Source organism: Photobacterium marinum, assembly GCF_000331515.1.
Taxonomy (GTDB): domain Bacteria; phylum Pseudomonadota; class Gammaproteobacteria; order Enterobacterales; family Vibrionaceae; genus Photobacterium; species Photobacterium marinum.
In genome coordinates, this window is the sequence record NZ_AMZO01000004.1 from 57,672 (window position 1) to 115,342 (window position 57,671).

The following is a 57,671-nucleotide window of genomic DNA, read 5'->3' on the forward strand; positions in this document are numbered from 1 at the left end:
GTGATATTTTTCAGGAGCTGAATGCTCGTTTATCCTCGGCCGTCGAGCAGGTTCCTGACGTGCCGGTTGCCCGCACCTATGGCCGATTGACCCGCATGGCCGGGTTGACCCTGGAAGCTGTAGGTTGCCGGCTGAGTACCGGCCAGCGCTGTATGATTGAAACGGACCTCGGAACTTTGGTGGAAGCTGAAGTTGTGGGGTTCGATCGTAATGCATCGGTTCTGATGCCAATTCGCCACACCACCGGTCTGCGTCCCGGCAGCCGGGTTCTTCCGCTTCACGGCGACAGCAAAATTAATGTCGGCTTTAACATGCTCGGCAGGGTGCTTAATGGTCTCGGTGAGCCACTGGACGGCAAAGGCCAACTGGCAGCCGAACACCGTATCAACCTTCATGGTGAAACGATCAACCCGCTGCAACGTCTACCGATTTCGACTCAGCTTGATGTCGGGGTCAGGGCGATCAACGGTATGCTCAGTGTGGGTAAAGGCCAGCGAATGGGTTTGTTTGCCGGTAGTGGTGTCGGTAAAAGTGTACTGCTGGGTATGATGACCCGTAATACTACCGCAGAAATTACCGTGGTGGGGCTTATCGGTGAACGAGGTCGTGAGGTGCGTGAATTCATCGAGCACTCACTGGGTCCGGAAGGTATGAAGAATGCGGTCGTAATTGCCTCGCCGGCGGATGATCCGCCGCTGATGCGACTGCGTGCATCGGTATTGTGCCACCGGATAGCTGAGTTTTTCCGTGACCAGGGCCATGACGTTCTGTTGCTGATGGATTCACTGACCCGCTATGCACAGGCCCAGCGGGAAATTGCCTTGGCTGTAGGTGAGCCGCCGGCAACCAAAGGTTATCCGCCTTCGGTATTCAGCCTCTTACCTCAGCTGGTTGAGCGTGCCGGTAACGGTGCGACAGAGCGGGGATCAATTACCGCCTTTTATACCGTTTTGTCCGAAGGTGATGATCAGCAGGATCCGATTGCCGATGCGGCCCGTGCGATTCTGGATGGTCATATCGTACTTAACCGTGAGTTGGCTGAGCAGGGACACTACCCGGCAATTGATATTGAACAGTCAATCAGTCGTGCTATGCCGCAGGTTGTTACTCAAGATCAGTTAAGAAAAGCTCAGCGGGTCAAACAGCTTTATGCCCGCTACCGTCAGGTTCAGGATTTGATATCGCTTGGCGGATATCAGCCGGGGCAGGATCCGAACCTGGATTTGGCTGTACAGTCATACCCTGAAATTTGTGGGTTCTTGCAACAGGGTATCCATGACTCGGTTCCGCTTGAAGAAAGTCAGCAGCAGTTGCAGCAGCTTGTCGGAGGAAGCTAATTCATGACCAAGAGTGTAAAAGTGATTGAAAGCTGGCGGGATCAGCAGCAGAAGAAGTTTGATGAACTGCAACAGCAGTTTACAGAGATGAATCAGCAGAAGATGGCGCACGAGCAGCGTTTGGAACTGTTGGAAAGCCTGTCGGGTCAGTACTCTGTTGGCAGTGGTAGCGAAGCCTCTGCTTTATTGTTAAAAGGCATCGGACGTTTTCGTCATCAACTGGATAATCTGACCAATCTTCAGCGCCAGGAGCTGGCTCTTTCGGAGGTAGAACTGCGGAGCATGAATGCGCGCCTGGTTGAGCAGCATTGCCAGGTTAAGAAAGGGGATAAAATCATTGATAAGCGTATGGCCCAGTTCCAGCTCAAACAAGCCCGTCAGGAACAGAAGATCCTCGACGAATTGTCAATGAACCGTTTTTTTCATCGCCGCTGAGAACTCTCTGTTGAGAGTGTTCAGCAGCCTGGGCCGTAGCAGTATTGCTGTTCGGGTTTGAGCAATTTGTCGATCATTTGTTTTTGCTGCGCCAGTACTCGCCCGTTGGCATTATTCAACTCCTGACATTGCAGTGTCAGTTGATAAAGCTGCTGCCATAACTGGTTACCTTGTTGGTTGAATTGCGCAGGTAGCGCAGCCAGCAGACGCTTCATGCCGGCATCATCGGCACTCACACCTAAGGTTTCCAGATATTCACAACGTTTTTTGGCGTTGTCGCTAAGTCGTTGCATCAGTTTCTGGAGCTGGACATTATGTGTAAGCAAAGCCTGGCTGTCGCGGTTAACCAACAGAGATTGCTGGTGCTTTAGTTGCGTTGCCAGTTGCTGATAGCTTTTTACATCCTGTGCCAGCTCGCCGAGAAGAGCTTTGACTTGCTGTGTACGGGAAGTCATTAGCTTTGCCCTTGATAGAAGTCAATCATGCTGTCTGCCAGGTTATCCAGGTTGACAGAGACATTACCGGCTTTCAGCATTGCCTTCATTTCGGCAACTTTATCCATATCAACGTCAGGAGCGGATTCCATAGATTGTTTCGCAGATTGTAGTGACTTCATCTCGTGGCTAAGCTCAACTTGTGCCTGTGGCGCTTTTGTGCTCGCAACTGATTTGTTGCTTGCTTCTGTCGGCATTGCGACAGGTTGTGAGTGAGAAATTTTTCCAATCATAGCCTTCACATTAAAAGTATGTTGCGGTTATTGATTTACAGCGACCAGTTCGTAAAACACTTAAGTATTTTGTGCTTGTTTTGATTAAAAGGTTGTTCTGACTCGCTGCTTGCCGGTAACTGTCGCAAAAACCTCTTTGTTGGAGGACAAGTTACGCACCCGGATGGTGTTACCTTTAGCTCCTGATTCCAAAGCAATTCCTTTCATTCTGGCGGTCATCGCACCATAGGTTGCTTCGATGATCACTTCCTCATTGCGCTGTACCAGCTGCGGCGATTCTACCATCTTCGGACTGATTATTTTACCAGCAATTATCTTGCGGCGGCTGGTTTGACCGATCAGATCATCAGGGCTGGTGAAGTAGTTTCTGCGTAAGTAAGCAATATTGCTGCGCTTCAGGCTTAAATCATCGAGCTTGATGAGCTGGCGGCGGCTGATGGTTTGCTTGGCAACAACCAGCGGAAGGAAAACTTCCACTTCCGCTTTGGCCCTGGCTTTCCAGTATTGGGGGCGGTGGCATTCAAGGGTAATGGTCAGCCTGCCGATGGGTTCCTCCGGATCACTTAAGGTTTTTTGCAGCGGTTCATCGCAATCGGGTAGATCTCTGAGGGGTTTCAGGCGGATGTGATAATCCTGGCTTCCGATGCTGGCAGCATAGCGACTGACCTGGAGATCCAGAAATTGCTCAATGGCCTGTTCGCTTCCACTGTCGGTACTTGTGTCAGCATACAGTCCGGAGACCGGAAGCAGGGTACCCAGCAACAGGGTGAAAACCGCCTTTTCCGCTCGGAAGCGACACTTCCGCTTTAGGTTTAATAACACGATATAACAACCATAAGTGTTTGAAAGTAAATGCTTATGTAGTTGGCACGTTTCATGCTTAATGCTATGTCGGTTTCACCATCTATACGTTTTGTAACTGCGTACAACGGCGAGTAACAATGGCTATTAATTTTGAACAGGCACTCGGGGTACACCCTAATACATTGGCGTTTCGAACTCAACGCGCGAAGGTATTGGCGGGTAACTTGGCCAATGTGGATACCCCCAACTACAAAGCGCGAGATATCAGTTTTGAAGATGCGATGGCACATGTTGCCAATGAAGCCAGGGCTAAGCACCTGGAACGCCGTCGCACTGCACTGCCACAGCGCTATGAGCTGTTGTACCGCAACCCGAACCAGCCATCTCAGGACGGGAATACCGTTGAGCTGGGGGTGGAGCAGGCAAAATTTGCTGAGAATGCGATGGCTTTTGAAACCAGCACCACTTTCTTGAATATGAAACTCAACGGCTTGAAAAAAGCCATTAACGGACAGTAACTGCTATGTCTTTTTCGACGATTTATGACATTGCCGGTTCAGCAATGACGGCCCAGACCGTTCGTCTTAACACTGTGGCGAGTAACCTGGCGAATGCGGACGTTGTATCGGGCTCTGAGAAAACAGGCTACCGCGCTAAGCGACCTGTGTTCTCAACTGTAATGGTCGATCTGAACAGCCCAGCAGCGGGCTCGAAAGTACAGATTGATGACGTTGTGGATAGCGATGAGCCACTGCGTCGCCGCTATGAACCGAACCACCCTCAGGCCAACGGCGAAGGGTATGTGTATTACTCAACAGTCAACGTGGTTGAAGAGATGGCGGATATGATGGCGGCATCACGCAGCTTTGAAACCAATGTTGATGTGATGAGCCGTGCTCGCAGTATGCAGCAGAGCATTTTGCGCCTTGGCAAGATGGGGTAGGAGATTTAAGTGAGTTTGCCACAAATTACAACAACAGGTCAGCACAACCAGAAGTCGGCTTCTGCTGATCCTCAGGTTGCCCGTAACGGTAGCCAGCCATCAGGCAATGATTTCCTGACCATGATGGTTGCCCAGGTTCAGAACCAGAACCCGCTGAACCCGACTGATGGTACCGAGTACCTGACTCAGCTGGGCATGATGTCGGCGGTAGAAAGCCTGGAAAGTATGAAGAAAGGCCTGGCTGGCATGAACATTGGCATGACTAATGTGGAAATGCTGCAGGCAACCAACCTGGTCGGCAAGAAAGTGCTGATGGAAGCCAACGGAGAAGTCGAAGTCTCCGCAGGTCAGGTGATCGAAGGGCGTGTGCAGTTCGACCAGTCGGTTGATACTGCCAAGGTCATGGTTTACGACGAGAAAGGTAAAGTCGTTGATGAAATCAAGCTGGGGCCTAAGGGCGCTGGTATGGCGGAATTCAAAATCGACGGTGACAAGCTGGGTTCCGGTAATTACACCTTCGAAGTGGTAGCAGAGAAAGGTGACAATGCCTGGACGCAGAAAATGATGATTGCGGCCGAGGTAGAGTCGGTCAACATCCCATCTGATGGGGGCACCATCATGTTAAGCCTGAAAGGGCTGGGCAAGATGTCTATGTACGATATGCGTGAAATTACAGCTTAAGTCAGTCAGCTAATAAGAATCTAAGTAGGAAAGGTTATGTCAATTAACATTGGTATGAGTGGCCTGAAGTCCACTTCTGAGCAAATGAACACTATCAGCCACAACATCGCCAACGTAGGTACTGCTGGCTACAAGGCTTCACGTACTGAATTTCAGGACATTTATGCCCCTGAATTTGGTGGCGGCCAGATGAATGGTGTAGAAGTGGCGGCTGTTCGCCAGAGCTTCATGAGCGGTGCAACTACACCGACAAACCGTAACGGTGACCTGGCGATCAACGGTGAAGGTTTCTTCATGGTGCAGAGCAACGGTCAGCAAATGTACACCCGTAACGGTGTTTTCAACCTGAGTGCTGACGGTTACATCGAAACCGCTGATGGTTACCGCCTGCAGGGTTTCGGTGCAAACGAAACTGGCCAGATCCAGAACGGTACGACGACTGAGTTGATGGTTGAAACCGGTGATATGGCGGCCAAGACTACGTCGCAGGTGGATTTGGGGGTAAACCTGAATGCGAGTTTGCCGGTTATTGATCCGGCGCTTAAGCCATTTGATAAGGAAGACCCGACTACTTTCACTTCAAGTGTAACCACCACGGTTTTCGATTCAATCGGTGCCGAGCATGAAGTGACCCAGTACTTTGTGAAAACCGGCGCTAATCAGTGGAAAGCTCACTACGTGATTGATGATCAAGTGCCGACACCACCGGCAACGCTTCATTCAGAGACTATTAACTTTGATGGTGATGGTAAGCTGCTGGCTCCTAACTCTGTAGATCTGACGATTGATCCGACTAATGGTGCCAATAAGGGACAGGTTATCACTTTTGATATGACAGAAGTGAGCCAGTACGGCAGCGAGTTCTCCATCAACAAAAACGCACCGAACGGTTATGCACCAGGCAAGCTGGCGGGGTGGTATTTTGAGGCCGACGGTACTGTGTATGCGCGCTATTCAAACGGCCAGACCAAAGCCCAGGGCCAGATTGTGCTTGCTCGTTTCCCTAATCAGGAAGGTCTGCAACAGGCCGGCGGTACTCGCTGGACACAGAGCTTCTCTTCCGGTGCCCCTCTGACAGGTGTGGCTGGTACTGGCCAGCTGGGTCAGCTTCGTACTGGTATGTTTGAGAACTCAAACGTTGACTTGACCAGCGAAATGGTTGGTCTGATGTCAGCGCAGAGCAACTATCAGGCGAACGCGAAGACCATTCAGGTATCGCAGGAAATGACTCAGATCCTGTTCCAGAATCTGTAAGCCTTAGGAGCAGGGTATGGATAAGTTGCTATTTACCGCCATGTCCGGTGCCAGCCGGGTGATGATGGCGCAACAGGTTCAGGCTAACAACCTGGCGAACGTGAACACTGCCGGTTTCCGCGCTGATATTGAACAGGCGGAAAGTGTGGCAGTGAAAGGTGACGGCTTTCAAAGCCGTACTCTGGTTGCTGCACGCGCTGGCGGTACGGACTTTTCCAGTGGTGCCCTGCAACACACCAACAATCCGTTTGATGTGGCGATCCGCGGAGAAGGTTTCTTTGCGGTTCAGGCCGGTGAAAACGATGAAGCTTACACCCGTGCCGGTAATTTTCACCTTAATGCAGAAGGTGAACTGATGCTGGGTGACCGCCCGGTTATGGGTGACGGCGGTGCCATTGTTATCCCGCAATACAAGCAGCTGGATATCGGCACCGACGGCACGATTTCCATTGTCCCTGAGGGCGGTGGCCTGGTGCAGGAAGTCGGTCGTCTGAAACTGGTGAAGCCAGATTTGGCAACTGTCTATAAAGGCGAAGATGGTCTGTTCCGGGTAGCAGGAGCCGGTGCCCAGGCTGATATGGATGAAACGGTAACAGTTGCTTCCGGTTATCTGGAAAGCAGCAACGTCAATGCCATTGATGCACTGGTAAGTAATATTTCGCTGTCTCGAAACTTTGAATTTCAAATCAAGATGATGAAGGCAGCAGAGAACCTGGCCAACGCCGGTAACCGGATTGTTCGTGGCAGTTAATTCTGGCGAGTAGTTAATTCTGGCGAGACGCCTTCCCTGACAGCAGGGCGGAATAGTTTTTAGGAGCAAAGCAATATGCACGCAGCACTTTGGGTCAGTAAGACGGGCCTTGCGGCACAAGATACCCAAATGCAGGTTATTTCGAATAACCTGGCGAACGTTAACACCGTCGGTTTCAAACAGGATCGCGCGGTATTTGAAGATCTGTTCTATCAGATGAAGAGGCAGCCAGGCGCTATGGCTGACCAGCAGAACGAAAGACCTGGAGGTCTGCAGCTGGGTAATGGTGTGCGTACGGTTGGTACTCAGAAGCTGATGAAAACCGGTGCCTACCAGAATACCGAGCAGGCAACAGATATGGCTATTCTGGGTTCTGGCTTTTTCCAGGTAGAACTACCGGATGGAAACACAGCGTATACCCGTAATGGCCAGTTCCACCGTAACTCAGAAGGTATGCTGGTAACGGCTGCTGGTTTGCCGCTAATGCCGAATGTTGAAATCCCGGACAATGCGACCAATTTTAATGTCGGTTCTGACGGCATTGTATCGATCACGACCGCTGACGACCCTCAGCCGCAGGAAATCGGTCAGATCACCCTGGCTAACTTCACTAACCCGGCGGGTCTGGAAGCGATGGGCGGTAACTTGTTTAAAGAATCCGGCGCATCGGGTGCACCAACAGAAGGTGTTCCGGGTGAAGACGGTATCGGCAGTATCAGCCAGTTCAGCCTTGAAGGTTCTAACGTCAGTGTTGTGGAAGAGATGGTTAACATGATCACGACCCAGCGTGCCTACGAGATGAACGCCAAGGTGGTATCGGGTGCCGATCAAATGCTGAAATTCGTCAGCCAGTCAATGTAAGTGGTGGGGCATGCTACGCGTAATTTATTTTCTTGGATTGTTGTTGCTGGCCGGTTGTGCACCGGTGTCATCATTCGTTGATGTTCAGCCGGAAGAGAACAACCCGGCGATGGAGTTTCCCGAATACCGGGTAGATCCTGACGGTAGCTTGTTCAGTGCCAACTATGGTATGGCGCTGTTTCAGGACCGTCGGGCATTCCGTATCGGCGATATCCTGACCGTGGTGCTGGACGAGCAGACCCGCTCAAGCAAAAAAGCGGGTACCAGCTACGGCAAGGAAAGTAATGCGACGATTGCCCCTCCGATTTTTGCCGGGAAAACATATGCCAAAGGCCAGTTTTCCCTTGAAGGCGATCGTGATTTCAAAGGTTCGTCGTCCAGCTCGCAGCAGAATTCCCTGTCGGGCAATATTACGGTGATGGTGCAGGAAGTACTGCCTAACGGCGTATTGCGTATCCGTGGTGAGAAGTGGCTCAAACTGAATCAGGGGGATGAATTTATTCGTCTGTCCGGTCTGGTTCGGGTTGATGATATCGACGGTTCGAACCGCGTTTCTTCCCAGCGTCTGGGTGATGCCCGTATCACTTACTCCGGCCGTGGTGCACTGGCTGATGCTAATGAAGCTGGCTGGCTATCCCGATTCTTTAACAGCTCTTGGTTCCCAATCTGATGGCGATGAAAAAAATTATTATCGGTCTGCTGGTTTGCCTGTTCCCGTTATGGGGGCAGGCCCGGCCGCTCTTGAGCCTGGTGGATATCCAGGGTGTACGTGATAACCAACTGGTGGGTTACGGTCTGGTTGTAGGCTTAAGTGGTACTGGTGATAAAAGCCAGACTAAATTCACCTCCCAGTCGGTGAAAAATATGCTGAGCCAGTTCGGGGTTCAGCTACCGGCCAATACCGACCCGAAACTGAAGAACGTGGCAGCCGTTGCTGTACATGCCACGATTCCCCCGCTGGCAAGTAAAGGCCAGGCATTGGATATTACGGTATCGTCTATCGGTGATGCTAAAAGTCTGCGTGGCGGTACCCTGTTGATGACACCGCTGAAAGGCCTCGATGGTCAGATTTATGCTGTTGCCCAAGGGAACCTGGTTGTAGGCGGTGTGAAAGCCGAAGGCAACAGCGGCAGCGGTATCACTATCAATATTCCGACGGCCGGCCTGATCCCTAACGGCGGGATTATTGAGCGGGAGATTCCGTCATCTTTCCTGACCTCTTCTGATGTAGTCCTGAACCTCAAGCGCCCAGGCTTTAATACTGCCCGGAATATCGAAAAAGAAATTAACAAAGTGTTTGGCCCGGGTGTAGCTACTGCGCAGAGTCATGCTCGTATTGCCGTACGTGCACCGCATGATCAGAGCCAGCGTGTTACTTTCCTGGCAATGCTGGAAAACCTGGATATTGAGCAGGGGCCGCGTAAGGCTAAGGTGGTGTTCAACGCCCGTACCGGCACCATTGTGGTGGGTAAGGATGTGCGTGTTCATACCGCCGCTGTCAGCCACGGTAACCTGACCGTCAGTGTCGCAGAAAGCTATAACGTCAGTCAGCCGAATGCATTTGGTGCAGGTAATACCACGGTAACACCTGAGTCGGATGTATCGATTGATCAGGAGAAAGGGAAAGTTTTCATTTGGCCGGAAAGTGATGAAGGTACGTCATTGCAGACCATAGTTGATGCGGTCAACAGTCTCGGGGCAACCCCAAATGATCTGATGGCGATTTTGATCGCGCTGGATGAGGCCGGTGCGCTTGAGGGTGAGCTGGTGGTGCTGTAATGAAAATTAATGATCACGAAACGCATGCTGCAATGTATAACGACATGACTAGCCTGCAAAATATCAAAGCTAATGGCGACAAAATGGAAGCCCTGGAACAAGCGGCCGGTCAGTTTGAGGCGGTCTTTTTACAGACTGTTCTTAAAAACATGCGCCAGGCATCGGATGCGATGCATGATGATGAGGATGATTCAGTTTTCAACAGTCGTCAGCAAAAGTTTTACCGCTCAATGCATGACAGTCAGATAGCGATGGAAATGAGTCAGCAACAGAGCCTGGGCATTGCAGATATGCTGGTAAAGCAACTTGGGCAGCATGAAGCATTTAAGCCAAAGCACCAAACGGTCGCTATGGTACAACAAGGACAGGAAATTGCGCCGGGATCGGTCAGTCCACTGCCTTCCGATGCTGAACTCAACTACAGCCAGGTTGAGCGGCCTCAATGGTGGCGTGGTGTCACACCTCTGTCGCAGCAAATGAATCTCCATCTGGATGACGAAGAACTATGAGCATAATTAATATCGGCCTGTCGGGCTTGAATGCCTCCAATTCAGGGCTAACCGTTACCTCTCACAATATCGCCAACGTGATGACGCCGGGCTATAGCCGTCAGCGTGTCGGTTTCGGAGCCGAGGTCAACAGCCACGGTGGTGCCGGTGTTGGCGTTAGCAGTGTTGAGCGTATGGCTGATAATTATCTCAACCAACAGATCTACAAGCAGAAAGGTTCATGGGGTTTTAACTCCGCTCGTCACCAGTACATGTCGAAAACTGAAGTGCTGCTGAATAATGAAAGCTCCAGTATCAACAAAGGCTTGGACCGCTTCAATGCAGCATTGAGTGAGGCTTCTACTGCACCTCAGGATATTGCTCACCGTCAGACGATTCTCAGTCAGAGTGAGTCGATGGTTCAGCGATTCAATAACATGAGTTCGCAGCTGGATGGGCAGGCGAAGCAGGTGAATGGTCAGCTGAATGCCGCTGTATCAGAAGCCAACTCGCTGATTGCCAGCATTGCTGAGATGAATGACAGCCTGCGCGATACCTCGGGTCAGGGCCAGAAGATGACTGATTTGCTGGACTCCCGTGATGAGGCGGTTCGTCAGTTGTCGGCGATGATGGATATCAATACTAACTATAACGACGATGGCACAGTTTCCATTACTCTGGATCAGGGGCAACCGCTGGTAAACGGCAGCCAGGCCAGCAAACTGAATCAGGCACCGGATGGCAGTATGGAGCTGCTGCGCGGTAATGGTCGTTTTGCGTTGGATAACAAGATGGGCGGCTCGATTGGTGGCTTGGTTCAATACCGTGATGTTGAGCTGAAAGGGCTGCAGCAGGAACTGGATGTGATGGCATACAGTTTTGCTACCCAATTTAACGAAACTCATGCCAAGGGCTTTGACCTTAACGGTGCAGCCGGTGAGGCGGTATTTGGTGGTGTGGATCAGATCGAAGGAGCGGCGCAGAGCCTGACCCTGCTAGTTGATGACCCGAAAAAACTGGCCTTTGCTTCGAAAGCCGGTGAGCCGGGTAACAGTGAGAACCTGCAGCAACTGATTAATCAGAAAAACGAGTCGGTGTCGATTGACACCACCAAATTGACGGCAGCAGAAGCGGATAAGTTCAAAGCGGCAATTGCGAAGCTTGATGGAAAACCAATTCATACCAGTTATACCGGTATGACTGGTGACTGGGCAATTAAAACGGCTCAGATTGAGGCGGATACCAAGGCTGCTGACTCGTTGGTAAAACAGGCTCAAGGCGATCGTGATAGTGTCAGCGGCGTTAACCTGGACGAAGAAGCGGCCAGCATTATGACCTACACCCAGATGTATCAGGCGAATGCTCAGGTGATCTCAACAGCACAGACTCTGTTTGATGTCACCTTGTCGATGTTCCGCTAACCGGTATCAGATCAAAAGGAAAGTAACATGCGATTAAGTACGGCCCAGCTTAATACCGTCATGCTCTCCAGCATGCAGACCTCAAGCTCAGGGGTAAATAGAAATTTCATGCAGCTGAGCTCTGCTGAGCGAATGCTTAAGCCATCGGATGATCCGTTAGGTGCGGTTCAGCTGATGATGCTTGACCGAGAGCAGTCGAATATCAGTCAGTTTCAGAAAAATATTTCTAACCTGGAAACTCAACTGGGTCAGACTGAATCTCAGCTGGATGCCTCTAATAATGCGGTATTGCGAGCTCAGGAGCTGGTGATTAGCGTTAATAATGCCAGCAACAGTACCATGGCGGGCCGCGAAGCGATTGCGACTGAGCTGGAATCTATTTTGGATCAGCTGAGCGATATCGCTAACAGCAAGAACCCGAACGGTGACTACATTTTTGCCGGTACTAAGACGGATACTCAACCGATAGAAAAGGATCCGGCAACCGGTAAGTACACTTACATGGGCAACAGTGACCAGCGTATGGTACAAGTGGCCGAATCGACCACAATTCCGGCTAATCAGACGGCAGAATCCATTTTCTTTAGTGGCGGAAGTGATATATTCAACAGCCTTGATCAGGCGATTTCAGCATTGCGTGATCCGGCTGTTACGGGTGATGCTCTTACAGGGAAGATGAATTTTGCTCAGAGTGAGATTGACTCTTCAATGGGCTCCATCAATAAGGTGTGGGCTGAAGTAGGGGGCCAGCGTAATTCGTTGACTCGAATCGATGGCTCTCATGAAGATAATAAGTTGCTGAACAAGAAGCTGATCGGTGATGTGAAGGATCTTGACTACAGTGAAGCGATTCTGGAAATGAATACTCAGATGGCGGCGCTGCAGGCCACTCAGATGACCTATAGCAAGATTCAAAACTTGTCCCTGTTTAAACAGATGTAATCGGGATAACCCGATTGGGTCGGGATGCTTAACTCCGGCCCCGTTAGATTAATATGCGAGGCCACCTTGGTTAATCAAATTACCTCTAGTCACAATACCCTACGCAGCGGCGACAGTACCCAGGCCGATCGTGTTACTAAACAGCATCCAGTGGTTGCTGTACCTAAAGTCGATGAGAAGCAGCAAAAACAACAGCAACAGCAGCACTCAAACCTAGCCGGTCAGAAGCAGGGAAGTTTGCTGGTGCAGACCAGTCTGGCACACCGTCAGGCAGCTCAGGCTCAGAGCGCGCAAAAAGCGCTGCAGGAAGCCGGTGATCTGCTGAATCAGTTGCGCCAGATGGCCCGTCGCTCGCTGAATGCTCAGGAAAATAAAAAAGATCAGTTGCAGCAAACACTGCACCAGTTGAAAAATAAGCTGGTTAAGCTGACCCGCGAATCTAAGTATGAAGATGAGCCGGTACTGCATCATGATCTGACGCCGCGCTTGAGTGAACAGCCGCAGCAGGAAGGTTTCTCGATGAAAGGCCTGCGTCTTAATACGATGCGCCAGCAAGATGAAATCCTGCGTTTCCAGTTTGATTCCGGTACACCAGGCACAGTTCAGGTTCGCATCAATAACGACGAAAACACCACTGAAATTGCCGATAAAATGAGCCAGGCTTTTGCGCCGCGCAATATTCAGGTTGGCGTTGATAAGTACGGAGATCTGTCTTTTTCTGTGCCTAAAGAGCAGTGGCCGGAAATTAAAAAAGGCGTTTGGATGTCAGGTGGTGGGCAGATCCTGCCTGCGGGGAATCCGGTTAAGGCAAAACTGGAATCGCATGATAAGCAAGCGGTTGAGCCTCAGGAACTGGAGTTCGGTAAACCACAGTCGACCCGTAAGGCCCTGGCAGACATCGAACGCATGATGCAGAAGATCCAGCAGGCACTTTCTCAGATGAGTAAAGTACAGCGTCAGGTCAGCCAGGATCTCGAACGTTTGGTGACCACCAATACAATGAAATCCGGGATTGTGAGCAATGATGGTGCGATTGAAGCCAGCTGGTTAGAAGCGCCTGAAAATGTCTCTTTGCAGCTGATGGATAATGCGGTTCCGACTTTGTTAGCCCAGGCAAATGCTTCCCGTCATAACGTTGTTGCCCTGCTTGAGCCATAAGCCTTTGTTATTGGTTGCCTACTTGCATTCAACATTCTGATTTAAAAAGAAAAGCGAGCGTTAAGCTCGCTTTTTTTATGCCTGTTTTTCAGCATGGTTTTGTATTTCATTTATACAAAAAGGTGTGATTTAAGGCCTAAATTGGTTGGTTTGTAATAGCTTGGGATCGAGATCACTTTTTACGGTCGTTTTTTAATAAGAAAGTCCAAAAAAAGGTTTAAGCAATCCAAAAACAGGTCGCATTTTAAAAGTAACAAAGAGAGAAGCACTGTCATTCGATACTCGACTCAAGCATTTCGACGCTCGTTTTGACATGGCTCGTTATTACACTGAATAGAGGATCTATCCCATGGCAATGAGCCTAAACACTAACTTCGCATCAATGAATGCACAGCGTAACCTACTAGGCACTCAAGGTTCACTGAACAATTCACTTGGCCGTTTATCTACTGGCCTGCGCATTAACAGCGCGGCTGACGATGCAGCTGGTCTACAAATCGCTAACCGCATGACTTCTCAGATCAACGGTCTGGGTGTGGCGCAGCGTAACGCGAATGACGGTATTTCTATGTCACAAACAGCTGAAGGTGCTCTGCAGGAGTACACCAACATCCTACAGCGTATGCGTGACCTTTCTGTACAGTCTAAGAACGGTACTAACTCTACATCTGACCGTGAAGCGCTGGATAAAGAGTTCCAGGCAATGACCGAAGAGCTTAACCGTATCACTGATACTACTACTTTCGGTAAAGGCGAGAAGCTGTTCGACAAGCTGGCTACAGGTGTTAACTTCCAGGTTGGTGCGGAAGTAGACAAAGGTGTTGCTGGTGCACTTGCTACTGTTGTTGACGACGGTAAAGGTAACCTGGTTGACCGTGCAAATATCGCTGATGCACTGACTGAAGCATTCGGTACAACAACAACTGCAACTTTAACATCGATTAAAGGTGGTGCTACTGCACTGAAAGCTCCTGCACTAGCTTCAAACTTCGCAATGACTACTGCTACAGTTGATGCTCTGAAAGCTGTGGGCGTTACAGAAGATAAAGACGGCAATGCAATTGTAGTTGGTACTACACTAGACAACATTGATGTTCCAGATGATTTCTCTCAGAAAATGACAGATCTGGAAACAGTAGCAACTGCCGCTGAAACTTACATGACAGCAGTAGACGCAGGTGCTCCGACAGTAGCTCAGATGAATGCTGTTACTGATGCGCTAAATACTTACGCTGTAGCAACTGCAGGTGGTTCTGGTAATGGTGCTAACACCATTCGTGTGGAAGTGAAATCGTCAGACCTGAGCACCTCTGCTCTAGGTGATATCAAATCTGAATCAAGTGCAGGTACAGCAGTTACTGAAATTGATGCTCTGCTTGAGAACGTTGGCGCAATCCGTGCTGACCTGGGTGCTGTTCAGAACCGCTTCCAGTCTACAATCAACAACCTGGGCAACATCAAAGAGAACATGTCTGTAGCGAAAGGCCGCATCATGGATGCTGATATCGCTGCTGAATCTGCAAACATGACTAAGCAGAACACTATGATGCAGGCTGGTATCACTGTGCTTTCTCAAGCGAACCAGATGCCAAGCATGGTTTCTCAGCTACTACGCTAATTCTTGCGTAAATAATAAGAAGCAAATAATAAAAATAGGTGGCGGCGGCAAACAAAATGTCGCCACTATTTTCCGAGCGGAAGTTTTACTTCCGCTTTATTTTTATCTAAAGAATATAAAAATCAACAACTTAACTATGGCATGGATTTTGCCTTAACTGTGTTCTGGCTGGCTGGTTCCGGGAAAGGCGTCCGCGACGGAGAGTAAAAGTATGTTAATGACAGGTTTAGGTTCGGGGATTGATTACGAAGCAATGATTGGCGCGATCATTGCTGCGGAACGTGCACCGAAAGATAACCAGCTTAATCGCCAGGAAGGTATGAATAATGCCGAGATGGAAGCGCTGAAAGAAATTCAGAGTGCGGTGAACTCCTTCCGCGATAAGGTTGAAAGCCTGAACTCCAGCCGTGAGTTGCAAAAGCTAAAGGCATCGCTGAGTAACAAAGATGTGCTGTCAGCAACTGTTGATGACGCTGCGATTGCGGGTGAGTACGGTTTTGAAGTTACCCAGATGGCGCAGGCTGAACGCGAACAACTGTTCAAGGTAACCGAAGGCAGTATGTTTACGGCGGGGACGATCAGCTTTGGAGCGGTCAACCTGGACATTACCACCGTTAAAAGCGATCTGGTGGCGCAGAACACAACCAAGATGACCGATCATGATGCTCAGGTTCGCCAGAAAATTGCAGATCAGTACAGCCTGGATGTGACAGCAGATGCTGCTGAAATTGATACGATCCTGAACGACTCTGGAGATTCTCGTTTCGAACAGGCGCGCCTGGATAGCTATAACAGCGTGCAGCAACAGTATCAGGACGAAATTGACCGCCTGAACGACCCTGCTCAAGGCGTCAAGCTGGAAGAGATCCAGTCGGCAATCAATAACCACCCTGACAATGATGGGGTGAAAGCGACGCTGGTACGTTCGGGTGATGGTATCAGTATGGTGCTGAACGGTAAAGATACCGGTATCGCAAACGCAATCGGTGCAATTTCGGTTGGTGGATTAGCGACTAACGGCAATAGCCTGGATTTAGCGTTACCTGAAAACGGTCAGAAAAATTTGCAGGTCGCCCAGGATGCCATTGTGAAGTACGGCTCGATGGAGCTGACTTCCGCGACCAACAAAATGGAAAACGTGATCGACGGGATCACTCTTAACCTGAAAAATACCGGTACGGTTAATGTCAAGGTTGAGCGTGATGAGGCGGCGGTAAAAGACAACATCAAGGGTTTTGTTGAAGCCTATAACTCGGTGATGGAGACGGTTAACACCTATACCAAATCGAGTGAAGACGGCGCAGCAGCACTGTCGGGCGATTCAGCTACCCGAAGCATGGTTAGCCGCTTACGCGGGGTTGTTGGTGATGAATTCACGACTTCCACCTACCAGACTTTGTCGCAGCTGGGTGTGAAGACAACCCGTCAGGGCACGCTGGAAATTGACCAGAGCAAGCTGGACAAAGCACTGGAAGATGATTTCGATGCGGTTTCCAAGCTGTTTTTGGGCGACGGTGTTTCGACCGGCATGATGGACAGCATGATGACGGTACTGGATGACTACCACAAAAATGGTGGTACGTTCGACCGTCGTCTTGACCAGCTGGAGTATAACAATGAACGCCTGACAAAAGAGCGTGAGCAGCTGGATGAACGCATGGAAGCCAAGACGCTAACACTGAGAGCTTATTACGCAAAAATGGACACCAAAATCTCAAGTATGAACCAAACCCAACAGATGCTGATTGGCATGTTGGGCTAAAAAGAGTGAAAGATGATGAATAACGAAGGCTTAGGTGCATATCAACATTCACAGAATCATGCCCAGGCGGCATCAGCGAGCCCACATCGCCTTATTCAGATGTTGCTTGAGGGGCTGCTTGAAAACCTTGGGCGCGCCCGTGGTTTTATGGAGCGTGAGCAGATTGCTGACAAAGGCATGATGATCTCCAAGTGTATCGACATTCTGAATGGTTTGAGTTCAGTACTTGATGAGGAAAAAGGCGGTGAGGTGACACAGGAATTATTCCGTCTTTATGACTACTGTGGTCGTCGTCTGTTTGAAGCCAATATCAATAATGATGTTGAAGGTATCGATGAAGTCAGCCATTTAATCACTGAAATCCTGGAAGGCTGGGTGGTTCTGAAGCCTGATCGTGTGCAGGTTGCCGGTGAAGCTTGAACAGCAACTAAAGGGGTTGCATGACAGTTTTGAGCAGGCATTGTCTGCTCAAGACTGGGATGTATTGGCACAGCTAGATAATAAGTTGCAGCGTGCTATTCCCAAAATTAAACAACAGCGACTTACGGAAGCTGAGAAGCTTCAGCTTCAAAAGCTTAATTCACTATATAGCACCATGATTGCAGCCGGAGAGCGCGAGAAAGCGGAGACCCAGCAGCAAATTACACAGCAGGCGAGCAACCGTGAAGGCATGCTCGCGTATATGCAAAACAGATAATAAAAAGAGTGACATGCAAGTTACAGCCAATGTAGCAGTTAAAAATGTAGCAAAAACGGCTACGTCTGCGGATATGCCAAGTGTAAAAACCAATGGTAGCAACGGCGAAAAGCCGATGAGCTTTGCCGAGTTTGAGCAGCGCCTGGATCAAAAGCCGGAGGCGGATAAAGGCTTGCCTCATGCAGAGAAAACGTCGCCTGATGCAGAAGTACAACCGGCATTAGTGGCAGGTATGCAGCAGCCGTTACCGGCTGAGGAGTTGGCTTTGCAGATTGAGCAGTTGTTGGCTCAGGCGGTGAAACCGGAAGGAGCAAACTTACCGGCGGAAGCGGAAGCGGAAGTTTCAGCGGAAATGCTACAGGTCGCAATGACGGGTCAAACTCTACAGAGTACGGGTGTTACTGAGCCGGGGAAAGTCGCTGTATTGGAACAATTACAGACGCTGGTTAAGCCACAGGGTATGCCGGTTGCTGTCCCTAAAGAGCCACAAGCGCTTGTTCACGAAGCATTGCTGGCAGCCAGAGAGTCGCTACCTCAGGTTAAGGCCTCTGCTATTCCGAATGAAATGCTGGCGAACAATAAAGAGTTGATGGCTGCTATCGATCCTTCCGTTATCGAAAAGCTGACCACAACTTCGCTGGCGACACCAACGCTTCATGTCCATAGTGCAATGAGTAGCAATATCAACATGTTAACGCAGGCAGCACAGGCTTCTGCGCAATCAGCCTCTGCTGCTAGCGCTCAGGCACAACAATTGCAAGCAAGCGTTGATATCACTCAGCCGGAATGGGGGCGTGATCTGGTGGATCAATTGCGATCCCGTATGCAGCTGAGCAAAACAGATCAGATCCAGCATGCGCATGTACGCCTTGACCCGCCGGAACTGGGACGTTTGGAGATCAATTTGCGTCTGGAAGGCGACAAAGTGTCGGTTCACTTTACTGCTGCCCACCCGCAATTGCGTGAAGCACTCGCTGCTAATGCAGATCGCCTGCGTTTCGACTTTGATGGCAGCCAGATGCAACTGGCTGATGTTTCAGTTTCCAGTGGTATGTATCAGCAGTCCCGTCAACATTCGGGATCAGATGATGAGCCGGCAGTGATTACAAATAATGTGACGGCTGCCAAGCAAGAAGCGGCTTCAACATCTGCCCAAGAGTTGGACGGTCGTTATGAATCTATGGTTTAGCATTACTTAATATATTGATATGACAGAAGAAAACAAAAAAGCCAAGAGCAAGTTGCCGTTAATTATAGCCGCTGTTGTTCTGGTGGTTGTTGTATTAGCCGGTGCCGGAGGCTGGTGGTATTTCCAGCAGCAGGCCAAGCAGGTTGAAGCTCCTGTACCAGAAGCTTTACCACCTGCAGCGTTGGTTAAAAAACCGGTCTTTTTGCCACTGACCAAATTTGTGGTGAGTATTCCGGGGGATGATCGCTTGCATTACCTGATGCTGGAGCTGTCAATTATGAGCTACAACCAAGAACAGTTGGATCTGGTGGAGGAATACCGACCGGTTGTTCGTAATGGCATCATCACTTTGCTCAGTGAGCTGCATTACAACGATTTAACTCAGCCTGGCGTAATGGAACCACTGCAAGTGGCATTGCGTGAGCGAGTACAGAAAGTCATGAATGACATGGCAAGTAGTAACGGTATCGATCAAGTACTAATCACTAAGATGGTGGTTCAGTAAGGAGTTTGATGTGCACAGTGCAGCAATGTCCTATGAAGCCCAAGGGCTTCAAGCTTATCAGCAGAGTCGCCAGTTAGGTCAGAAAGCGCGCGAGCAGCGTCTGGTTACTAAGAATGCCGGGTTGGTAAAGCGTATCGTGAAGCATTTGACAGCTCAGGTAACGACTGTGATGTCACTGGAAGATATGGAGCAGATTGGCCTGATGGCTCTGCTCGATGTTATCCGTCGTTATCCGGATGAAGAGGATACGGCTCTGGAGCGCCTCGCTGTGCAGCGTATTCGTGGTGCGGTATTAGATGAGTTGCGCCGGATGGACTGGCGTTCCCGTCGTTCGCGCCAGAATAGCTACGAACTCAAAGATATAGAACGCCAGCTCTCCCGCCAGTTAGGTCGACAGCCGACGGAGCAGGAGATGGCAGAAGAAATGGGTATTGAACTGGCTGAAGTACAACAGCGCCGCCTTGACAGCCAGGCTGAAAATCTCGGGAGTGTTGAATCCTTGCAAGAGGATGGAGAGCAATTCTTTGGCTTGAGTTTTCAGTGCAATACCTATGAACGTGGTCAATTAAAACAAGCGATGGCTGCCGCTCTGGCTCGTTTACCTGAGCGAGAGCAAGTCATTTTGAGTTTTTATTATGAGCACGAAATGAACCTTAAAGAGATTGCCTTGGTATTTGAGCTGACCGAAGCGCGGGTCAGCCAGATCCATAAAAAGGCACTGAAAAGTCTGAATAGCATGTTAACTGACTGGCGAGAGTCAGTTTAACGGAGTCATAAGATGCAAATTATTATCGGTTTTGTCATTATTTTCGGGTGCATTGTCTACGGTTACACCCACGCATCGGGACGCCTGCTGGCACTTTGGCAGCCAGCTGAATTTATTATCATTTTAGGAGCCGGTTTTGGGGCGATGGTGATCTCTAATCCGACCTATGTGCTAAAAAATGTCGCAACTCGCCTGAAAATGGCTTTCGGTAAAGGTTATAGCCAGGAATTTTATAAGTCGACGCTGGAACTGATGTTCGAGTTGTTGGAGGTGATCCGTAAAGACGGCATTAAAAAGCTTGATGATCATATCGAAAATCCGGAAAGCAGCGCCATTTTTGCCAAGTATCCGGATGTAGCTAAATCTAATGTCATTGTCAGTTTTATTACCGATAACCTGCGAATGATGGCAATGGGTAAGGTAAATCATCACGATCTTGAAGCTGTGCTGGAGCTAGAACTGCATACCCTGGAAGAAGATTTGATCCGCCCTTCTAAAGCGCTGGCTAAAGTCGGTGAAGCGATGCCGGGCTTCGGTATCGTTGCGGCGGTATTGGGTATCGTTGTTACCATGCAGAGCATTGGTGGTGACCTGGCTCTGATCGGGGTAAAAGTAGCGGCGGCACTGGTAGGTACATTCTTTGGTATTTTGATGTGTTATGCCGTATTTGATCCACTGGCAGCAACCATTGCTAACCAAGTTAAAAAAGAGATGATGGCACTGCATATGATTACAGCGATTCTGGTCGCTCAGGCTCAGGGTAAGCCTACCCTGCTGGCTTTGGATGCAGGCCGTAAGGTACTGCATACCGAATACAAGCCGACGTTTGCTGATATGGAAGGTTGGATGACCGGGCAGTAATCACTTATGAGCAAAGATCATCACATCATAATAGTTAAGAAAAAAAGTAAGGGTCACCATGATGAACATCATGGTGGTGCCTGGAAGGTTGCCTTTGCCGACTTTGCAGTGGCAATGATGGCTTTTTTCATGGTGCTGTGGCTGATGGGGATCACAACCCAGGAAGAGCGAATGGAGATTGAGCAACGCCTTCAGACAGCGACCGTGTTTGATAATATTTTCGAGATCACCAATAGTCCGTTCCCGATAGATTTTGACGGCAATATGTCTCCGTTTGAAAAGCCGATGAGTGAGCTTAGTTCAGGAGAGGAACGCTTTGGTTCGTCGATGTTTAATAAGTCATCACAGGGCAGTGAAAAAGGTGGTCGTAACCGTAAGTTGAATTCTGCGATTGCCGGTAAGCATCTGTCTACGCCGCAGTTATCAGTGCTGGCAAAAGCGATCAGTCAGATTGCTGAAGAGCTGTCTGCGTCAGAAAACATTGTGCTGGAAATTGTTCCGCAGGGGCTGCGTATTCTTATCCAGGATGATGATGAACACTTCATGTATGAGCGAGGCAGTGTTGAATTGACTCCGTTCTTTGAAGACATGCTATTTAATATTGCACCGATTTTGGGACAAATTAAAAACCGTATGGTGATCAGTGGCCATACCGATAGTACTCGGTTCAAGCGTCAGGATTACAGCAACTGGGACTTGTCGGGAGCCCGCGCCCTGAAAGCACGTCAGGTACTGGTTGATTCTGGCCTGTCGACGAATAATGTGCTGCAGGTTGTGGCTATGGCCGAGCGTACGCCGGTTTATAAACAAGATACAAGAAGCGGGAAAAACCGCCGGATCGAAATGATGGTCTTAACCAAGGAAGCCGATGATCAGCTAGCGCTGCTATTTGGCAAAGGTCAAATAGATGAGAGTGAAGGCACTGCGGTGAAAAATGCTAGAAGCTTTGCTGAAGCGAACCGCCCGGTCTCACGTCTTGATATGCTTGTGAACTGAGAAGCTCGATGAAAACAGTAATTACCCCTGAATTCGTGAAGAACTTTAGTTGTATTGCAGACAAATGTGAGGATCACTGCTGTCATGGTTGGGATATTCTTATCGATAAGCCAACCTATAGCTTTATGACTAAAAAAAGTGATTTGAAGATCAAATCACAGCAAGTGATTGTGCGTACGAGAAGTGCTGCCAGCTATGCGAAGATTAAGCTGGATGAAAATGGGGTCTGTCCGTTTCGTGAGCAGGCTGGTTTGTGTGAAGTTCATAAAGCCCATGGTCATAGTCGACTATCTCATACATGCCAAAGTTATCCTCGCTTGTACAATATTCGTGGGGAACAACTCGAAAGTAGCTTGACATTGTCATGTCCTGAAGCTGCCCGTCAGATTCTATTGAATCCGTCGGCAATGAATTTCCACAGTGAGCAGCTTCATGATAATGCATTTAATGCAGTTGAATATGAACGACCTCAGTGGTACGACAATGTTCGCCAGCTCTTTATTGATGTCTTGTTGTTGGAGTCTCTCCCGCTAGAAGAAAGGTTGTTCCTGCTGGGGATGACCCTGAAATACCTGGATGCACATCAGTCTGATATTGATGATTTCAATCAGACTTTTACTTACTGCTGCGAAAAAATCACCAATGGTGAATTTAGTGCTTTGTATGAGCGTATGAATTCGGCATTAGAGCTACATGCATCTCAGTTAATTAAAGTTTTTAATGTTCAGTTCGCTATTAGTGTCACAGAAAACCAGAGTCAAGTAATTAAAAGGATGCACTTGTTGCATGAGCTACTGGTTGATGCTTTTGAACCGGCAGGCGATGATGTAAACAAGCAAAAAGAGATTTTGCTTCAAGGTTTTAATGGTAATTATCAGGATTATTTTAATAATAATTCCCATGTTTGGTTAAACTATTTCATATATAAGATGTACCAACATGACTTCCCTGCTGATAATATGTACGAGGTCTTCACTGATATAGTGACAGACTTCTTCATATTGCGTGGGGCACTGGCTGCTATTGCTTCTCAACGTCCTTTGCAAGAGAGTGACATCATATTGGCTATGCAGTCTTATCACCGCTCTAAAGATCATAGAGTTATTTTAAGTAAAGGGATTAAAAATCTTCAGAAGCAGCTGGAGGTTGATGACAAGATGTTACCTTTGATGTTGCTGAAGATGTCATAAAACTATATTTAAAGCGGTGTTTTCACCGCTTTAAACTTTATTTATTTTATTTTTCAATAGATAAAACCTATTGCACTTTGATGTGTGAAAACTTCACTACTATTTAATTAGCGCATATCGTATGCGTTTTGTTTTTATAAAGTGTTGTTAGTTATTAATTGTTATTGTGAGAAAAGTTATGACAGTATCTGCGTTTAAAATTGCGGTTGATGATGGTTCGACAAACGTAAAGGTGAGCTGGATTGAGAATAACCAGCTGAAAACCATCGTGTCACCAAACTCTTTCCGCAAAGACTGGAAGAGTGCAGCGCTGCGACGCGATAAGAGAGTATATAACTACACAATCGGTACAACTAAGTACACTTACGATGCGACCTCAGATAAGGCGCTGGAAACCACGCACGTTGACTACCAGTATGATGATCTGAACCTGCTGGCAGTACACCACGCCCTGCTTCAGACTGGCCTGAAGCCTTGTCCGGTTACCCTGGTGGTGACTTTGCCGATTACTGAATTCTACAACTCAGAAGACTGCCAGCGTAATGAAGCGAAAATCGCTAAGAAGCGTGAAAACCTGATGCGTGAAATCAGCCTGAACAAGGGCGAGCTGTTTGACGTGGTTGAGGTGGAAGTGATGCCGGAAAGTCTGCCGGCAGTGATGTCTACCCTGATCAACTCAAACTGCAATGAATTCACCCGTTCGCTGGTGGTTGACTGTGGTGGTACAACGCTGGATATGGGTATCGTGGTTGGTGAGTTTGACGATGTGTCTGCTATTTACGGTAACAACGAAATCGGTGTATGCATGGTGACTGACGCAGCCCGTAAAGCACTGGCAGCGGCAGACAGTGATTCAAGCTACCTGGTAGCGAATGAGCTGATCAAACGTCGTGATGATCTGGATTTCGTTAAAGATGTAGTGAACGACGAATCTAAGATCGAGATTATTCTTGAGAAAATCGAGACTAAGATTGATGAGCTGGGTAGTGCGGTAGCCTACGAAGCGAAGAAATTTTCTAAAAACCCGAACCGTGTTTATCTGGTTGGTGGTGGTGCTCCGTTGGTTTATCCTGCAATTAAAGCAGCCTATGAAACCCTGGGTGATCGTGTAGTACTGATCAAAGATTCTCAGTCTGCACTTGCTCGTGAACTGTGCCTGTACAATACCGAAGAGGATGAGGTACACATCGAGCGTGAAACCCTTATTGAGGTAGAAGATGAGTAGTCAGTTAAAGCGGGTTAACTACTCGATTTATCTAAATCCTGTCAACTCATTGTCCGACCGCTATGCGGTCGGCGTTATGCAAAAATGGGTGAACGAGCGTAAAAGTATGCTCGATAACCCAGAGGCTGGTATGGATCTCCATAACAGCCTGCATATGCATAAAAACATCTATCTTTCCGGGATGTTTTTGCATTTGCTGAGTCCGGCGCTGAGCGCCGGACTGTCCACTTGCCTTGGTGATGACACCATTAAGATGGCGACACTGAAGCAGCAACTGGATGCCTGTGGTCTGGTTGTTCCGATGGCGTCGGGTCAGCCTTCTGATATTTCCCGCCAGGATATTGAAGCAATTAAATCTGCGGTTAACATGACGCCGCTGTTTACCGAGATCCAATCGCTGCGTGATGATCTTCGTTATGCCAGCGAAGAAAATCTGCGTCATGTGACTGAATCTGCTGAGCGTGAGAAAGAGTTGCTGCTTAGTCAGCAGAAAACCCAGCAGGAGCTGACTGAAACGCGTCAGGCATTGATGACTTTGTCTTCTGAATCATCTGAACGTGAACAAGCATTGCTACAGAATCAACAGGAAACTCAGCAGGAACTGGCTGAAACCCGCCAGACTTTGGTGAACCTGTGTACTGAATTGGCTGAGTCTGTGTCATCCATTGAAATTCCACCAGCAGCGGCTGCGCCAACGGCACCTGAGGCCCCGGTTGTACCTGAAATGCCTGTTGTTACGGAGCCATCTTCTGAGGTTGAACTGCCTGATTTTTCTGAGCTCCAAGAGACATTGACGGATGAGATCCGCGCGACTAACCACAAGCGTGAGATTGCTGAGTTGAAGGCTTTGATTAAAGCCCAGAGTGAGTTGATTAAGAAACTATCTGTTGCTCCGATAGCTGGTGCGCCCGCGGAAAAGCCGGCAGAAGAAGAGCAGGACCTGACCGAAACCATTGCAAATATGCAGAAGGTGAAGAAAAAAGGCCTGTGGTAACAGGAAGAATAAAAAACGGAGCTGAGAGCTCCGTTTTTTCTATCTGAGATTTAATTTCTCTTTTCTCGCTCCTAATCTTTAGTGCTCTTGTGCTTCACCGGCTCCTTTCGGATAGCGGATAGATTCCACCATTTCCTGCACATTGTGCGGCACTTCCGAAGTCACCTTGTTTACTGCAATCGAGACGACAAAGTTCAGGCACATCCCCAGAGTACCGATACCTTCCGGACTGATGCCGAAGAACCAGTTATCAGGTGTGTTTGCCGCCGGGTTGATGAACTTAAAGTAGATGATGTAAGAAGCGGTGAAGACAATACCTGATACCATGCCGGCAATGGCTCCTTCTTTGTTCATCTGCTTATAGAAGATCCCCAGAATAATCGCCGGGAAGAATGAAGCGGCGGCCAGTCCGAAGGCGAAGGCAACAACCTGGGCGACAAAGCCCGGCGGGTTGATCCCCAAGTAACCGGCTCCGACGATAGCCAGTGCCGAAGCAACACGGGCGGCCATCAGCTCCTGCTTGTCCGTCATGTTTGGTTTGAAGCCTTTCTTCAGTAGGTCATGGGAAATTGAGGTTGAGATCACCAGTAGCAGACCTGCAGCCGTCGACAGGGCGGCAGCCAAGCCACCGGCAGCCAGCAGGGCGACTACCCAGTTCGGCAGTTTCGCCAGCTCAGGGCTTGCCAGAACGATGATATCGCGGTTAACGCTCATCTCATTGCGTTCATCTCCGGAATAGAACATCTTGCCGTCACCGTTTTTATCTTCCCACTTCACCAGGCCGGTTTTTTCCCAGTTTGTCACCCAGCCAGGGGCTTCAGCAGCGGCGACGCCTTGCTGATCCGGACCATTGATGGTTTCAATCATATTAACACGGGCAAAGGCAGCAACCGCCGGAGCTGTGGTGTAGAGCATAGAGATAAACAGCAGTGCCCAGCCTGCTGAAATACGGGCATCCCTGACGCGCGGTACGGTAAAGAAGCGGATGATTACGTGTGGCAGACCAGCTGTACCGACCATCAGAGCGGCACAGATGAAGAAGACATCAACCATGCTCTTTGAGCCGTCGGTGTAGGCGGTGAAGCCGAGTTCCGTGGTCAGGCCGTCGAGTTTATCCAGAACATAAGTTTCTGAACCACTGATGGTGGATCCCATGCCGATCTGCGGGATCGGATTGCCTGTCATCATGATCGAAGTGAAGATTGCCGGTACCAGGAAAGCGAAAATCAGCACGCAGAATTGGGCGACTTGGGTATAGGTGATGCCTTTCATTCCGCCCAAGACAGCATAGAAAAAGACGATCCCCATGCCGATGATGATCCCGATGTTGATATCCACTTCAAGGAAACGGGCGAATACCACGCCGACCCCACGCATCTGACCTGCCACATAGGTAAAGGAAACGAAGATGGCACAAAAGACTGCAACCATACGGGCAGTTTTCGAGTAATAACGCTCACCGATAAAATCCGGCACTGTGAACTGGCCGAATTTACGCAGGTAGGGAGCAAGACACAGTGCTAGTAGAACGTAGCCGCCAGTCCAGCCCATCAGATATACCCCGCCGTCGTAACCGACAAATGAAATTATACCTGCCATGGAGATAAAGGATGCGGCAGACATCCAGTCTGCGGCAGTTGCCATACCGTTGGCGACAGGGTGAACACCACCGCCGGCAACATAAAATTCACGGGTGGAACCGGCTCTTGCCCAGATGGCGATGCCGATATACAGGGCAAAAGTAATGCCCACCAAAATAAAGGTCCAGGTCTGGATATCCATGAAGTTCCCCCTCAGTCTTCGTGTACGTTGAACTTACGGTCGAGTGCGTTCATGCGCACGACATAGACAAAAATCAGGGCAACAAAAGTGTAGATTGAACCCTGCTGTGAGAACCAGAAACCTAATTTGAAGCCGCCGAGCTGGAGGCTGTTGAGGGCATCGACAAACAGAATGCCGGCTCCGTAAGAAACCAGAAACCAGATGGCCAGCAGCGAGCCCATCGTGGTGAGGTTCTCCTTCCAATAGGCCTGAGCCTGTTCCTTGGATTCAAACGCCATTGTTATCTCCTTTCACGTCATCCTTTAGCTAATACAGCTAAGTTAAGAAATTGTTACCAAGAGACAATAGCAACGATTCTGAAAGCTAACCGTGCAACTTTAGTCGAGAGAAATACGGAAAAATCGCCGTAATGACGGCGATTTTGTGAATTGGGTGGAGGTTTGGGTGTGTTATGAAAAGGTTGTTTTAGCCAAAAGTCTAACGCATCAGATAGAAATCCCGGATTCCGATGAGCAGGTTGTTTTGGTTACGGATGGCTTAAGTCCATCTGTTGCAGCAATATCACTGCCTGGGTGCGGTTTTTAACCCCTAATTTGCGGAAGATCGCAGTCATATGCGCCTTGATAGTGGCTTCGGAGACATTCAGCTCATACGCTATCTGCTTATTGAGCAGACCGTCAGAGAGCATACACAGTACCTTGTATTGTTGTGGGGTCAGGGCTGCGATGCGTTCGGCCAGCGCATTGATTTCGTCATTATCCTCCCCTTCGCCAAGTCCTTCCGGGAAATAAGGTTCGCCTTCGAGCACCTGATTCAGGGCCGCAATTAAAGCACGCATGTCACTGGATTTGGGGATAAAACCGAAGGCACCGTGACTGCGTACCTGACGAATAATACTTGGCTCTTCACTGGCAGAGATAACAACGATAGGAAGATCCGGATATTGGCTGCGCAGTTGAATAAGGCCGGACATGCCGTTTGCGCCGGGCATTTTCAAATCGAGCAGTAGCAGGTCAACATCAGGCTCTTTTTCAAGCAGGGCAAGCAGAGTATCGAGAGAACCTGCTTCCAGCAGATTGGCCCCGCTGATTGCCATATGCACAGACTGAAACAGTGCATTACGGAAGAGCGGGTGATCATCGGCAATAACAATAGTGTACTGAGCGTCCATGTGCAGTTACTTCTGTTTGTTTTTGTTGTACTTAATAAACAACGCTATCACCGGAAATTAGTCTGATCAATTTGGTTGCCTCCAAGATCGGAGCTGGATCAGCTCTTGTTCTCACTTATTACTGTGGCTGAGATATTATTAAGTAATTGAACAAATGAGTCGCTTGCTATGATACGTCAAACCAATATTGGGAACAGGGAATGATCCATCATATCGATTCAAGAAGTAACGGGCAGGGATACCTTGAACAGCAGAAGTTCGATCGCCAGTTACAGGGCTGGAAGCTGATCACTGCGACATCTGTATTACTGTTAGGATTGATAGCCATTGAGTTGTTCTGGGGGCAGCCGACAATAGATAGTTCGGTGAAGTCTTCCTTCAGCGGTGTTGTTGCGGTGTTGGGGGTGGGGGCGCTGGCTCTTTGGACTGTAGTGCAGATTATTACGTTCAGGGTTCGTTGGCAGATAGTGTCACTGGCGTTGGCCGGATTGCTGGGCATCGGTTGGGCTGTGCTGTTTCCGTTGCTGTTGCATGATACATACTTCACCACCCTCTATGTTTATGGTGACTTGTTTATTTTCCTGTCGGTGGTGGCATTTTTCAGTTACCGCCCGGCCGTGTATCTGGCAGCATTGCCGGTATTAGCCTCGTTTCTTTTTACTAGAGTATCATCAGAGCTGGATCATGAGGCGATTTCTTTTCTGAGCCTGACCAGCCGTTTGCTGATTGTGATAGTGATCAGGGAGTGCCTGTATCACTGGTTCCATTCTTCAGTGCTGCATGAGTTTGAAGAGAAGCGCTTGCGTAAGGAGCTGGCGTCTGTGTCTCTGGTTGATCCGATAACTGGATTGCAGAATAATCGCCATTTTGAGCTGATGTTGGACAGGGAAATAATGGCAGCCCGTCGCCACAATAGCGAGATGACAGTGATGGTGGTGAGTATTGAGCCTTTGCGACTCTATACGATGACTTGTGGCTATAATGCCTATGAAGATCTACTGAAGCGGGTTGCAAAAGGCTTGCGTCGCGGGGTTTATCGACCGCGGGATTTCATTTCTCGAGTTGGCAGTGATGAGTTCGCTGTGCTGCTGCCTGATACTGATTTGAGTGGGGCAAAAGTTGTCGCGGAGCGGATTCAGCGCCATGTTCACCGTTGTTGTGACAATCTTGTGAAACTTGATTTGGAAGAACCGGTCTGTGTGATGATTTCAATACTGGAGTGGGCACCGAGTTGCAATGTTAATCGTATGAGTAAATCTATGCATGATGCGATTAATGAGCTGCGTGAGCAGTATGAAGAGAGCGACGAAAAGGGAGATATTGTCGCACGCTATGAATTGCTGCAGGGTTTGCGGGAATAGAGTTGTATTCAGCCGTTCGTTGATATGAATGAAAAAGGAGCACACAGTGCTCCTTTTTCGTTGTATTCGGTTTATATCAGTTAACCAGCTGGTGGTTTTCCAGGTGGTCGATGAACGGCCTGGCCTCCATAAAGCCGGTTAGGCGGGCGCGACTGTTACGGTTACCTTCAGCATCCCAGAAATCCAGCGTCGGCAGGCCGAGCACATCCATCTCTTTGAGCATTTCAATATCAGCCGGTGAGCTGTTAGTCACATCAGCTTGCAGCAGGATAAATTGCTCAAGCCTTGGTGCTACAGCCGGGTCATGGAAGGTGTATTTTTCGAACTCTTTACAGGCCACACACCAGTCGGCATAGAAGTCGAGCATGACTGGTTTGCCCTGTGCTTTGGCTTCAGCCAGTGCCAGGTTGAGATCATCAATGGTGGTTACGCGTTCAAATTCAACCTTCATTTCCTGTTGCTGCGCCGCTGTTGTTGCCTCACCGGCGATGAACTGGTACATCGGCTGGACCGAGATAAACAGGCCGACAATCGCAATCACCGCCAGCGTACTGCTGCGCCATGATACCGATAGGGTATTTTTGACATGGTAGAGCCAGCCGAATGCGGCAACACCCAGCGCAGACCACAGGTAAGGCACAACGTTGTGCGGCAGGATGCGCTCAAGCAGGAATACAGGCACGGCCAGCAGGATAAATCCAAAGAAGACCTTCACATGTACCATCCAGTTACCGGCCTTCGGCAGTAATTTGTTGCCGAACATAGCGGCCAGGATCAGCGGGATACCCATACCCAGTGCTAAGGCGTAAAGCGCAACGGCACCGGTCAGCAGGTCGCCGCTCTGGGCAACATAAATAAGCGCCCCGGACAGTGGTGCTGTCGTACATGGAGAACACACCAGGCCGGAAATGGCGCCCATGATGAACACGCTGCCGGTGTTGCCGCCTTCCTGGCGGTTGCTCAGGGTGCTGAGCCAGGTCTGGACGCTGCTTGGCAGTTGCAGGGTGTAGGCACCGAACATAGAAAGCGCCAGCAGGACAAACATTACACTCAGGCCAATCAATACGTAAGGATGTTGCAGGGCAGCCTGGAACTGCATACCGGCAGAAGCGACAACCAGCCCCAGCAGGGTGTAGGTCAATGCCATCCCCTGAACATAGGTAAATGACAGGCGGAAAGTTCTGCCGTGGCTGAGCTGCCCGCCGCCCAGAACGATACCGGTCAGGATTGGGTACATCGGCAGAACACACGGAGTAAAGGCGAGGCCAATCCCTAGTGCCAGGAAGACCAACGGAGTCCACCATTGTTCGGCAAGATCGCTGGCCAGCTGATCTTGTTGGGTCGCAGGTGTGATGACTGTGCTTGCTGATGTTTGAATGTCAGTACTTACTTCCGTCTTATCGCTTAATGCAGAGGTGGTTGCTGAACCCGGAGGTGTTACATCTTTGGCTGTCATTACCGCCGTTAACGGTACCTGGCGAATTTCCGGCGGATAGCAGAAACCGGCTTTGGCACAGCCCTGGTAACGAACTGTCAGCACTGAGCTGTTGTCGGCTTCAAGCAGCGGAACCGAGACGGTCAGTGGCTCGGTGTAGATATTGACGTCCCCGAAGAACTCATCTTTGTATGGTTGCCCGGCTGGAATGTCGGGCGTGCCGATTTTGGCATTATCTGAGCTGACAGATAGCTGGTGCTGGTACAGGTAGTAGCCGGGCTTGATCTGCCAGTCGAGGTAAACCACATTACCCTGCTGGCTGAAGTTGAAAGGAAAGGCCTCATCAACGGCGACAAACTGTGTCTCGCTGCTGCTGTTGAAACCAAAGGAAAACTCGGCCCGGACTGGCAGACTGGCGATAGTGGCCAGTAAGATCCCTAACAGCGCGATAAGGGTGGAAAATCGGGATAACCCGTAGTGCTTTGTCAATCTCATCATTAAAGTCAGACTCGTATACAGAACGTCCCTGCAGGTACAGTGAGGATATTATTACTATACCCCCTCAGACCGTGTTAATCAGTGTTTGGTTTCATCGACCTTGAAATCTGTTGCCAAGCTTACCGTTAAAAGCCTGCCAGCGCATCACGCATAAAGTCGGTAAAGCAGCGGATATGAGCCGGAATGTAGCCAAGTCGCTGATACAACATGTAGATAGGGCGGGGCGGTGAACACCAGTCGTCCATCAGGGTTGTCAGCCGTTGTTGCTGACAGTCATCGGCAACAACATAGTTAGGCAGGCTGGCAATTCCCAGCCCGTCGATGGCTGCCTGTTTGATGCTGTTAAGATCGGCGATCGCCATTCTGACGGGGGAGTTAACCCAGATGGTTTCCAGCTGGTGGTTTTCATCCTTGCATGTAAGTGCCCACTCAAACTCCGGGACGCTTGCCAGGCGGGCATGCTGATTGAGATCGTTAGGATGTGATGGTGCGCCATGTTGTGCTAGGTAATCCGGAGAGGCGACCAGAATTCGTTGCGACTGGCCGATTTTGGCGGCAGCAAAGCTGGAGTCCGGTTGCCGGCCGACACGGAACACCACGTCATATTGCTCCGGGCTGTAGTCATGGTGTTGGTTTGACAGGTGGGTCAGCGATAGGGTGACTTCCGGGTACTGCGCCATAAAGCGGTTAAATAGCGGCATCAGGCGGTAAGTCAGCAGGCCGACCGGCGCAGAAATTCGCAGCGCACCGCGTGGATTGCTGTGGCTGCTGTCCTGTAGTTCGGTGGTGGCACTTTCCAGCTCTTCAATCAGAGGCTGGCAGCGATCGAAATAATTCTGTCCCAGTGGGGTTAACGAAACGTTGCGGCTGTCCCGGATTACCAGCTGGCTGCCCAGGGTATCTTCCAGCCGCTGTAACCGCCTGCTCAGGGTGGCCGGGGGAATATCTAACGCACTGGCTGCTGCCCTGAAACTTCCTTGTTGAGCAATTGCAATCAGAGTGCGCAGGTCGTCTAACTTCATACCATTTTTGCATCGCTGCATCACGCTTTTACCTCTATCACCACGCTCGCTCAATCACTACTATAGCGGCTCAGGCTTTCCTGTCTTAAGCCTGAGTCTGTAGCAAATTGAGACATAGCATCGGCCAGTTCGTTGGGATTGACGAACGAACCGGTTGAACAAATTCGATGGGAATCCGGATTTGTTCACTGTCTTCGCCTCAGGATGAGGCGGAGACATTAAATCCCCCATCTTACCTGTCTTGTTTATCCACTGCTTGTTTTATTTCCCGGTAAAACGTAACCGGATTTGTCTGTTTTTATCTTCGTCTTTCTTGTTGTGTTAGTGATTGCTTACTATGCGTTTTCCTTGCATTAGTTATGAGATGACAATTCAAGAGAGACGGTTTTTCTTGTTTTAATATTATTGCTTTGGAACTTGCATTGAGCTGAAGGTTTTGCCGAGTAGCCGTTGTTATCGCCTGTTAGGATTAAGCGTTCCAAAGGCTCGAAAAGAAGTGCCTAATAAAAAGGCCGCCCGGAGGCAGCCTTTGTATATTCGTATTGCTAGTGGCAATTACAGGAACATACCGCCAACCAAGAAGCCCAGGGCTACAGAAGTCGTGATAGTGACTACACCCGGAATAAAGAACGGGTGGTTGAATACCAGGTTACCGATACGGGTAGAGCCGGTTTCATCCATCTCAACCGCAGCCAGCAGGGTTGGGTAAGTAGGCAGTACGAACAGCGCACTTACTGCTGCGAAAGACGCAATAGCTGTTAGCGGAGCTACGCCGATAGCCAGTGCCGCAGGCATCAGAGCAGTGGTTGTTGCGCCCTGTGAGTACAGCAGCATAGAAGCAAAGAACAGGGTTACTGCCAGCATCCATGGGTACTGAGCCAGAATCTCACCGGCAAATTCTTTGATTTCTGCAATGTGGCCAGATACGAAAGTATCACCCAGCCATGCCACACCAAGTACACACACACAAGCGCTCATACCAGACTTGAATGTCGGTGCGTTGGCAATTTTCGATGCGTCAATCTTAGTGAAGGTGACGATAGCCATTGCCGCTGTCAGCATGAATACCATGATAGCGTCGTTACGGCCCAGTGCCGGATCTTCGATAACACCAACCGCTTTTGAAATCATGGTTGCGTAAGCAACAACAGCGATGATAGCGATAATGAAGATATAAGTGGCTTTTTTCGCTGTCGGCAGGATATCACGCTTGGTTGCGCCCTGGATTTTGATCAGACCTTTTGCCAGGTGATCTTGGTAAACCGGATCATCTTTTAGCTCACAGCCGATAAAGTTAGACACAAATGCACCGGCCATACACGCAATGAAGGTAGTAGGGATACAGATAGCCAACAGAGTTAGGTAGCCCACTCCGAGCGGTTCGAGAATGCCAGAGAAGAATACAACCGCTGCGGAGATAGGCGATGCGGTAATTGCAATCTGTGAAGCCACAACTGCAATTGATAGTGGGCGGGAAGGGCGAACGCCTTGCTCTTTGGCAACTTCTGCAATTACCGGCAGGGTCGAGAAGGCTGTGTGGCCTGTACCTGCAAGCAGAGTCATGAAGTAAGTTACCATCGGTGCGTAGAAGGTGATGCGTTTAGGGTTCTTACGCAGGAATTTTTCTGCCAGATCAACCAGCCAGTCCATACCGCCGGCAACCTGCATGGCTGCGATTGCGGTAATTACCGACATGATGATCAGGATAACGTCTACAGGAATATTACCTGCATCCATTCCCAGACCTAGAGAAAGCACCAACACACCAGCACCGCCGGCAAAACCAATACCGATACCGCCGATTCTTGCGCCCAGATAAATGAACGCGAGAACGACAAATAGTTCTACACCAATCATGAGATTGTCCTGTCTTAGTAAAATAAAAAATAAATAAAAAAAGGGGGAAATCTGTAGCAAAAAATGGCGGATCCTCGTCCTGAAAATCCGCCTTGTATTAAATTAACTCGCTAATGCGTTATTAGTTGTAACGCTTCGCTTTGTACTCTGGGTGCATCAGGTTATCAACAGAGAAGATGTCGTCCAGTTGTTCTTCAGTCAGCAGACCGCGCTCAAGAACTACTTCACGTACGCTCTTACCTGTTTCGGCACAAATCTTACCTACGATGTCACCTTCGTGGTGGCCGATGAACGGGTTAAGGTAAGTTACGATACCGATTGAGTTGAACACGAAGTTTTCACAAACTTCTTTGTTTACTGTGATGCCATCAATGCACTTGTCACGCAGGTTGATTGCAGCGTTCTTCAGCAGCTCGATAGATTCGAATACTGCCTGACCGATAACTGGTTCCATAACGTTTAGCTGAAGCTGACCTGCTTCTGCTGCGAAAGTAACCGTGGTGTCGTTACCGATAACCTTGAAGCAAACCTGGTTAACCACTTCTGGGATTACTGGGTTTACTTTAGCTGGCATGATAGAAGAACCAGCCTGCATTTCAGGTAGGTTGATTTCGTTCAGACCGGCACGTGGACCTGAAGAAAGAAGACGCAGGTCGTTGCTGATCTTAGATAGCTTAACAGCGGTACGCTTAAGAGCACCGTGAACCATTACGTAAGCACCACAGTCAGATGTTGCTTCGATCAGGTCTTCAGCTGGTACACAAGGTAGGCCAGTTACTTCAGCCAGACGCTGAACAGCCAGTTCCTGGTAGCCAGTTGCTGCGTTCAGACCAGTACCGATAGCTGTTGCACCCAGGTTAACTTCAAGCAGAAGCTGAGCTGTGTGACGAAGGTTTTTGATTTCTTCTTTAACCAGTACGCCGAATGCGTGGAATTCCTGGCCAACAGTCATAGGTACAGCGTCCTGAAGCTGGGTACGGCCCATTTTCAGTACGTCGCCGAATTCTTCGCCTTTCGCGTCGAATGCTGCTTTCAGGTACTCAAGTGCTTCCAGCATGTTCATGATGCTGTTGTAAACAGCAACACGGAAACCTGTTGGGTAGGCACAGTTAGTAGACTGAGATTTGTTTACGTGGTCGTTAGGGTTAACGATGTCGTATTCGCCTTTTTCTTTGCCCATCAGTTCCAGAGCAAGGTTAGCGATAACTTCGTTAGAGTTCATGTTTACTGATGTACCGGCACCGCCCTGGAAAACGTCTGACGGGAACTGATCCATGCACTTACCTGTTTCAAGGATCTGGTCACACGCTTTGATGATGTATTCACCTACATCAGAAGGGATAGCGCCCAGCTCTTTGTTCGCCATTGCCGCCGCTTTTTTGGTGAAAACCATACCGCGAACGAATTCTGGAACGTCAGAGATAGTTTTATTGGAGATGTTGAAGTTTTCTACTGCACGAAGAGTATGAATACCCCAGTATGCTTCAGCTGGGACGTGGCGTTCACCAAGAAGATCTTCTTCAATGCGGGTTGCAACATTAGTAGTTGTTTCTTTTTTTTCTAGATCAATCATCTGAGACATAACGTAGCCTTAAAGTGGAATCTGCTATAAAAAAACAAATGTTGAGCCAATCTGAAAGAACAGAGTCCATTCCGTAGAGATTTTGGCTAGATGATCGTACCTGACACCTTTTGTCTGGGGCTGATAATACTCCCCTTTAGGGGTAAAAACATAATCAAGATCACTTTTTTAAGGTGGTTGAATACATTTGCACAAAAACGCGATCGACTTCACATTTACTGTTAATTTTCCCTTGGTGTTTTATGTTTAAAAATGACGAAATATGACAGGATGTGAAGTCCCTGTGTCATCCTTTCAGGTGCCGTTCAGCAAATTAATTATGGTTGCTTTCTGTTACACTCGCGTAGTTGAAAACTGCCGGATTGTTCCCATTATTAATAGAGATAAAGAAGGGTTATGTTTTCGGGCAAGATTATTGCCATAACGTGATTATTTGTAACAGACATCAACCGTATCGAGGTAAGTCGTGTTTCCTGTTTTGCTATTGCTTTTTATCGTTGTACCTATCATTGAAATCGCCCTGTTTGTCCAGTTGGGGGGATTTCTCGGCCTGTGGCCTACGATAGCGCTGGTATTGGTTACTGCCATTGTCGGGGCATCGCTGGTTCGCAGTCAGGGAATCGCGACGCTGATGTCGGTGCAAAGCCGCCTGCAGCAAGGCGAGCTGCCTGCCCAGCAGATTGTTGAAGGGGTGATGTTGGCCGTAGCCGGTGTGTTGCTGCTGACTCCAGGCTTTATGACGGATGCTCTCGGTATGATGGTGCTGCTGCCTGCACCACGGGCGATGTTGGCTAAGCAGCTGATGAGTAGGGTCAAGGTTCAGAATATGGGCAGCGGATTCAGTGCTGGTTTCGGCAGTCAGGGCTTCGGTAGCCAGGGGCCATTTGAACAGCAGGATGACCCGTTCCGCCAGCGTTCTTCTGAAGGTGATGTGTTCGATGGTGAATTCGAGCGTAAGGACGAACAGAAAGAGAACGATACTGATCGCAGATTGCATTAATTCATTAGTAGTCTTTTATGACTAATGTTGAATAAAAAGGCAGCCGTTTGGCTGCCTTTTCTGTTAATACTGTTAATATTTGCTGCTGGGAAATAATGGGGTAGATTCAGATCGTTTTGACCGGATTTTTGTACACATCACGCCGCATTTTGACCGCATATAAATAAGCGCCGATCCCGCTGATCATATTGGCGATGGCAATACCGACAAACAGCCCTTCCGTCCCGTCAATCTGGCTGCCCACCCAGGCTGCCGGCAGCAAAAATCCGAACAGTCGCAGCAAGTTCCAGATCAGGGAATGAATGGGTTTGTGCATAGCATTAAGCGCACTGATCAGCAGCATGCAAACAGCCTGCATACCATAGCTGAGCGGTACCACAATCAGGTAATGCCAGAGCTGCTGCTGTACCGCGGTATCTTGGCTGAACATTGACGACAACGGCCAGCTCAGAGGCACCATCATGATAAAGACCAGTAGCTGGAAGATGATGGCAAAGCGCATGGAGGTAAACAGCGCCTGGAATGCCCGGTGGTTCTGATTAGCGCCTAAGTTCTGGGCCATAAACGGCATCAGAGCTGAACCCAGTGCCATCATTACAATCACCAGAATCGATTCTATCCGCATTGCTGCACCGTAGGCGGCAACAGAAGCAGTGCCCTGAGTTGCCAGTAGCCACATCAATAGTGCGCCGGAGAGCGGGTTAAGCGCGCTGGATAACCCGGCTGGTGTACCAACCTGCAGGATTTGGCGGCAGTCTTTGTTAATCAGTGTCAGTTGCGGTCTGGCCAGCAGTTTTTCTCTTCTGATTAGAATATAGAGCGAATTGATCAGGGCGAAAGCCCAGCTGATCCCGCTGGCAATGGCAGCGCCCTGCACGCCGAGTTCGGGAAACGGCCCTAATCCAAAGATCAGTAAAGGATCCAGTACACCATTGATAAATCCGGCCAGCATCATGATCTGGGCCGGGCTTTTGGCATCCCCGGTTGCCCGGATTGCACTGTTGCCTGCCATTGGGATCACCAGCAGCGGAATGGCTAAATACCAGATCTGCATATATTGTTTGATAACGGGTAGCAGCTCAGGTGTCGCACCGAGCAGGCTAAACAGGGGTTCTATTGTGTTTAACCCCAGAATGGAGGCTGTGATCACTAGAACGACAGCGAGTAACAGGCCGTGAGTCGCCAACCTAGCGGCATCCTGGTTATTGCCGCTGCCGAGCAGACGACCAATGCTGGTTGATATCCCGACACTGACTCCCATGGTGATGCAGTTGAGGGCAAAGGTAACCGGGAAGGTGAAACTCACCGCTGCCAGCGCTTCGGTGCCCAGCAGTGAAATAAAGAAGGTGTCGACCAAGTTAAACATCAGGATCGCCACCATACCGAATACCATAGGAACGGTTAATCGGCGCAGGGCGAGGGGGATCGGAGCGGACAACAGCCCGTGTTTATCTGCCTTTCTTGCTATCGACATAGTGGTCTCAGAAGTGGGATGCCCGCTTACCCTAATGCAAAGAGTGTGATCGGGCAAAAATTCTCGGTGAATTTTTTGAAAAAAATGTCACCGGGGACTTGGGATTCGAAAAAACGTCCCAACATGTCTAGTTATCAGAAAAAGTAAGGGACACGAACCCTTACCTTTATTTATTGTATGGATTTTACCAAATCAGGAGAGACGACCGATGAACATTCGTCCTTTACATGACCGAGTTATCGTTGAGCGCCAAGAAGTTGAATCAAAATCTGCTGGCGGCATCGTTCTGACTGGTTCTGCAGCTGAAAAATCTACTCGCGGTACAGTACTGGCAGTAGGTAAAGGCCGCATTCTGGAAAACGGCTCAGTACAGCCGCTGGACGTTAAAGTTGGTGATACTGTGATCTTTGCTGAAGGCTACGGCACTAAGACTGAAAAGATCGACGGTAAAGAAGTCCTGATCATGTCTGAAAACGACATCATGGCTATCGTTGAATAATCCGATCACTTCAAATTAAAAATTAAGAAAGGAAGACTGACATGGCTGCTAAAGACGTTAAATTTGGTAACGATGCACGAATCAAAATGCTGGAAGGTGTAAACGTTCTGGCTGACGCAGTAAAAGTAACACTGGGCCCTAAAGGCCGTAACGTAGTACTGGACAAATCTTTCGGTGCTCCGACTATCACTAAAGATGGTGTTTCTGTAGCGCGTGAAATCGAACTGGAAGACAAGTTCCAGAACATGGGCGCACAGATGGTTAAAGAAGTGGCGTCTCAGGCTAACGATGCTGCTGGTGACGGTACAACTACTGCAACAGTACTTGCTCAGGCTATCGTAAACGAAGGTCTGAAAGCAGTTGCTGCTGGCATGAACCCAATGGACCTGAAGCGCGGTATCGACAAAGCAGTTGTTGCTGCTGTTGAAGAACTGAAAGCACTGTCTGTTCCATGTGAAGACACTAAAGCTATCGCACAGGTTGGTACTATCTCTGCAAACTCTGATGCGACTGTAGGTAACATCATTGCAGAAGCAATGGAAAAAGTAGGCCGCGACGGTGTTATCACTGTTGAAGAAGGTCAGGCTCTGCAAGACGAGCTGGACGTAGTTGAAGGTATGCAGTTCGACCGCGGTTACCTGTCTCCATACTTCATCAACAACCAGGAAGCGGGTGCGGTTGATCTGGAAAACCCGTTCATCCTGCTGATTGACAAGAAAGTATCTAACATCCGTGAACTGCTACCAGCTCTTGAAGCAGTAGCGAAAGCATCTCGCCCTCTTCTGATCATCGCTGAAGATGTTGAAGGCGAAGCGCTGGCAACACTGGTTGTGAACAACATGCGCGGTATCGTGAAAGTAGCTGCTGTGAAAGCACCTGGTTTCGGTGACCGTCGTAAAGCAATGCTTCAGGACATCGCGGTACTGACTGCTGGTACTGTAATTTCTGAAGAAGTTGGCCTGGAGCTGGAAAAAGTTCAGCTTGAAGATATGGGTCAGGCGAAGCGTGTAACAATCACTAAAGAAAACACCACTATCATCGACGGTATTGGTGAAGAAGCGATGATTCAGGGCCGTGTAGCTCAGATCCGTCAGCAGATTGAAGAAGCGACTTCAGACTACGACAAAGAAAAACTTCAGGAGCGCGTTGCTAAACTGGCAGGCGGTGTTGCAGTAATCAAAGTTGGTGCAGCAACTGAAGTTGAAATGAAAGAGAAGAAAGACCGCGTAGAAGACGCACTTCACGCAACTCGCGCAGCCGTTGAAGAAGGTGTTGTCGCTGGTGGTGGTGTTGCTCTTATCCGTGCTGCTTCTAAGATTGTTGATCTGCAGGGTGACAACGAAGAGCAGAACGTAGGTATCCGCGTTGCTCTGCGTGCGATGGAAGCACCTATCCGTCAAATCACTCGAAACGCTGGTGATGAAGAATCTGTTGTTGCTAACAACGTTCGTGCAGGCGAAGCTAACTACGGTTACAACGCTGCTACTGGCGAGTACGGCGACATGATCGAGATGGGTATCCTTGACCCAACTAAAGTAACTCGTTCTGCTATCCAGTTCGCAGCATCTGTTGCTGGCCTGATGATCACTACAGAAGCGATGGTTACAGACCTGCCACAGAAAGACGCTCCTGCAATGCCTGATATGGGCGGCATGGGTGGTATGGGTGGTATGGGCGGCATGATGTGATGCGACGAGAGTCGTGGAGGTCGCTAGCCTCGCGGGTCACAGCCGTAGTGAGCACTAACCTATAACGGTTAGGGTTCACTACCCACTCTCGCAAAATTAGTAGTCGAAATCCGTTGGTCGGATCGCACAATCCGATCAACGGCATTCCTCGCATGGAATGTTCGCCTGATCGTATCTGCTGCGATCAGCTTAGAAAAAGGCGCGTAAGCTGCCTGTCACCAGTCATATCTAGGATAGCCACATTGTGCTAATGGCAAAACGGCGGTTCGCCTGCCGACACAACGCCAATCCGTCATATTGCTGTACAAGCATGACCATCAGGATTCATTACTGAAGCGTCCTCCGGGCGTAAGCTATTGTAATTATTGTCTCGACAAAGAAGCTTGCTTCTTTGTAGTGAGACCAGTTATGCGACTAACTGTAGTCTAGGGATAGTGCGATGCGGGTAACTGCATGGTGCGGAGCTTCCTGACAATGTACCCCTGCGCAAGCGGTGCTTTAATCCGTGAGGATGGCATAGCTGACTAACAATAAGTCGGCTGGGGGCTAGGCTAAACAGCATGGTTAACGTACGTGAACTGTTGATAAACACCGTCAGCCGCAATGAGCGAAATATTGTTGATACGCTCTAACCAAAAGGTACGTGGTCGGTTATTCCCCTTACATCTGGGAATACGTCGTCATGACACCACCGGTGGATAGACAGAACCTTAGTTGTTTATGTAATTACAATGGAACTCGGTAAGCCCGACTATCCGCCTTTGACATCCGTCTAAGGCAGGCAATCCGCAAGGAGCGCTGTTGGGTAAGCGGGTAAGGGAGGTTGGAAAAAGCGAATGCCGGACTGTAACGGTCCGGATAGGGATTCAAACTTTGTCCTAACCAGAAATGGTGCAGACTTCCAACTGGTCTTTAATCGTGTGAAAACATGTAAAGTCATCTGAAAAATTAGCCCAAATGGGGATTAGCTATCCCCGTATGGGGTAATGGCTTTTCTTCATGAAGGCTATGGAGGAAAGCAAGATGAGTACGGCAACTACGCCACTATTACCTGCATCCTCCCACTATGCGGAGCAATGGCACAGTATCAACTGGGAGCTGATGTATCGTTCGGTGAGAGGGCTACAGGTAAGGATCGCGAAGGCAACGAAAAAGTCTGACTGGCGACAGGTTAAAAGACTGCAACGCATGTTAACTCGTTCGTTTGCTGCCAAGGTGATTGCTATCAGGCGAGTCACCGAAAACAGAGGGAAAAAAACGCCGGGTGTTGACGGGGAAACCTGGAGTACACCTGTGAAGAAGTGGGAAGCGATAGGACAATTGAAGCGTAAGGGCTACAAGCCCAAACCGCTCAAGAGGGTCTACATTCCCAAAGCCAACGGCAAACGCAGGCCGCTGGGTATACCGACCATGCGCGATAGAGCAATGCAGGCACTGTACCTGTTAGCTATAGAGCCTGTGTCGGAAACCACGGCGGATCGCAACAGCTATGGCTTTCGCCCGAACCGTTCTTGCGCTGATGCTATCGAACAATGCTTCGTGAACCTCAGTCGTAAGGCAAGTGCCCAATGGGTACTTGAAGGCGACATCAAAGGGTGTTTTGACCACATTAGCCACGACTGGCTTATCGGCAACATCCCTATGGATAAAGCGGTACTAAGGAAATGGCTAAAAGCCGGGTTCATGGAATCCGGAAAATGGAACCTGACGGATGCTGGTACTCCTCAAGGGGGAATAATTTCCCCTGTACTAGCAAACATGGTCTTGGATGGCTTGGAGGCGGTGCTCGAATCTCACTTCGGGAGGAAGAACACCAAAGCCAGCTATAAAACCAAGGTCAACTATGTGCGCTATGCAGATGATTTTATCATCACTGGTATCTCGAAAGAGCTATTGGAAAAGGAAGTACTGCCACTTGTGAAAGCCTTTATGGCCGAGCGAGGGCTGGAACTTTCCGATGAGAAAACACTAATCACACACATAGAACAAGGGTTTGATTTTCTGGGGCAGAATTTACGCAAGTACAACGGCAAGATGTTAATCAAGCCGTCTGGCAAAAACGTAAAGGTATTTCTGCGAAGCATTCGGGACTACCTCAATAGCCACAAAACGGCACCAGCAGCGGCGGTTATCGCCAAGCTGAACCCGATGATCCGAGGGTGGTGTAACTACCATCGTTGGATATGTGCTAGTGAGACGTTCAAGTATGTGGATTACCGGATCTGGAAAATGTTATGGCAGTGGTGCCGTCGAATCCATTCCAATCGCCGTAAACGCTGGATTAAAGAGAAATACTTTAAAACAGTCGGTGAAAGGAACTGGGTATTCAGCGCACCAAAACTGAAAGGGGAAGATGGCCACTATCGCTTGCTGAGTGCAACGAGAGTGAAAATCGACAAGCATGTAAAAATTCGGGCAACAGCGAATTGTTACCTACCGGAAGACGAGCAATATTTTGAGCGTCTGAAGATGCAAAGGTTGAAGAAATCTTTGGCGGGGAATATGAAGTTGTGGAAGATTGTCGAGAGACAGAACTTCAAGTGTGCGGTGTGCCACCAGCAGTTTCACTCACAAGATGATTGGGATATTCACCATATTGTCCAGCGGGTGAACGGTGGCTCTGACAACAGCTCGAATTTGATGATGTTGCATGTTAACTGTCATCGGCTGCTTCATAATAGGAAAGAAGGGGAGTCCTTCGACTCCCTTAATTCTTAAATGAAGAATGCTCCCATATGTAAAATCATAAGGAGTACTGCTGGTGATATGTTTATCTGAATGCTAATAGACATAAGCCCTCACGTCTTTGATTTATTGCTTGATGAATTTAGCTAGCTTAACGAATCAAAGGGAGGGGCGGGACAACAAAAAAATGTTGTTTGCATTCGTTGCTGGTTCATACGTAAGTGTGGACTTATAAAGGCTTGAGCCGTATGCGGGGAAACTCGCTTGTACGGTTCTTAGGGGGCGGCGGCGCAGTAATGCGCTGCTGCTACCCGACATAGCTGCTTTATCTCGTCGCAGAATAGCTCGATAGCGGCGTCGAAAATGCTCATTTATGCTGTATAAACTGCGCGTTTTCTTCTTGCTCTCAACCTATTCTGCTTAGAGATAAACCACCAATTGATATTGGTAGAAAACGGAGGCTGCGGCCTCCGTTTTTTTATCTTCATTTTTTATCTGCATTTCAGAAGTAAGAAGAAATAATATTCGTCTTTGATTAGAGGAAATTCATCCTGCCGCACCTCGCACCTCGCACCTCGCACCTCGCACCTCGCACCTCGCACCTCGCACAAAACAGTTCACACAAAACAGTTCACACGGTAAATTTCTCAAAAAGCTGTACGCCAGGAAAAACATTTTAAAAACAGTGCGTTATGTTTAAATTTGTCGTGCTGGTAACGTGGGTGTGAAATGGCTCATCTTTTTGGTGTTCAGTAAAGGGAAAGCTGTACATTGTTGGTGCCCTCCTCGGAAATATCTTGTGCAGAGTTTACAAGGAAAAAAGCCTGAAAAGCTGCACATAAAAATAATCCAATAAAATCATGATCTTAAATTTGATTGACAGCCTTTTGGATAGTGGTTGTAATATTGCTCGCCTTTTCGCTGTCAAAGGAGTGAAAAGGTGTACAGAATTGCTTTAAGAAGAGTTAGATTTGATGATCTGACTTTATCAGGAAAAAAGCAGAGAAAGCTGTACATGTTTTTAATTGTTTAAAATCAGTGTGTTAAGTGCTTTTCTAAGGCTTTTGATTATGGTGGTCATTTCGCTCAGCGAAAAGCTGATTTTCACGTGTGAAGCTGCACGCGTGAATGAGAAAGAATCGAATGAGTCGTTGTGAGCTTTTTGGAGAAAAAACTGTAAAAGCTGAACAAAAAATAATTCATTTAAAATCAGTATCTTATGCTGTTAGTTTTTATTTTATTACTTAATGGTTATTTTTGTTCAGCTTTAAGGTGTGTCTCTTGGTAAAAGGTGTACGTGTTTTGTCTTCTAATCGGCTTCTGATTGGTGGCGCTGCATTTTTTTCCGCTGGCGACGATCGGACCAATGGGCATGAACGCCTTTGCGTAAAAAGCGCAGGCTGTTTTCCAGCTTATCCACACCAAGCAAAACCGAGATAATGACGCCAGTCATCAATACCGCACTTTGGCCGTACCCGAGGCCAATGGTGACGCCAAGTGCTGCCAGCATCCAGACAACTGCTGCTGATGTTACGCCGTGGATCTGCCCATCCCGGTTCATCATAACGCCTGCACCAAGAAAGCCGATACCGGTAATGATCTGGGACATCACCCGTGCCAGGTCGGCATCGCTGGCCGATAATGTCTGGCCCAGAGTTATGAAGCAGTATGTTCCAACGATAATCAGGGTAGCGGTTCGTATGCCGACCGGTTTCCCCCGCAATTGGCGCTCAAAACCAATCATGGTGCCGCAAATGGCGCATTTCAGTAATGCCGGCCATGCAAAAGGCGCAATGTCAGGCAACATTGCAGTTGTCTCCTGTTCGTTAAGTCAGTGAAAAAAAGCAGCCTTATGGCTGCTTTATGAACGAGTGGCTAAGGCTCGTGTTTATTCTGTTTTGGTAGTTTTTATTGATGCTGTAAGCGGTGACGTCGCTTTTTTCCGGCATGCTTTTCGATGTGTTCGACAATCATACCTGCAATATCTTTCCCGGTGGCGGTTTCAATGCCTTCTAGGCCCGGCGAGGAGTTCACCTCCATCACTAGCGGGCCGCGCTTGGAGCGCAGTAAATCAACCCCGGCCACACTCAAACCCATTGCTTTAGCTGCCGCTACGGCTGTCTTGCGCTCTTCCGGCGTAATACGGATCAGTGTTGCGCTACCGCCACGGTGCAGATTGGATCGAAATTCACCGTCTGCGGCCTGGCGTTTCATTGCGGCAATCACTTTGTCGCCGATAACAAAGCAGCGGATGTCGGCGCCACCTGCTTCTTCAATGAACTCCTGGACCATGATATTGGCCTTCAGCCCCATGAAAGCTTCGATAACGCTTTCGGCCGCTTTTTGTGTTTCTGCCAGCACTACACCGATCCCTTGGGTACCTTCAAGGAGCTTGATCACCAGTGGCGCACCGCCCACCATTTTGATCAGATCCGGCACATCATCTGGCTTGCTGGCAAAGCCTGTGATTGGCATACCGATCCCTTTTCTGCTCAGCAGTTGCAGCGAACGGAGTTTGTCCCGTGAGCGGGATATTGCGATCGACTGGTTGACCGAAAATACATCCATCATTTCAAACTGACGCAGTACCGAACAGCCGTAAAATGTAATATCAGCACCGATGCGGGGAATAATCGCATCAAACCCGGTCAGCTCTTCACCTTCAAAATGGATGGAAGGTTTTACCGAGTTAATGTTCATATAACATCGCAGAGCGTTGATAATCACCGCTTGGTGTCCGCGTTGCTCAATGGCTTCGCGTAGACGGCGGGTGGAGTACAGGTTTTCGTTTTGGGATAGGATGCCAATTTTCATCGCGCTACTCGTAAAAAATAAAGTGAAAAGGTTATAAGAGAGAAGTTTGGCTGCCTTCTCTGCTTACCGATTTGGAGCGCGACTATGCGCTTAATCAGGTGGAAAAGCGAGCAAATTGGCGATGATATTTTTTTATCGTCAGGATGGGAAAAATTGCTGGAACGGCGGGCAGAAAAAAGGCCAGCACGAGGCTGGCCTTGGCTATCTTTGCGTTTGTGATTAACGGTAAACGCGTGGGTTAGTTGCACCCCAGATAGTGTAGTGTTCAGGCAGAATGCGACCGCTCTTCTCTTCAGTCTCTTCACCTGTGATTTTTTCAGAGCCCTGCTGGCCGAATACGACTACTTCGTCGTTAGCCTGTACGCCAACGATGTCAGTTACGTCAACCATAGTTGTGTTCATTGACGCCATGCCCATTACGCGAGCACGCTGGCCGTTGATCAGAACGTCTGCTTTGTTGCTCAGTGAACGAGCGAAGCCGTCAGAGTAGCCGATTGGCAGGTTAGCCAGTACAGAGTCGCGCTCAAGTACTTTGGTGCTGCCGTAACCGATAGTGCTGCCTGCTGGGAAGTGGTGCAGAGAAGCTACGCGAGTTTTGAAAGAAACGATGCGTTTGTATGGTGCAGTTGCTGGGTAATCACCGTACAGCATGCCGCCCGGACGAACCATGTCAAGGTGTGCTTCAGGAAGGTTTAGCGTGATGTAAGAGTTAGCAACGTGCAGAGTGATGTCTTTACGCTTCAGATCAGCGCTGTCCATCAGCCATTTAGTTTCAACTTTAAAACGCTCAACTTTGCGCTTGATTTCGTCAAGGCCTTCGTTCGGGAAGTGCGTCATCATACCAACGATTTCCAGGTTTGGATCACTAGCGATATTTACACCTTCAACCTGACCTTCATAAGTAGTCAGATCCAGGCCGTTACGACCCATGCCTGAAGTGTTCAGCGCCAGGTGAACAGGAATCGTAGTGTGGTTTGTCATTGCGATGTCGATGATTTGATCAGCCTGCATCTTAGTACCGATCAGTTCTTCGATTTTGTAATCCAGACCGCCTTCGATTTCGTTCTTGCTAGCAGCACGAACACGCATTACTTTACCTTCGTAACCGTGCTCACGAACAAGGCGTGCTTCTTCGTTACTGGTGATACCAACGCATGGTACGTTGTTAGCGATGATAGTTGGCATCAGGCCAGCAATACCATTACCGTAAGCATCGGCTTTCATAATGGCACAGATTTTAGTGTTACCCTTCAGATCCTTCTGTAGTAGCTGGATGTTGTCAGAAAATGCCTGAGTATCAATTTCCAGCCATGCGTTGCTTGACTGAATGCGCTCTTCGCGCTGCTCGTCGTTAAAATCTACCAGCAGAGGTGCTGCTTGAGCGGCTGTTTGGCCCATAAGTGCCAGTGCTACTAGGCTTAGTTTCAGTTTCAAAGGATATCTCCTGTTATGAGTTATTGCTTCTTGTCGGTTGAAGTTAAAGTGTAAAAAGATGCACAACGTCGCGTAGCGCGGTTGCCCGGCGCTTCAGCTCTTCAACCCCTTGTTGTGCGTCCTGAGTTGAGAGTCGGTTTTCATCTGCGCTGCTGCTCAGTGCGGCAACGTTGGATGACAGGTGCTCTGAGGCACAGGCCTGTTCTTTTACCGACTCGGTAATTTCTTCCATTCCTTCCGTCACCGAGGTGATTTCGGCACGGAAGCCGTTCAGTGATTCATTGGCCTGATCGGCGTGCTGAACACAGTTATCGACCTGTTCAACGGCTTGCTGCATGGTTTCGGTTGCTGAACCGGTATCGCTCTGTACGGTATTGATCATGGAGCCAATCTCGACAGTGGCTTTAGCGGTGCGCTCTGACAGTTGACGTACTTCGTCGGCAACCACAGCAAAACCACGGCCCTGTTCACCGGCACGTGCCGCTTCGATGGCGGCATTTAGTGCCAGCAGGTTGGTCTGATCGGCGATGTCTTTGATCACTTCAACAATGGAGTTGATCTCACCGGCGCGACTGTCGAGCTGCTGTAACTTCTCGGCCACTGAGTTGGTTTCTTTCTGAACACTCTGCATGCCGTTAACCGCGTCGTTGATGGCGGCGACGGTGTTTTGCGTGTGCTCTTCAAAATGGGTCATCTTCTGGTTGGCATTGCCAACGACTTCCGAGATGCTCTGGCTGCTGGTTGCCAGCTCTTCAATTGCTGTCGCGCTGTGACCAACATTTTCGGCCTGTTCCACTGAGCGGTCGGTAACGGCCTGCACCAGATGATCAAGCTGGGTTGTGATTGCGGCTACGCTTTCGGTTGACTGGCTGACTTCAAGCAGGCGTTCACGCAGTGCTGCCATAAAGGTGTTGAAGGCATTCGCCATTGCACCGATTTCATCTTTGCTGGTTACCGCAACACGCTGGTTCAGGTTCCAGTCGCCGTTGGCGATATTCAGTAGTACCTTGTTCAGAGCATTCACTGGCTGAACAAGGCGGTTGGCAAATATCTGTGCACCAATAAGAGCCAGTGCCAGCACGATAGCGGCGGTTAGGCATACTTGCTTTAATTCACTGTTTAGCATGGCATCAACAGCATTAAGTGAGATGTCAACACCAACCACATACAGCTCGCCCTGGTGGTTGCGGAACGGCACAAAAATAGAGCGGTATCGGCCAAATTCGCCTTGGTATTCCTCGAATTGTATTTGTTCTGTGAGGAATGCCTCGCGAAGCATCTTCGGCACAATTTTGTACTCTTCCAAATACCAGTTCTGGTAGCGTCCGGAGCGCCTTTCATCCTCGGTTTGGTTGATGTAGGTGTAATACACCCGTCCGTTTTTCATTACGGTGGTGTAAGCCCAGTCCAAGTCTGATGCTGTGGTGAAGTCGGTCAAATCACGCGAAATTTGATCGTAATCACTGCTGTTTTTGTCGAGATGGTCGTGTCGTTCATCACCGACAATTTTTTTGGTGGCGTAAGCGGCGGTTGCCAGTTCCGAGTCCAGTCTGTTGAGGGTCGACTCCTCAAGTGTCTGGTAGGAGAAACTCGATAACACCAAAATTATTGAGAGTGACAGCACTGCAAAGCAGGCTGATAGTTTGGTCTTGAGATTCATGTTGTGTTTGTCTTCTCGAGAATGTGATTTTTATTCCATATATATATGTTGCTAATAAATGGAGCGGCGAAAAATACACGGAACTTAAGTGAAGACGAACTGTTCGTTGCTTTTTTCCGCAAGTTAGCGGAAAAAAGTTTTTTGCAAGGCATAAAGGGTAAGATTTTGTGTCTGCGATGACACAAAATCTTTTAAAAATTAAGGGGAAAGGTGAGGTTTATTCTAGATGGAGATCGAGTGGTGTTTTGCTGCGGCGACCGCCGATTTCCCGGGTCAGTTGCGGCACCATATAGCCTGATACGTTTTCCATTAGCCCCTTCATTAGCTGGCGGGCACGGTCGTCATCCACCATAAAGTGAGCCGCTCCCTGAACTTTATCAAGCACATGAAGGTAGTACGGCAGGATACCAGCATCGAACAGAGCTTCGCTGAGCTGGGTAAGAGCGCCGACCGAGTCATTCACACCTTTAAGTAATACGCCCTGGTTGAGCAGGGTGACACCGGCCTGCTTTAGCTTGCTCATTGCCTGGCGAAGGTCACCATTTACTTCATTGGCATGGTTGAGATGCGTAACCAGCACCACTTGCAGGCGGGTTTGTTGTAGTAGTTCGCATAATTCATCGGTGATCCTTGATGGCAGTACCACAGGCAGGCGAGTGTGGATCCGCAGTCGCTTGATATGCGGGATTTGGGCTATATTCTCTACCAGCCACTGCAATTCATGATCTTTGGCCATCAGCGGGTCACCGCCGGAGAAGATCACTTCATTGATTTCAGGCTGGTCGGCAACATAGTCCAGGGCTGCCTGCCACTGGCGTTTGCCGCCTTTGTTCTCCTGATAAGGGAAGTGACGACGGAAACAGTAGCGGCAGTTGACGGCGCAGCCGCCCTTGACGATCAGTAGTACCCGGTTTTTGTATTTGTGCAGCAAGCCGGGGATGGCGTTGTCCTGTTCTTCCAGCGGATCGAGAGAGTAGCCTTCATGTACTTCATATTCTTCTTCCAGCGGGAGCACTTGGCGCAACAATGGATCGTAGGGGTTGCCAACTTCCATTCTTTCGACAAAGCTCATAGGAACACGCAGCGCAAATAATTTCCGGGCTCCCAGCCCTTTTTCCCACGGCGCAGGATCAATTTTTAGGGTTTTGAGCAGTTGATAGGGGTCTGATATCGCATTCGCAAGCTCATTAAGCCAGTTTTGCTCAACAGTTGCGGCGTTTCGGGTTATTATGTGCGGCATTAAATACAACTCGAAGATGTTAAGAGGATAGAAATGGCGTCTTTCAGCACCAATGAATTCCGCGGCGGAATGAAAATTATGCTTGATAATGAACCATGTGTCATTATCGAAAACGAATTTGTTAAGCCAGGTAAAGGCCAGGCGTTCAACCGTGTGAAAATCCGTAAACTGCTTTCTGGTAAAGTTCTTGAGAAGACTTTCAAATCTGGTGAAACAGTTGAAGCTGCAGACGTAATCGACACCGATCTTGATTACCTGTACAACGACGGTGAATTCTACCACTTCATGAACAATGAAACTTTCGAGCAGATCGCGGCAGACCTGAAAGCTGTTGGTGACAATGCGAAATGGCTGGTAGAAAACGATAGCTGTACGCTAACACTGTGGAACGGCAACCCAATCGCAGTGACACCACCAAACTTCGTTGAGCTTGAAGTAACTGAAACTGATCCAGGCCTTAAAGGCGATACTCAGGGTACTGGTGGTAAGCCGGCAACTCTGTCTACTGGCGCAGTTGTACGTGTTCCTCTGTTCATCCAGATTGGCGAAGTGATCAAAGTTGACACCCGCTCTGGTGAATACGTAAGCCGCGTGAAGTAATCCCCGGCTATTGCTGAAAAAGGTCGCTGAGGCGGCCTTTTTTGTTGCCTGATATCCTAGGAATTGATTGTTGATGGCCTCTATAGTGAAAGGCTATTGGCGGTATTTTCTGCCGAAATAAAGAAGCCTGGTCATCATGACCAGGCTTCTTTTTATAGAGGAATAATAAGGTTAGTTGTTTGGGTAACCTGGGAACGTTGCCTTGAAGTCATTTTGGGCAGGGAAATATTTATCCAAGAATTTCACCATCTCAGGATCATTGGTTGTCAGGTCTGCATATGTTGATGACTTTGACTCTGAAGCTGCGAAGTTCTTGTTGTTGATGTCGTAATAGGCGTAGAGCGCATAAGCTAGATATTCCTGATCGTAGGATTCTGCATCCAGATCCGCTTCTGCAATCGTTGAAACTTTGCCGTTTGGATAATAGTTACCGGAGCGAATGGCTTTTTCGTTCAATGTATCCAACTCTTTTTGCATAGCGGCCCATTGTGAGGTTGGGTGAGCTATCGCGTAGTTCATAATGCCGTAGTCGTGAACAAAATGAAGAATCTCTTCAAATGCGGCATCGCGCTTATTCGTTAAGTAGTTTTTGTCATGATCTGTATCGGTCGTGGTGGTTTCTGTCGAGAACAGATCCTGGAAGCGATAGTTTTCTTCCATGAAATCACCGGCACGATTACTCCAGTCCTCGTCGTAGAAAAATGCCATCGTGGCATTGCTGTCAGAAATAGCCTTGGTAATTTCAGTCGGTAAGTGATTGAGGTAATAAGCCATGATTTTTTTCACATGGGCAACTTTGGCTTCTGAGTTTTGTTGGGCTTTGTCTTCAATAAGAAGCGGGATCTTATAGCCATGAACCTCGATACAGGTTTTATGTTTGATACCGTTGCGGTTTAACTCGCCGGTTGTATCGGTAATGACAGTGCAATTGCCATTCGATACTTTCTGGTATTGATTTGTACTGTTGTCCGGGGCTGTCGGAAGGAACTGAATTCCGTTACTCAGTGTATCGGCGACACGTACATATAAGTTCATTGGTCGCATATTATCTATGCTGAACTTACTTCCTTCGTTGTTATCGACAAAATCACGATCGATTTTTGCCGATGTTATTTTTCCCCACAATTTCACGTTGTTCGGGTCATTTTCGATTTTAGCAATAGCAAGCTTTTGCGGGACTTTGGTGGAGGTAAAGTTTTCGTAATAGACGTTATAGTTGATCAGTTGATACTTTTTCCCTTCAGCTGTTGTTGCTGTCACATCGAAACTGAATTCGGCATCAGAAAACGTTTTGTAGTTCCGTTTTGTTATTCCATTAACCTGAGCGAAAAAGCCGTTTTTCATCAGCTCGTTACTGAACACGGTGGCATCTACATTGAAGTGGTTATCTGACAGGGGCTTGATGGATTTAATGCCAAAGTTGATTTTGTAGTTATTCCCCAGCTTTAATACATCGCTGGGTTTTGAAGCATCAATGGCCTGCGCTGATGTTGAGTTCGAAGTTGGGCTTGATGTGTCTTCACTACACCCGGTTAGTGTAGCGGCCAAAATTGAAGCCAGAAGAATGACTTTATTGTTCATATGGGTAACCCGGACAAAATGTTCAACGAAAATTGAATGTTGTGAGGCCCAATTGTATAGAGCGGGGTAGCCGTTGGGTGTAATGGCGTGTAAGAGATGAAATCAATGTGAAGAAAAACAAAAAGCGGCACCACCGAAGTGATGCCGCTCTTATTGAGTCGTATTTTCTCTTTAAATCATAAAGACGAAAATAACAGCCAGCGCAGATACCAGGAAGGCAGTTGCGTAGCAGGCTACTTTACCGGCTGTACCTGTGTGGAATTTCAGGTCGTGCATACCGTGGTGAACACGGTGCATTGCATGCCACATTGGTAGTGCCAGGGTAGCGATAGTGAATAGGCCACCGATGATGCTGGTTACGAAACCAGATACACGCTCATAGCTCATTGCCTCGGCATCAATCATGCCAAGCGGAACCATGATGCCTAGTACCAGTACGGTTACAGGTGTCAGCATGGCAAACCAAGTACCGCCAGCACCGAACAGACCCCACCATACCGGCTCGTCAGAACGTTTAGGATTCAGGTTAATCATGGGGCTCTCCTTAAACCAGTACCAGAACGAACAGTGTAATTGCTGCTACTGCAGCCCACTGACCCAGAACAATGATTTTCTTGTCTAGCGTTTTGCCTTTGATGCGGATTGGCATCACCTGAGGCATCATGCTGAAGAAAGTCTGTGCGTGGAACAGGCTACCAGCCAGTGCCAGGATGTTCAGGATTAGCACGACAGGGTTCGCCATGAAATCCAGCCAGCTTTGCCACGCTTCAGGACCTTTCACCAGGCTACCAAGACCGAAAGTCAGGCAGATGGTGAAGAAAATCAGTGGTAGTACAGTTGCTTCACGAACCATGTAGAAGCGGTAGAAAGGATGATCCTTCCACCAGGTACGCTTCATTTCGCGAACGTAAGGTTTACGGTTGCTCATCCTTATGCCTCCTGAGGTTTCAACATGGCAATAACGAAATCTTTAGAAGATTCAACTTTGCCTTGGTTAACCGCTGCTGCCGGGTCTACGCTCTTCGGACAAACTTCAGAACAGTAACCTACGAACGTACAGCCCCATGCACCGTTTTCGCCGTTGATCAGCTTCATACGCTCATCAGCACCGTTGTCACGGCTGTCCAGGTTGTAACGGTGAGCCAGGGTCAGCGCTGCCGGGCCAATGAACTCTGGGTTCAGACCGAACTGAGGACAAGCTGCATAGCACAGGCCACAGTTGATACAGGCTGAGAACTGCTTGTAGCGCGCCATTTGCTCTGGAGTCTGGTTGTTCGGGCCATCTTCCGGAGTGCGGTCATTACCGATGATGTATGGCTTGATTGCTTCCAGACGCTCGATGAACGGAGTCATATCAACAATCAGGTCTTTTTCGATTGCGAAGTTCGCCAGTGGCTCGATCTTCAGGCCGTTCTGGTAGTCACGCAGGAAAGTCTTACAAGCCAGTTTCGGCACGTTGTTGACCATCATGCCGCAAGAACCACAGATTGCCATACGGCAAGACCAGCGGTAGGCCAGATCTTTGTCCAGGTTATCTTTGATGTAACCCAGTGCGTCCAGCACAGACATGGTTTCGTTAAACGGTACTTCGAAAGTTTCGAAGTATGGTTCTGCGTCCTTGGCCGGGTCATAACGCAGAATTTCTACTTTTTGGATGCGGTTGCCTGACATTATGCCTGCTCCTCTTTCTGCTCTGCTGCTTCTTTCGCTGCTGCCTCTTCTGCCGCGGCACCGTACAGACGGGCTTTAGGCTGAGACTTGGTGATAGTCACGTCGCTGTATTCGATGCGAGGTGCTTTGTCACCGTTGTAGTAGGCCAGCGTATGCTTCAGGAAGTTCTCGTCATCACGCTCTGTGCAACCTTCGTCAAGACGCTGGTGTGCACCACGGGATTCACGACGCTGAATTGCAGAGTGAGCCATCGCTTCCGCGACTTCCAGGCCGTAGCCGACTTCGATTGCGTATAGCAGATCGGTGTTGAATACTTTGCCTTTGTCTTTGATGCTGATCTTCTTGTAACGCTCGCGAAGCTCGGCCAGCTTCTCAATAGTAGCCTGCATCAGATCTTCCTGGCGGTAGATACCACAGCCTGCTTCCATGGATTGGCCCATTTCAGTACGGATGTCAGCCCAGTTTTCGTCACCTTCCTGAGCCATCAGGGTATCGATGCGAGCCTGAACGTCTTTGATTTGTGCTGCGATGACGTCTTCGTTCCAGCCTTTGAATTCTTCAGCACGCTTCGCTGCACCTTCACCGGCAACGCGGCCGAATACAACTAGCTCAGCCAGAGAGTTAGAACCCAGACGGTTAGCACCGTGCAGACCAACAGATGAACATTCACCTACAGCGAACAGACCCTTGATGCGGGTTTCGTTGTGGTTGTCAGTCTCAATACCACCCATGGTGTAGTGAACAGTTGGACGGATAGGGATAGGCTCTTTCGCCGGGTCAACGTTAACGTACGCTTTCGCCAGCTCACAGATGAACGGCAGACGCTCGTGTAGGTACTCTTCACCCAAGTGGCGAAGGTCAAGGTGCACTACGTCACCCAGAGGGTGCTTGATAGTGTTGCCTTTCTGCTGTTCGTGCCAGAAAGCCTGAGAAACTTTGTCGCGAGGACCCAGTTCCATGTATTTGTTCTTTGGCTGGCCAACTGGAGTTTCCGGGCCCATGCCGTAGTCTTGCAGGTAACGGTAGCCGTTCTTGTTGACAATGATACCGCCTTCACCACGACAACCTTCGGTCATCAGGATACCAGTGCCTGGCAGACCTGTTGGGTGATACTGAACGAACTCCATATCACGCAGTGGCACGCCGTGACGGAAAGCCATCGCCATACCGTCGCCGGTTACGATACCGCCGTTAGTGTTGCAGTGGTAAACACGACCTGCGCCACCTGTTGCAAGAACAACAGACTTCGCTTTGATGCAAACCAGTTCACCTTCGGACATGTGGATAGCAATCAGACCCTGAACTTCGCCTTCGTCAACCAGCAGGTCAACAACGAAGTATTCGTCGAAGCGTTTGATCTGATCGTACTTGATAGAAGTCTGGAATAGAGTGTGAAGCATGTGGAAGCCGGTTTTATCCGCTGCGAACCACGTACGTTCAACCTTCATACCACCGAAACGACGAACGTTAACGTCGCCGTTTTCCTTACGGCTCCATGGACAACCCCACTGCTCCAGCTGAGTCATCTCGCGAGTCGCATTTTCTACGAAATATTCAACAACGTCCTGTTCACACAGCCAGTCACCACCGCCAACAGTATCGTTGAAGTGGTTATCCAGGCTATCTTCATCCTTGATTACGGCAGCGGAACCACCCTCAGCCGCTACGGTGTGAGAGCGCATTGGGTAAACTTTAGAAATCAGTGCAATTTCCAAGTCTGGGTTTGCTTCTGCTGCAGCGATGGCAGCACGCAGGCCTGCACCACCTGCGCCGATTACAGCGATATCTGTGGTAATAGTCTTCACAGCTATCCTCCGAAGGTAAGACGATAAAATTTAAAAAAGTACGCTAAAGCGTACTTATCCTTGAAATCCTGAGGTCATTCTATGAAACAAAATCGGCAGAAAATTTGATTTAGACGCAGCTTTTTTATGGAAATAGCCCAAAAGTATAAGATGATTACAAAAACTGTGATTATTGTCACAAGCTGTAATGTTTTATGGTTGTTAAATCACCGTTTTATTTTGTGTGAATTGTTTCTGGCTCATTAAGGGTGTGTTTCGTGTTTTTGTTCTAACTCCTTAATTTAAAAAAGGAACCGAATGGTGATAAGGGTTGCATAACCAATTAATGTTGGTTTTATGTCTGTTTGGTATTTGTAATGTTGATTTATTGTGTTTCTGTGGTGATCTAATTTGTGGTTGGTGTTTACCTTTTAAAAGTGTACCTATTCATAATTAGTCATATGTATGCATCGGTGGGAGTATTGGTATGTAATCTGGCTGCTGCTTAAAGGGGAGTTTGGTAAACTGGGCGACAAAATAATCACTCGTATATTAAGAAGTGCTCTATGACTTTGCATTGGCAACCTACCGCCTCAATTGAACAGCTGAAACAGCGTGCGGCGACTATCGCCACCATTCGTGATTTCTTTGCTCGTCGTCAGGTAATGGAAGTGGATACACCTGCGATGAGCCAGGCAACAGTGACAGATATCCATCTTCATACTTTTCAGACTCAGTTTGTCGGGCCAGGTTTTGCGGATGGTCAGATGTTGTATCTGATGACCAGCCCTGAGTTCCATATGAAGCGGTTGTTGTCAGCCGGTAGTGGCCCCATCTACCAGATCTGTAAGTCATTCCGTAATGAAGAGTCAGGCAGGTATCATAATCCTGAATTTACCATGTTGGAGTGGTATCGCCCGGGCTTTGATCATCATCAGCTGATGGATGAAATGGATGAGTTGCTGCAGTTAGTTCTGGGCTGTCAGGCTGCCGAACGCATGACTTACCAGCAGGCGTTTATCCGTGTCCTTGGTGTGTGTCCGCTGGAAGGTAGTATGGATGAGCTGAAAGCTGCTGCCGGCTCTCTGGGGCTGTCTGATATTGCTGAGCCGGAAGAAGACCGCGATACCTTGTTGCAACTGTTGTTCAGTGTCGGGGTAGAGCCGAAAATCGGCCAGCAGGTGCCGGCATTTGTTTATGATTTCCCTGCTTCGCAGGCAGCTCTGGCGCAGATCAACCCGGATGATCTTCGGGTAGCTGAGCGTTTTGAGGTCTATTTTAAAGGCATTGAATTGGCTAATGGTTTCCATGAACTGGCTGATGGCGATGAGCAACTGGCTCGTTTTGAAGATGATAACCGTAAGCGCTTGAAGATGGGGCTGGCACCTCAGCCGATTGATCATCACCTAGTGGAGGCATTGCGTGCTGGTTTCCCGGATTGTGCCGGGG

General features: G+C 48.9%; 55 protein-coding genes (3 of these 55 running past the window's edge). 34 read left to right on the forward strand and 21 right to left on the reverse strand.

The features are described 5' to 3' along the window. Positions 1 to 4: the 3' end of a flagellar assembly protein FliH gene (fliH, locus tag C942_RS04360; protein WP_007462905.1), read on the forward strand. The gene continues 710 nt to the left of window position 1, outside the view; the window shows 4 of its 714 coding nt (coding positions 711–714); its start codon lies beyond the left edge, outside the window; its stop codon occupies positions 2 to 4. Further along, positions 1 to 1,337 carry the 3' portion of a flagellar protein export ATPase FliI gene (gene fliI / locus C942_RS04365; RefSeq protein WP_007462907.1) on the forward strand. 4 nt of this gene lie to the left of the window's left edge, so only the last 1,337 of its 1,341 coding nucleotides appear in the window; its start codon lies off the left edge, out of view; it ends in the stop codon at positions 1,335 to 1,337. Before fliH ends, fliI begins: the two co-directional genes overlap by 8 nt. 3 nt (positions 1,338 to 1,340) lie before the next feature. Beyond that, on the forward strand, positions 1,341 to 1,772 hold the full coding sequence (locus C942_RS04370; RefSeq protein WP_007462908.1) for a flagellar export protein FliJ: 432 nt from the start codon (positions 1,341 to 1,343) through the stop codon (positions 1,770 to 1,772). Between the two features lie 20 nt (positions 1,773 to 1,792). On the opposite strand, the gene C942_RS04375 is transcribed toward C942_RS04370, so the two are convergent. The 3 genes from C942_RS04375 to flgA form a co-directional block, all read right to left on the reverse strand. Next, entirely contained in the window at positions 1,793 to 2,227 is a 435-nt protein-coding gene (locus C942_RS04375; protein ID WP_007462910.1) for a flagellar protein FlgN, read from the reverse strand. Continuing rightward, positions 2,227 to 2,499: a flagellar biosynthesis anti-sigma factor FlgM gene (gene flgM / locus C942_RS04380; RefSeq protein ID WP_007462912.1), complete on the reverse strand. Its 273-nt coding sequence runs from the start codon at positions 2,497 to 2,499 to the stop codon at positions 2,227 to 2,229. Before flgM ends, C942_RS04375 begins: the two co-directional genes overlap by 1 nt. Before the next feature lie 84 nt (positions 2,500 to 2,583). Next, entirely contained in the window at positions 2,584 to 3,321 is a 738-nt protein-coding gene (flgA, locus tag C942_RS04385) for a flagellar basal body P-ring formation chaperone FlgA (protein ID WP_157372552.1), read from the reverse strand. A 119-nt stretch (positions 3,322 to 3,440) separates the two neighbouring features. Here flgA and flgB point away from each other — a divergent pair, with 119 nt between their 5' ends. The 24 genes from flgB to C942_RS24290 all read left to right on the forward strand — a co-directional run bounded on the left by flgB (position 3,441) and on the right by C942_RS24290 (position 25,384). Then, on the forward strand, positions 3,441 to 3,821 hold the full coding sequence (gene flgB, locus C942_RS04390) for a flagellar basal body rod protein FlgB (RefSeq protein ID WP_007462916.1): 381 nt from the start codon (positions 3,441 to 3,443) through the stop codon (positions 3,819 to 3,821). 5 nt (positions 3,822 to 3,826) lie between these two features. Next, on the forward strand, positions 3,827 to 4,246 hold the full coding sequence (gene flgC, locus C942_RS04395; RefSeq protein ID WP_007462918.1) for a flagellar basal body rod protein FlgC: 420 nt from the start codon (positions 3,827 to 3,829) through the stop codon (positions 4,244 to 4,246). 9 nt (positions 4,247 to 4,255) lie between these two features. After that, positions 4,256 to 4,927 (forward strand): flagellar hook assembly protein FlgD, encoded by a 672-nt coding sequence (locus C942_RS04400; RefSeq protein ID WP_007462920.1) that lies wholly within the window; start codon positions 4,256 to 4,258, stop codon positions 4,925 to 4,927. Between the two features lie 36 nt (positions 4,928 to 4,963). Beyond that, positions 4,964 to 6,181, forward strand: coding sequence for a flagellar hook protein FlgE (gene flgE, locus C942_RS04405; RefSeq protein WP_007462922.1), 1,218 nt, complete (start codon positions 4,964 to 4,966; stop codon positions 6,179 to 6,181). A 16-nt stretch (positions 6,182 to 6,197) separates the two neighbouring features. Beyond that, a complete protein-coding gene (locus C942_RS04410) occupies positions 6,198 to 6,932 on the forward strand; it encodes a flagellar basal body rod protein FlgF (RefSeq protein WP_007462924.1) in 735 nt (244 codons plus the stop codon). 75 nt (positions 6,933 to 7,007) lie between these two features. After that, the gene (flgG, locus tag C942_RS04415) at positions 7,008 to 7,793 is read left to right on the forward strand and encodes a flagellar basal-body rod protein FlgG (protein ID WP_007462926.1); all 786 of its coding nucleotides are present in this window, start codon (positions 7,008 to 7,010) and stop codon (positions 7,791 to 7,793) included. A gap of 10 nt (positions 7,794 to 7,803) precedes the next feature. Beyond that, on the forward strand, positions 7,804 to 8,463 hold the full coding sequence (flgH, locus tag C942_RS04420) for a flagellar basal body L-ring protein FlgH (protein WP_007462929.1): 660 nt from the start codon (positions 7,804 to 7,806) through the stop codon (positions 8,461 to 8,463). A 5-nt stretch (positions 8,464 to 8,468) separates the two neighbouring features. Further along, complete coding sequence (locus tag C942_RS04425) at positions 8,469 to 9,572, forward strand: flagellar basal body P-ring protein FlgI (protein WP_036798781.1); 1,104 nt, start codon at positions 8,469 to 8,471, stop codon at positions 9,570 to 9,572. Continuing rightward, positions 9,572 to 10,081: a rod-binding protein gene (locus C942_RS24285; RefSeq protein ID WP_007462933.1), complete on the forward strand. Its 510-nt coding sequence runs from the start codon at positions 9,572 to 9,574 to the stop codon at positions 10,079 to 10,081. The genes C942_RS04425 and C942_RS24285 overlap by 1 nt, the downstream gene beginning before the upstream one ends. Then, complete coding sequence (flgK, locus tag C942_RS04435; RefSeq protein WP_007462935.1) at positions 10,078 to 11,481, forward strand: flagellar hook-associated protein FlgK; 1,404 nt, start codon at positions 10,078 to 10,080, stop codon at positions 11,479 to 11,481. Before C942_RS24285 ends, flgK begins: the two co-directional genes overlap by 4 nt. Positions 11,482 to 11,508: 27 nt before the next feature. Continuing rightward, positions 11,509 to 12,423 carry a flagellar hook-associated protein FlgL gene (gene flgL / locus C942_RS04440; protein WP_007462937.1) on the forward strand — a complete coding sequence of 305 codons (915 nt, stop codon included), beginning with the start codon at positions 11,509 to 11,511 and terminating at the stop codon, positions 12,421 to 12,423. Between the two features lie 66 nt (positions 12,424 to 12,489). Next, complete coding sequence (locus C942_RS04445; RefSeq protein WP_007462939.1) at positions 12,490 to 13,581, forward strand: hypothetical protein; 1,092 nt, start codon at positions 12,490 to 12,492, stop codon at positions 13,579 to 13,581. 349 nt (positions 13,582 to 13,930) lie between these two features. Beyond that, positions 13,931 to 15,199, forward strand: a complete 1,269-nt coding sequence (locus C942_RS25595) for a flagellin N-terminal helical domain-containing protein (RefSeq protein ID WP_007462940.1) — start codon at positions 13,931 to 13,933, stop codon at positions 15,197 to 15,199. Positions 15,200 to 15,410: 211 nt separating this feature from the next. Beyond that, positions 15,411 to 16,961: a flagellar filament capping protein FliD gene (fliD, locus tag C942_RS04455; protein WP_007462942.1), complete on the forward strand. Its 1,551-nt coding sequence runs from the start codon at positions 15,411 to 15,413 to the stop codon at positions 16,959 to 16,961. A 12-nt stretch (positions 16,962 to 16,973) separates the two neighbouring features. Beyond that, positions 16,974 to 17,381 carry a flagellar export chaperone FliS gene (gene fliS / locus C942_RS04460; protein ID WP_007462944.1) on the forward strand — a complete coding sequence of 136 codons (408 nt, stop codon included), beginning with the start codon at positions 16,974 to 16,976 and terminating at the stop codon, positions 17,379 to 17,381. Then, a complete protein-coding gene (locus C942_RS04465; RefSeq protein ID WP_007462946.1) occupies positions 17,371 to 17,658 on the forward strand; it encodes a hypothetical protein in 288 nt (95 codons plus the stop codon). The genes fliS and C942_RS04465 overlap by 11 nt, the downstream gene beginning before the upstream one ends. Positions 17,659 to 17,671: 13 nt before the next feature. Continuing rightward, entirely contained in the window at positions 17,672 to 18,847 is a 1,176-nt protein-coding gene (locus C942_RS04470; protein ID WP_007462948.1) for a flagellar hook-length control protein FliK, read from the forward strand. 19 nt (positions 18,848 to 18,866) lie between these two features. Continuing rightward, positions 18,867 to 19,352, forward strand: a complete 486-nt coding sequence (locus tag C942_RS04475) for a flagellar basal body-associated FliL family protein (protein ID WP_007462950.1) — start codon at positions 18,867 to 18,869, stop codon at positions 19,350 to 19,352. A 10-nt stretch (positions 19,353 to 19,362) separates the two neighbouring features. Next, complete coding sequence (locus tag C942_RS04480) at positions 19,363 to 20,118, forward strand: FliA/WhiG family RNA polymerase sigma factor (RefSeq protein ID WP_007462953.1); 756 nt, start codon at positions 19,363 to 19,365, stop codon at positions 20,116 to 20,118. A 12-nt stretch (positions 20,119 to 20,130) separates the two neighbouring features. Then, positions 20,131 to 20,979, forward strand: coding sequence for a flagellar motor stator protein MotA (motA, locus tag C942_RS04485; protein WP_007462955.1), 849 nt, complete (start codon positions 20,131 to 20,133; stop codon positions 20,977 to 20,979). Positions 20,980 to 20,985: 6 nt separating this feature from the next. Further along, on the forward strand, positions 20,986 to 21,975 hold the full coding sequence (locus C942_RS04490) for a flagellar motor protein MotB (RefSeq protein WP_007462957.1): 990 nt from the start codon (positions 20,986 to 20,988) through the stop codon (positions 21,973 to 21,975). An 8-nt stretch (positions 21,976 to 21,983) separates the two neighbouring features. Continuing rightward, positions 21,984 to 23,165: a flagellin lysine-N-methylase gene (gene fliB, locus C942_RS04495; protein ID WP_007462959.1), complete on the forward strand. Its 1,182-nt coding sequence runs from the start codon at positions 21,984 to 21,986 to the stop codon at positions 23,163 to 23,165. A 178-nt stretch (positions 23,166 to 23,343) separates the two neighbouring features. After that, positions 23,344 to 24,390, forward strand: coding sequence for a plasmid segregation protein ParM domain-containing protein (gene parM / locus C942_RS04500; RefSeq protein WP_007462961.1), 1,047 nt, complete (start codon positions 23,344 to 23,346; stop codon positions 24,388 to 24,390). Beyond that, the gene (locus C942_RS24290) at positions 24,383 to 25,384 is read left to right on the forward strand and encodes a hypothetical protein (protein WP_051035712.1); all 1,002 of its coding nucleotides are present in this window, start codon (positions 24,383 to 24,385) and stop codon (positions 25,382 to 25,384) included. Before parM ends, C942_RS24290 begins: the two co-directional genes overlap by 8 nt. Before the next feature lie 78 nt (positions 25,385 to 25,462). Here C942_RS24290 and C942_RS04510 read toward each other — a convergent pair whose 3' ends face one another. The 3 genes from C942_RS04510 to C942_RS04520 form a co-directional block, all read right to left on the reverse strand. After that, positions 25,463 to 27,166 carry a sodium:solute symporter family protein gene (locus C942_RS04510; protein WP_007462964.1) on the reverse strand — a complete coding sequence of 568 codons (1,704 nt, stop codon included), beginning with the start codon at positions 27,164 to 27,166 and terminating at the stop codon, positions 25,463 to 25,465. A gap of 11 nt (positions 27,167 to 27,177) precedes the next feature. After that, positions 27,178 to 27,444, reverse strand: coding sequence for a DUF4212 domain-containing protein (locus tag C942_RS04515; protein ID WP_007462966.1), 267 nt, complete (start codon positions 27,442 to 27,444; stop codon positions 27,178 to 27,180). 248 nt (positions 27,445 to 27,692) lie between these two features. Continuing rightward, positions 27,693 to 28,337 carry a response regulator transcription factor gene (locus tag C942_RS04520; protein WP_007462968.1) on the reverse strand — a complete coding sequence of 215 codons (645 nt, stop codon included), beginning with the start codon at positions 28,335 to 28,337 and terminating at the stop codon, positions 27,693 to 27,695. A gap of 200 nt (positions 28,338 to 28,537) precedes the next feature. Here C942_RS04520 and C942_RS04525 point away from each other — a divergent pair, with 200 nt between their 5' ends. Beyond that, positions 28,538 to 29,698 (forward strand): GGDEF domain-containing protein, encoded by a 1,161-nt coding sequence (locus C942_RS04525; protein WP_007462969.1) that lies wholly within the window; start codon positions 28,538 to 28,540, stop codon positions 29,696 to 29,698. Positions 29,699 to 29,774: 76 nt separating this feature from the next. Here the strand turns inward: C942_RS04525 and C942_RS04530 are convergent, their stop codons facing one another. From C942_RS04530 to aspA, 4 genes are all read right to left on the reverse strand, one after another. Beyond that, the gene (locus tag C942_RS04530; RefSeq protein WP_007462971.1) at positions 29,775 to 31,631 is read right to left on the reverse strand and encodes a protein-disulfide reductase DsbD; all 1,857 of its coding nucleotides are present in this window, start codon (positions 31,629 to 31,631) and stop codon (positions 29,775 to 29,777) included. 125 nt (positions 31,632 to 31,756) lie between these two features. Next, entirely contained in the window at positions 31,757 to 32,653 is an 897-nt protein-coding gene (locus C942_RS04535; protein WP_036798790.1) for a LysR family transcriptional regulator, read from the reverse strand. Positions 32,654 to 33,208: 555 nt separating this feature from the next. Further along, complete coding sequence (locus C942_RS04540) at positions 33,209 to 34,510, reverse strand: anaerobic C4-dicarboxylate transporter (RefSeq protein ID WP_007462974.1); 1,302 nt, start codon at positions 34,508 to 34,510, stop codon at positions 33,209 to 33,211. A gap of 121 nt (positions 34,511 to 34,631) precedes the next feature. Further along, positions 34,632 to 36,092, reverse strand: coding sequence for an aspartate ammonia-lyase (aspA, locus tag C942_RS04545; protein ID WP_007462976.1), 1,461 nt, complete (start codon positions 36,090 to 36,092; stop codon positions 34,632 to 34,634). 466 nt (positions 36,093 to 36,558) lie between these two features. On the opposite strand from aspA, the gene C942_RS04550 reads away from it, so the two are divergent. Beyond that, complete coding sequence (locus tag C942_RS04550; protein ID WP_007462978.1) at positions 36,559 to 37,092, forward strand: FxsA family protein; 534 nt, start codon at positions 36,559 to 36,561, stop codon at positions 37,090 to 37,092. 106 nt (positions 37,093 to 37,198) lie between these two features. Here C942_RS04550 and C942_RS04555 read toward each other — a convergent pair whose 3' ends face one another. After that, positions 37,199 to 38,566: an MATE family efflux transporter gene (locus C942_RS04555; RefSeq protein WP_007462980.1), complete on the reverse strand. Its 1,368-nt coding sequence runs from the start codon at positions 38,564 to 38,566 to the stop codon at positions 37,199 to 37,201. Between the two features lie 208 nt (positions 38,567 to 38,774). On the opposite strand from C942_RS04555, the gene C942_RS04560 reads away from it, so the two are divergent. From C942_RS04560 to ltrA, 3 genes are all read left to right on the forward strand, one after another. Continuing rightward, the gene (locus tag C942_RS04560; RefSeq protein WP_007462982.1) at positions 38,775 to 39,065 is read left to right on the forward strand and encodes a co-chaperone GroES; all 291 of its coding nucleotides are present in this window, start codon (positions 38,775 to 38,777) and stop codon (positions 39,063 to 39,065) included. Between the two features lie 41 nt (positions 39,066 to 39,106). Further along, positions 39,107 to 40,753 carry a chaperonin GroEL gene (gene groL, locus C942_RS04565; protein WP_007462984.1) on the forward strand — a complete coding sequence of 549 codons (1,647 nt, stop codon included), beginning with the start codon at positions 39,107 to 39,109 and terminating at the stop codon, positions 40,751 to 40,753. Between the two features lie 1,023 nt (positions 40,754 to 41,776). Then, positions 41,777 to 43,471 carry a group II intron reverse transcriptase/maturase gene (ltrA, locus tag C942_RS04570; protein WP_007462986.1) on the forward strand — a complete coding sequence of 565 codons (1,695 nt, stop codon included), beginning with the start codon at positions 41,777 to 41,779 and terminating at the stop codon, positions 43,469 to 43,471. A 1,276-nt stretch (positions 43,472 to 44,747) separates the two neighbouring features. Here ltrA and C942_RS04575 read toward each other — a convergent pair. The 5 genes from C942_RS04575 to epmB all read right to left on the reverse strand — a co-directional run bounded on the left by C942_RS04575 (position 44,748) and on the right by epmB (position 50,586). Next, on the reverse strand, positions 44,748 to 45,245 hold the full coding sequence (locus C942_RS04575; RefSeq protein ID WP_007462987.1) for an MgtC/SapB family protein: 498 nt from the start codon (positions 45,243 to 45,245) through the stop codon (positions 44,748 to 44,750). 101 nt (positions 45,246 to 45,346) lie between these two features. After that, positions 45,347 to 46,252: a 30S ribosomal protein S6--L-glutamate ligase gene (gene rimK / locus C942_RS04580; RefSeq protein ID WP_007462989.1), complete on the reverse strand. Its 906-nt coding sequence runs from the start codon at positions 46,250 to 46,252 to the stop codon at positions 45,347 to 45,349. Between the two features lie 219 nt (positions 46,253 to 46,471). Next, the gene (gene alr / locus C942_RS04585; protein ID WP_007462991.1) at positions 46,472 to 47,686 is read right to left on the reverse strand and encodes an alanine racemase; all 1,215 of its coding nucleotides are present in this window, start codon (positions 47,684 to 47,686) and stop codon (positions 46,472 to 46,474) included. A gap of 43 nt (positions 47,687 to 47,729) precedes the next feature. After that, entirely contained in the window at positions 47,730 to 49,346 is a 1,617-nt protein-coding gene (locus tag C942_RS04590) for a methyl-accepting chemotaxis protein (protein WP_007462993.1), read from the reverse strand. 217 nt (positions 49,347 to 49,563) lie between these two features. After that, positions 49,564 to 50,586, reverse strand: coding sequence for an EF-P beta-lysylation protein EpmB (epmB, locus tag C942_RS04595; RefSeq protein WP_007462995.1), 1,023 nt, complete (start codon positions 50,584 to 50,586; stop codon positions 49,564 to 49,566). A gap of 33 nt (positions 50,587 to 50,619) precedes the next feature. Here epmB and efp point away from each other — a divergent pair, with 33 nt between their 5' ends. After that, positions 50,620 to 51,186, forward strand: a complete 567-nt coding sequence (efp, locus tag C942_RS04600; RefSeq protein WP_007462997.1) for an elongation factor P — start codon at positions 50,620 to 50,622, stop codon at positions 51,184 to 51,186. Between the two features lie 171 nt (positions 51,187 to 51,357). Here the strand turns inward: efp and C942_RS04605 are convergent, their stop codons facing one another. From C942_RS04605 to frdA, 5 genes are all read right to left on the reverse strand, one after another. Continuing rightward, positions 51,358 to 52,767, reverse strand: coding sequence for a hypothetical protein (locus C942_RS04605; protein ID WP_007462999.1), 1,410 nt, complete (start codon positions 52,765 to 52,767; stop codon positions 51,358 to 51,360). 171 nt (positions 52,768 to 52,938) lie between these two features. Continuing rightward, a complete protein-coding gene (gene frdD, locus C942_RS04610) occupies positions 52,939 to 53,301 on the reverse strand; it encodes a fumarate reductase subunit FrdD (protein ID WP_007463001.1) in 363 nt (120 codons plus the stop codon). A gap of 10 nt (positions 53,302 to 53,311) precedes the next feature. Continuing rightward, positions 53,312 to 53,695 (reverse strand): fumarate reductase subunit FrdC, encoded by a 384-nt coding sequence (frdC, locus tag C942_RS04615; protein ID WP_007463003.1) that lies wholly within the window; start codon positions 53,693 to 53,695, stop codon positions 53,312 to 53,314. A gap of 2 nt (positions 53,696 to 53,697) precedes the next feature. Continuing rightward, on the reverse strand, positions 53,698 to 54,438 hold the full coding sequence (locus C942_RS04620; RefSeq protein ID WP_007463004.1) for a succinate dehydrogenase/fumarate reductase iron-sulfur subunit: 741 nt from the start codon (positions 54,436 to 54,438) through the stop codon (positions 53,698 to 53,700). Continuing rightward, on the reverse strand, positions 54,438 to 56,243 hold the full coding sequence (frdA, locus tag C942_RS04625; RefSeq protein WP_007463006.1) for a fumarate reductase (quinol) flavoprotein subunit: 1,806 nt from the start codon (positions 56,241 to 56,243) through the stop codon (positions 54,438 to 54,440). Before frdA ends, C942_RS04620 begins: the two co-directional genes overlap by 1 nt. A 545-nt stretch (positions 56,244 to 56,788) precedes the next feature. On the opposite strand from frdA, the gene epmA reads away from it, so the two are divergent. Further along, positions 56,789 to 57,671, forward strand: the 5' portion of a protein-coding gene (gene epmA / locus C942_RS04630) for an elongation factor P--(R)-beta-lysine ligase (protein ID WP_007463009.1). It continues 89 nt past the right edge of the window; only the first 883 of its 972 coding nucleotides appear in the window; it begins with the start codon at positions 56,789 to 56,791; its stop codon lies off the right edge, out of view.

Excerpts from the sequence above, each read along its gene's own strand:
- C942_RS04470 (WP_007462948.1), top strand. The coding sequence starts at position 17,672 with ATGCAAGTTACAGCCAATGTAGCAGTTAAAAATGTAGCAAAAACGGCT.
- flgK (WP_007462935.1), top strand. The coding sequence starts at position 10,078 with ATGAGCATAATTAATATCGGCCTGTCGGGCTTGAATGCCTCCAATTCA.
- C942_RS04515 (WP_007462966.1), bottom strand. The coding sequence starts at position 27,444 with ATGGCGTTTGAATCCAAGGAACAGGCTCAGGCCTATTGGAAGGAGAAC.
- C942_RS04575 (WP_007462987.1), bottom strand. The coding sequence starts at position 45,245 with ATGTTGCCTGACATTGCGCCTTTTGCATGGCCGGCATTACTGAAATGC.
- C942_RS04620 (WP_007463004.1), bottom strand. The coding sequence starts at position 54,438 with ATGTCAGGCAACCGCATCCAAAAAGTAGAAATTCTGCGTTATGACCCG.
- C942_RS24290 (WP_051035712.1), top strand. The coding sequence starts at position 24,383 with ATGAGTAGTCAGTTAAAGCGGGTTAACTACTCGATTTATCTAAATCCT.
- parM (WP_007462961.1), top strand. The coding sequence starts at position 23,344 with ATGACAGTATCTGCGTTTAAAATTGCGGTTGATGATGGTTCGACAAAC.
- C942_RS04410 (WP_007462924.1), top strand. The coding sequence starts at position 6,198 with ATGGATAAGTTGCTATTTACCGCCATGTCCGGTGCCAGCCGGGTGATG.
- motA (WP_007462955.1), top strand. The coding sequence starts at position 20,131 with ATGCAAATTATTATCGGTTTTGTCATTATTTTCGGGTGCATTGTCTAC.
- efp (WP_007462997.1), top strand. The coding sequence starts at position 50,620 with ATGGCGTCTTTCAGCACCAATGAATTCCGCGGCGGAATGAAAATTATG.
- C942_RS04555 (WP_007462980.1), bottom strand. The coding sequence starts at position 38,566 with ATGTCGATAGCAAGAAAGGCAGATAAACACGGGCTGTTGTCCGCTCCG.
- C942_RS24285 (WP_007462933.1), top strand. The coding sequence starts at position 9,572 with ATGAAAATTAATGATCACGAAACGCATGCTGCAATGTATAACGACATG.
- frdD (WP_007463001.1), bottom strand. The coding sequence starts at position 53,301 with ATGATTAACCTGAATCCTAAACGTTCTGACGAGCCGGTATGGTGGGGT.
- epmB (WP_007462995.1), bottom strand. The coding sequence starts at position 50,586 with ATGCCGCACATAATAACCCGAAACGCCGCAACTGTTGAGCAAAACTGG.
- fliS (WP_007462944.1), top strand. The coding sequence starts at position 16,974 with ATGATGAATAACGAAGGCTTAGGTGCATATCAACATTCACAGAATCAT.
- flgM (WP_007462912.1), bottom strand. The coding sequence starts at position 2,499 with ATGATTGGAAAAATTTCTCACTCACAACCTGTCGCAATGCCGACAGAA.
- C942_RS04525 (WP_007462969.1), top strand. The coding sequence starts at position 28,538 with ATGATCCATCATATCGATTCAAGAAGTAACGGGCAGGGATACCTTGAA.
- C942_RS04425 (WP_036798781.1), top strand. The coding sequence starts at position 8,469 with ATGAAAAAAATTATTATCGGTCTGCTGGTTTGCCTGTTCCCGTTATGG.
- flgG (WP_007462926.1), top strand. The coding sequence starts at position 7,008 with ATGCACGCAGCACTTTGGGTCAGTAAGACGGGCCTTGCGGCACAAGAT.
- C942_RS04605 (WP_007462999.1), bottom strand. The coding sequence starts at position 52,767 with ATGAACAATAAAGTCATTCTTCTGGCTTCAATTTTGGCCGCTACACTA.
- C942_RS04510 (WP_007462964.1), bottom strand. The coding sequence starts at position 27,166 with ATGGATATCCAGACCTGGACCTTTATTTTGGTGGGCATTACTTTTGCC.
- C942_RS04370 (WP_007462908.1), top strand. The coding sequence starts at position 1,341 with ATGACCAAGAGTGTAAAAGTGATTGAAAGCTGGCGGGATCAGCAGCAG.
- fliB (WP_007462959.1), top strand. The coding sequence starts at position 21,984 with ATGAAAACAGTAATTACCCCTGAATTCGTGAAGAACTTTAGTTGTATT.
- flgH (WP_007462929.1), top strand. The coding sequence starts at position 7,804 with ATGCTACGCGTAATTTATTTTCTTGGATTGTTGTTGCTGGCCGGTTGT.
- flgL (WP_007462937.1), top strand. The coding sequence starts at position 11,509 with ATGCGATTAAGTACGGCCCAGCTTAATACCGTCATGCTCTCCAGCATG.
- C942_RS04520 (WP_007462968.1), bottom strand. The coding sequence starts at position 28,337 with ATGGACGCTCAGTACACTATTGTTATTGCCGATGATCACCCGCTCTTC.
- flgB (WP_007462916.1), top strand. The coding sequence starts at position 3,441 with ATGGCTATTAATTTTGAACAGGCACTCGGGGTACACCCTAATACATTG.
- ltrA (WP_007462986.1), top strand. The coding sequence starts at position 41,777 with ATGAGTACGGCAACTACGCCACTATTACCTGCATCCTCCCACTATGCG.
- C942_RS04375 (WP_007462910.1), bottom strand. The coding sequence starts at position 2,227 with ATGACTTCCCGTACACAGCAAGTCAAAGCTCTTCTCGGCGAGCTGGCA.
- frdC (WP_007463003.1), bottom strand. The coding sequence starts at position 53,695 with ATGAGCAACCGTAAACCTTACGTTCGCGAAATGAAGCGTACCTGGTGG.
- C942_RS04560 (WP_007462982.1), top strand. The coding sequence starts at position 38,775 with ATGAACATTCGTCCTTTACATGACCGAGTTATCGTTGAGCGCCAAGAA.
- flgE (WP_007462922.1), top strand. The coding sequence starts at position 4,964 with ATGTCAATTAACATTGGTATGAGTGGCCTGAAGTCCACTTCTGAGCAA.
- C942_RS04530 (WP_007462971.1), bottom strand. The coding sequence starts at position 31,631 with ATGATGAGATTGACAAAGCACTACGGGTTATCCCGATTTTCCACCCTT.
- C942_RS04535 (WP_036798790.1), bottom strand. The coding sequence starts at position 32,653 with ATGAAGTTAGACGACCTGCGCACTCTGATTGCAATTGCTCAACAAGGA.
- fliD (WP_007462942.1), top strand. The coding sequence starts at position 15,411 with ATGTTAATGACAGGTTTAGGTTCGGGGATTGATTACGAAGCAATGATT.
- C942_RS04540 (WP_007462974.1), bottom strand. The coding sequence starts at position 34,510 with ATGATTGGTGTAGAACTATTTGTCGTTCTCGCGTTCATTTATCTGGGC.
- C942_RS04475 (WP_007462950.1), top strand. The coding sequence starts at position 18,867 with ATGACAGAAGAAAACAAAAAAGCCAAGAGCAAGTTGCCGTTAATTATA.
- C942_RS04590 (WP_007462993.1), bottom strand. The coding sequence starts at position 49,346 with ATGAATCTCAAGACCAAACTATCAGCCTGCTTTGCAGTGCTGTCACTC.
- groL (WP_007462984.1), top strand. The coding sequence starts at position 39,107 with ATGGCTGCTAAAGACGTTAAATTTGGTAACGATGCACGAATCAAAATG.
- C942_RS04490 (WP_007462957.1), top strand. The coding sequence starts at position 20,986 with ATGAGCAAAGATCATCACATCATAATAGTTAAGAAAAAAAGTAAGGGT.
- aspA (WP_007462976.1), bottom strand. The coding sequence starts at position 36,092 with ATGTCTCAGATGATTGATCTAGAAAAAAAAGAAACAACTACTAATGTT.
- rimK (WP_007462989.1), bottom strand. The coding sequence starts at position 46,252 with ATGAAAATTGGCATCCTATCCCAAAACGAAAACCTGTACTCCACCCGC.
- flgC (WP_007462918.1), top strand. The coding sequence starts at position 3,827 with ATGTCTTTTTCGACGATTTATGACATTGCCGGTTCAGCAATGACGGCC.
- C942_RS25595 (WP_007462940.1), top strand. The coding sequence starts at position 13,931 with ATGGCAATGAGCCTAAACACTAACTTCGCATCAATGAATGCACAGCGT.